47 protein-coding genes are annotated in these 57,671 nt (G+C 73.1%); 32 read left to right on the plus strand and 15 right to left on the minus strand.

Going from position 1 to position 57,671, the window contains the following annotated elements; genetic code table 11:
- The first annotated feature begins 104 nt into the window (after positions 1–104).
- Both ABNF97_RS24160 and ABNF97_RS24165 read left to right on the plus strand, forming a co-directional pair.
- On the plus strand, positions 105–1,673 hold the full coding sequence (locus ABNF97_RS24160) for a DNA polymerase Y family protein (RefSeq protein ID WP_349339958.1): 1,569 nt from the start codon (positions 105–107) through the stop codon (positions 1,671–1,673).
- Positions 1,674–1,754: 81 nt separating this feature from the next.
- Entirely contained in the window at positions 1,755–5,111 is a 3,357-nt protein-coding gene (locus ABNF97_RS24165) for an error-prone DNA polymerase (protein WP_349339903.1), read from the plus strand.
- 16 nt (positions 5,112–5,127) lie between these two features.
- Here the strand turns inward: ABNF97_RS24165 and ABNF97_RS24170 are convergent, their stop codons facing one another.
- Genes ABNF97_RS24170 through ABNF97_RS24190 form a run of 5 tightly spaced genes read right to left on the minus strand, consistent with a single transcriptional unit; the run spans position 5,128 to position 9,149 of the window.
- Positions 5,128–5,745, minus strand: a complete 618-nt coding sequence (locus tag ABNF97_RS24170; protein WP_349339904.1) for a hypothetical protein — start codon at positions 5,743–5,745, stop codon at positions 5,128–5,130.
- Positions 5,742–7,010 (minus strand): ABC transporter permease, encoded by a 1,269-nt coding sequence (locus tag ABNF97_RS24175; protein ID WP_349339905.1) that lies wholly within the window; start codon positions 7,008–7,010, stop codon positions 5,742–5,744. Before ABNF97_RS24175 ends, ABNF97_RS24170 begins: the two co-directional genes overlap by 4 nt.
- The gene (locus ABNF97_RS24180) at positions 7,007–7,759 is read right to left on the minus strand and encodes an ABC transporter ATP-binding protein (RefSeq protein ID WP_349339906.1); all 753 of its coding nucleotides are present in this window, start codon (positions 7,757–7,759) and stop codon (positions 7,007–7,009) included. The genes ABNF97_RS24175 and ABNF97_RS24180 overlap by 4 nt, the downstream gene beginning before the upstream one ends.
- Before the next feature lie 44 nt (positions 7,760–7,803).
- Positions 7,804–8,619 carry a zf-HC2 domain-containing protein gene (locus ABNF97_RS24185; protein WP_349339907.1) on the minus strand — a complete coding sequence of 272 codons (816 nt, stop codon included), beginning with the start codon at positions 8,617–8,619 and terminating at the stop codon, positions 7,804–7,806.
- Complete coding sequence (locus ABNF97_RS24190; RefSeq protein ID WP_486484453.1) at positions 8,616–9,149, minus strand: RNA polymerase sigma factor; 534 nt, start codon at positions 9,147–9,149, stop codon at positions 8,616–8,618. Before ABNF97_RS24190 ends, ABNF97_RS24185 begins: the two co-directional genes overlap by 4 nt.
- Before the next feature lie 158 nt (positions 9,150–9,307).
- On the opposite strand from ABNF97_RS24190, the gene ABNF97_RS24195 reads away from it, so the two are divergent.
- Both ABNF97_RS24195 and ABNF97_RS24200 read left to right on the plus strand, forming a co-directional pair.
- Entirely contained in the window at positions 9,308–10,057 is a 750-nt protein-coding gene (locus ABNF97_RS24195; protein ID WP_349339908.1) for a methyltransferase domain-containing protein, read from the plus strand.
- Positions 10,054–11,367: an alkaline phosphatase family protein gene (locus ABNF97_RS24200; protein WP_349339909.1), complete on the plus strand. Its 1,314-nt coding sequence runs from the start codon at positions 10,054–10,056 to the stop codon at positions 11,365–11,367. The genes ABNF97_RS24195 and ABNF97_RS24200 overlap by 4 nt, the downstream gene beginning before the upstream one ends.
- 18 nt (positions 11,368–11,385) lie before the next feature.
- On the opposite strand, the gene ABNF97_RS24205 is transcribed toward ABNF97_RS24200, so the two are convergent.
- Positions 11,386–11,967, minus strand: a complete 582-nt coding sequence (locus tag ABNF97_RS24205; protein ID WP_349339910.1) for a TetR/AcrR family transcriptional regulator — start codon at positions 11,965–11,967, stop codon at positions 11,386–11,388.
- A gap of 81 nt (positions 11,968–12,048) precedes the next feature.
- On the opposite strand from ABNF97_RS24205, the gene ABNF97_RS24210 reads away from it, so the two are divergent.
- From ABNF97_RS24210 to ABNF97_RS24220, 3 genes are all read left to right on the plus strand, one after another.
- On the plus strand, positions 12,049–12,447 hold the full coding sequence (locus ABNF97_RS24210) for an SRPBCC family protein (RefSeq protein ID WP_349339911.1): 399 nt from the start codon (positions 12,049–12,051) through the stop codon (positions 12,445–12,447).
- Between the two features lie 112 nt (positions 12,448–12,559).
- Positions 12,560–13,819 carry a DNA polymerase IV gene (locus ABNF97_RS24215; RefSeq protein WP_349339912.1) on the plus strand — a complete coding sequence of 420 codons (1,260 nt, stop codon included), beginning with the start codon at positions 12,560–12,562 and terminating at the stop codon, positions 13,817–13,819.
- 115 nt (positions 13,820–13,934) lie between these two features.
- Positions 13,935–14,321, plus strand: coding sequence for an SCO2097 family morphological protein (locus ABNF97_RS24220; protein ID WP_130460699.1), 387 nt, complete (start codon positions 13,935–13,937; stop codon positions 14,319–14,321).
- A gap of 246 nt (positions 14,322–14,567) precedes the next feature.
- On the opposite strand, the gene ABNF97_RS24225 is transcribed toward ABNF97_RS24220, so the two are convergent.
- The 3 genes from ABNF97_RS24225 to ABNF97_RS24235 are packed head-to-tail and all read right to left on the minus strand — an operon-like array spanning position 14,568 to position 19,444.
- Entirely contained in the window at positions 14,568–17,042 is a 2,475-nt protein-coding gene (locus tag ABNF97_RS24225) for a transglutaminase TgpA family protein (RefSeq protein WP_349339913.1), read from the minus strand.
- A 42-nt stretch (positions 17,043–17,084) separates the two neighbouring features.
- Positions 17,085–18,383 (minus strand): DUF58 domain-containing protein, encoded by a 1,299-nt coding sequence (locus tag ABNF97_RS24230; protein WP_349339959.1) that lies wholly within the window; start codon positions 18,381–18,383, stop codon positions 17,085–17,087.
- A gap of 2 nt (positions 18,384–18,385) precedes the next feature.
- A complete protein-coding gene (locus ABNF97_RS24235) occupies positions 18,386–19,444 on the minus strand; it encodes an AAA family ATPase (protein ID WP_349339914.1) in 1,059 nt (352 codons plus the stop codon).
- A 427-nt stretch (positions 19,445–19,871) separates the two neighbouring features.
- Here ABNF97_RS24235 and leuS point away from each other — a divergent pair, with 427 nt between their 5' ends.
- A complete protein-coding gene (gene leuS / locus ABNF97_RS24240; RefSeq protein ID WP_349339915.1) occupies positions 19,872–22,715 on the plus strand; it encodes a leucine--tRNA ligase in 2,844 nt (947 codons plus the stop codon).
- 457 nt (positions 22,716–23,172) lie between these two features.
- Here the strand turns inward: leuS and ABNF97_RS24245 are convergent, their stop codons facing one another.
- The 6 genes from ABNF97_RS24245 to ABNF97_RS24270 form a co-directional block, all read right to left on the minus strand.
- Positions 23,173–25,416: a molybdopterin cofactor-binding domain-containing protein gene (locus ABNF97_RS24245; protein WP_130460694.1), complete on the minus strand. Its 2,244-nt coding sequence runs from the start codon at positions 25,414–25,416 to the stop codon at positions 23,173–23,175.
- 13 nt (positions 25,417–25,429) lie between these two features.
- Positions 25,430–26,446, minus strand: a complete 1,017-nt coding sequence (locus ABNF97_RS24250) for an FAD binding domain-containing protein (protein ID WP_349339916.1) — start codon at positions 26,444–26,446, stop codon at positions 25,430–25,432.
- Complete coding sequence (locus ABNF97_RS24255; protein ID WP_349339960.1) at positions 26,433–26,960, minus strand: (2Fe-2S)-binding protein; 528 nt, start codon at positions 26,958–26,960, stop codon at positions 26,433–26,435. Before ABNF97_RS24255 ends, ABNF97_RS24250 begins: the two co-directional genes overlap by 14 nt.
- A 261-nt stretch (positions 26,961–27,221) precedes the next feature.
- Positions 27,222–27,920 carry a TVP38/TMEM64 family protein gene (locus ABNF97_RS24260; RefSeq protein ID WP_349339917.1) on the minus strand — a complete coding sequence of 233 codons (699 nt, stop codon included), beginning with the start codon at positions 27,918–27,920 and terminating at the stop codon, positions 27,222–27,224.
- 123 nt (positions 27,921–28,043) lie between these two features.
- Entirely contained in the window at positions 28,044–28,778 is a 735-nt protein-coding gene (locus tag ABNF97_RS24265; protein WP_349339961.1) for a type 1 glutamine amidotransferase, read from the minus strand.
- Positions 28,779–28,791: 13 nt separating this feature from the next.
- Positions 28,792–30,039, minus strand: coding sequence for a Mur ligase family protein (locus ABNF97_RS24270; RefSeq protein ID WP_349339962.1), 1,248 nt, complete (start codon positions 30,037–30,039; stop codon positions 28,792–28,794).
- 404 nt (positions 30,040–30,443) lie between these two features.
- Here ABNF97_RS24270 and mraZ point away from each other — a divergent pair, with 404 nt between their 5' ends.
- The 24 genes from mraZ to ABNF97_RS24390 all read left to right on the plus strand — a co-directional run bounded on the left by mraZ (position 30,444) and on the right by ABNF97_RS24390 (position 57,634).
- Positions 30,444–30,875: a division/cell wall cluster transcriptional repressor MraZ gene (gene mraZ, locus ABNF97_RS24275; protein ID WP_349339918.1), complete on the plus strand. Its 432-nt coding sequence runs from the start codon at positions 30,444–30,446 to the stop codon at positions 30,873–30,875.
- A 200-nt stretch (positions 30,876–31,075) separates the two neighbouring features.
- On the plus strand, positions 31,076–32,212 hold the full coding sequence (rsmH, locus tag ABNF97_RS24280) for a 16S rRNA (cytosine(1402)-N(4))-methyltransferase RsmH (protein ID WP_502930548.1): 1,137 nt from the start codon (positions 31,076–31,078) through the stop codon (positions 32,210–32,212).
- Positions 32,209–32,874, plus strand: coding sequence for a cell division protein FtsL (gene ftsL / locus ABNF97_RS24285; RefSeq protein ID WP_349339919.1), 666 nt, complete (start codon positions 32,209–32,211; stop codon positions 32,872–32,874). The genes rsmH and ftsL overlap by 4 nt, the downstream gene beginning before the upstream one ends.
- A 4-nt stretch (positions 32,875–32,878) precedes the next feature.
- Positions 32,879–35,116 (plus strand): peptidoglycan D,D-transpeptidase FtsI family protein, encoded by a 2,238-nt coding sequence (locus ABNF97_RS24290; RefSeq protein WP_349339920.1) that lies wholly within the window; start codon positions 32,879–32,881, stop codon positions 35,114–35,116.
- Positions 35,117–35,168: 52 nt separating this feature from the next.
- Complete coding sequence (locus ABNF97_RS24295; RefSeq protein ID WP_349339921.1) at positions 35,169–36,740, plus strand: UDP-N-acetylmuramoyl-L-alanyl-D-glutamate--2,6-diaminopimelate ligase; 1,572 nt, start codon at positions 35,169–35,171, stop codon at positions 36,738–36,740.
- On the plus strand, positions 36,737–38,143 hold the full coding sequence (locus ABNF97_RS24300) for a UDP-N-acetylmuramoyl-tripeptide--D-alanyl-D-alanine ligase (protein ID WP_349339922.1): 1,407 nt from the start codon (positions 36,737–36,739) through the stop codon (positions 38,141–38,143). The genes ABNF97_RS24295 and ABNF97_RS24300 overlap by 4 nt, the downstream gene beginning before the upstream one ends.
- A gap of 40 nt (positions 38,144–38,183) precedes the next feature.
- Positions 38,184–39,314 carry a phospho-N-acetylmuramoyl-pentapeptide-transferase gene (gene mraY / locus ABNF97_RS24305; protein ID WP_349339923.1) on the plus strand — a complete coding sequence of 377 codons (1,131 nt, stop codon included), beginning with the start codon at positions 38,184–38,186 and terminating at the stop codon, positions 39,312–39,314.
- Between the two features lie 201 nt (positions 39,315–39,515).
- Positions 39,516–41,090 (plus strand): FtsW/RodA/SpoVE family cell cycle protein, encoded by a 1,575-nt coding sequence (locus tag ABNF97_RS24310; protein ID WP_349339924.1) that lies wholly within the window; start codon positions 39,516–39,518, stop codon positions 41,088–41,090.
- Positions 41,090–42,196, plus strand: a complete 1,107-nt coding sequence (gene murG, locus ABNF97_RS24315; RefSeq protein WP_130460683.1) for an undecaprenyldiphospho-muramoylpentapeptide beta-N-acetylglucosaminyltransferase — start codon at positions 41,090–41,092, stop codon at positions 42,194–42,196. The genes ABNF97_RS24310 and murG overlap by 1 nt, the downstream gene beginning before the upstream one ends.
- Before the next feature lie 241 nt (positions 42,197–42,437).
- Positions 42,438–43,925 carry a UDP-N-acetylmuramate--L-alanine ligase gene (gene murC, locus ABNF97_RS24320; RefSeq protein ID WP_130460682.1) on the plus strand — a complete coding sequence of 496 codons (1,488 nt, stop codon included), beginning with the start codon at positions 42,438–42,440 and terminating at the stop codon, positions 43,923–43,925.
- A gap of 137 nt (positions 43,926–44,062) precedes the next feature.
- Complete coding sequence (locus tag ABNF97_RS24325) at positions 44,063–44,872, plus strand: cell division protein FtsQ/DivIB (RefSeq protein WP_207230388.1); 810 nt, start codon at positions 44,063–44,065, stop codon at positions 44,870–44,872.
- A 359-nt stretch (positions 44,873–45,231) separates the two neighbouring features.
- Positions 45,232–46,329, plus strand: a complete 1,098-nt coding sequence (gene ftsZ / locus ABNF97_RS24330; RefSeq protein WP_130460680.1) for a cell division protein FtsZ — start codon at positions 45,232–45,234, stop codon at positions 46,327–46,329.
- A gap of 8 nt (positions 46,330–46,337) precedes the next feature.
- On the plus strand, positions 46,338–47,087 hold the full coding sequence (locus ABNF97_RS24335; protein WP_349339925.1) for a YggS family pyridoxal phosphate-dependent enzyme: 750 nt from the start codon (positions 46,338–46,340) through the stop codon (positions 47,085–47,087).
- Positions 47,088–47,280: 193 nt separating this feature from the next.
- Positions 47,281–47,985, plus strand: coding sequence for a cell division protein SepF (locus tag ABNF97_RS24340; RefSeq protein ID WP_130460678.1), 705 nt, complete (start codon positions 47,281–47,283; stop codon positions 47,983–47,985).
- Between the two features lie 29 nt (positions 47,986–48,014).
- Positions 48,015–48,323: a YggT family protein gene (locus tag ABNF97_RS24345; protein WP_130465615.1), complete on the plus strand. Its 309-nt coding sequence runs from the start codon at positions 48,015–48,017 to the stop codon at positions 48,321–48,323.
- Between the two features lie 40 nt (positions 48,324–48,363).
- Positions 48,364–49,173 (plus strand): DivIVA domain-containing protein, encoded by an 810-nt coding sequence (locus ABNF97_RS24350; RefSeq protein ID WP_130460677.1) that lies wholly within the window; start codon positions 48,364–48,366, stop codon positions 49,171–49,173.
- 69 nt (positions 49,174–49,242) lie between these two features.
- Positions 49,243–49,986 (plus strand): hypothetical protein, encoded by a 744-nt coding sequence (locus ABNF97_RS24355; RefSeq protein ID WP_349339926.1) that lies wholly within the window; start codon positions 49,243–49,245, stop codon positions 49,984–49,986.
- A gap of 60 nt (positions 49,987–50,046) precedes the next feature.
- Positions 50,047–50,352, plus strand: a complete 306-nt coding sequence (locus ABNF97_RS24360; RefSeq protein ID WP_130460675.1) for a DUF167 family protein — start codon at positions 50,047–50,049, stop codon at positions 50,350–50,352.
- 220 nt (positions 50,353–50,572) lie between these two features.
- On the plus strand, positions 50,573–52,075 hold the full coding sequence (locus ABNF97_RS24365) for a potassium/proton antiporter (protein WP_349339927.1): 1,503 nt from the start codon (positions 50,573–50,575) through the stop codon (positions 52,073–52,075).
- A gap of 435 nt (positions 52,076–52,510) precedes the next feature.
- Complete coding sequence (locus tag ABNF97_RS24370) at positions 52,511–52,930, plus strand: TraR/DksA family transcriptional regulator (RefSeq protein WP_130460673.1); 420 nt, start codon at positions 52,511–52,513, stop codon at positions 52,928–52,930.
- A 38-nt stretch (positions 52,931–52,968) separates the two neighbouring features.
- The gene (gene lspA / locus ABNF97_RS24375; protein ID WP_486484904.1) at positions 52,969–53,613 is read left to right on the plus strand and encodes a signal peptidase II; all 645 of its coding nucleotides are present in this window, start codon (positions 52,969–52,971) and stop codon (positions 53,611–53,613) included.
- Between the two features lie 77 nt (positions 53,614–53,690).
- A complete protein-coding gene (locus tag ABNF97_RS24380) occupies positions 53,691–54,569 on the plus strand; it encodes an RluA family pseudouridine synthase (RefSeq protein ID WP_130460671.1) in 879 nt (292 codons plus the stop codon).
- A gap of 38 nt (positions 54,570–54,607) precedes the next feature.
- On the plus strand, positions 54,608–55,720 hold the full coding sequence (locus tag ABNF97_RS24385; protein ID WP_349339928.1) for a hypothetical protein: 1,113 nt from the start codon (positions 54,608–54,610) through the stop codon (positions 55,718–55,720).
- Between the two features lie 441 nt (positions 55,721–56,161).
- Entirely contained in the window at positions 56,162–57,634 is a 1,473-nt protein-coding gene (locus ABNF97_RS24390) for a MinD/ParA family ATP-binding protein (protein WP_502930549.1), read from the plus strand.
- Positions 57,635–57,671 lie beyond the last annotated feature (37 nt).

The following is a 57,671-nucleotide window of genomic DNA, read 5'->3' on the forward strand; positions in this document are numbered from 1 at the left end:
GAGCCGGGACAACGCGACTCGAACACACGTTCTAAGATCGGCTTAACCGCAGGTCAAAGGAGGTGTGGATCAACGTGTCCTCGCAGCCCGTCGCCGCGCGTACCATGCTGGTCTGGTGCCCCGACTGGCCGGTGGTCGCGGCCGACATCGTCGACGGGATCTCCGCCGCCACGCCGGTCGCGGTGTTGCACGCCAACCGGGTGGTCGCCTGTTCCGGGGCGGCTCGGGCCGACGGGGTGCGACCGGGGCTGCGCAAGCGGGAGGCGCAGAGTCGCTGCCCGCAACTGACCGTCGTGGAACACGACCCCGGCCGGGACGCCCGCGCCTTCGAGCCGGTGGTCGCCGCCGTAGCGGAGATCGTCGCCGGGGTCGAGGTGATCCGTCCGGGGATGTGCGCGGTCGCCGCCCGGGGACCAGCCCGCTACTTCGGCGGCGAGGAACTGGCCGCCGAACGGATCGTCGAACACATCGCCCAGACCTGCGAGGTGGAGTGCCAGCTCGGCATCGCCGACGGGGTCTTCGCCGCCGGGCTGGCCGCCCGGTCCGGGCGGATCGTGCCGCCCGGCGGCACCCCGGAGTTCCTCGCCGGTATGCCGCTCGGGACGCTGGGCCGGCCGTCCCTGGTCGACCTGCTGCGCCGGCTGGGCCTGCGGACCCTGGGGGACTTCGCGGCGCTGCCCGCCGGGGACGTACTGGCGCGGTTCGGCTTCGACGGGGCGCTGGCGTACCGGCTGGCGAGCGCCCGGGACCACCGGCCGCTCGCGGTCCGGCGCCCGCCACCCGACCTGGCGGTGACCGAGACGTACGACGAGCCGCTCGACCGGGTCGACGCCGCCGCGTTCGCCGCCCGGGCGCTCGCCGAGCGGCTGCACGACGGACTCGCCAGGCACGCCCTGGCCTGTACCCGGCTCGGCATCGAGGCGGTCACCGCGCACGGTCAGGAACTCCACCGGATCTGGCGGCACGACGGCCTGCTGACCGCGACGGCGATCGCCGACCGGGTGCGCTGGCAGCTCGACGGCTGGATCTCCGGGACCAGTCGGCGGCCCGGCCCGGCCCGTCCGACCGCCGGGATCGTCCGGCTGCGGCTGGTCCCCGAGGGAGTACTCGCGCACCTCGGCCTGCAACCGGGGCTCTGGGGCGAGACCGGAGAGGAACGCGAGCGGGCCCGCCGGGCCCTGAGCCGGGTGCAGGGCCTGCTCGGCCCCGAGGCGGTGGTCACCGCCGTGCTCGGCGGCGGACGTTCCCCGGCCGAACAGGCCCGGTTCGTGCCGTGGGGCGACGAACGGGTCCCGCTCCGGCAGCCCGCCCCGCCCTGGCCGGGCCGACTGTCGGCCCCGGCCCCGGCCGTCGTACTGCCCGAGCCGATGCCGGCGGCCGTCCTCGACGCCACCGGTGAACCGGTCCGGGTCACCGCCCGGCTGGAGGTGAGTGCGTCGCCGGCCCGGCTGGAGATCAGCGCGCCGGCCGGTGTCGCCGGCTGGGCCGGTGGGGCCGCCGGCTGGACCGGTGAGATCGTCGGCTGGGCCGGCCCCTGGCCGGTCGACGAACGCTGGTGGGCTCCGGCCGAGGCCAGCCGGCGGGCCCGGTTCCAGGTGGGGCTGGCCGACGGCGCCGCGATGCTGCTCTCCCTCGCCGGCGGACGCTGGTGGGTGGAGGCGATCTATGACTAGCCCCCGGTGGCCCATGACCAGCTCCCGGTGGCCCGCGACCAGCCCCAGGTGGCCCGTGACCAGGGTCCGGGTGGGGACCGGATGAGTTTCCACAATCCCGACGTGCCCTGGTCGGAGCTGGAACGAGCGCTCTCCGGACGGCCGCCCCGCCGGAGCGGACACCTGCACGTGGTGGATCCGCTCGCGGTCGACGCCGACGGCGGAGACTCCCCGGCCTGGACCCGCAAGCGCCCCGGCTACACCCCGGCCGAGCTGCCCACCCCGGTCGAGGGCGCGGTGCCGTACGCGGAACTGCACGCGCACACCAACTTCAGCTTCCTCGACGGGGCCAGCCACCCCGAGGAGCTGGCCGAGGAGGCCGCCCGGCTGGGCCTGACCGGGCTGGCGGTGACCGACCACGACGGGTTCTACGGGGTGGTGCGGTTCGCCGAGGCGGCCCGGGCACTCCGGCTGCGCACCATCTTCGGCGCCGAACTGTCGCTCGGGCTGCCCGGCCCCCAGAATGGCGAGCCGGACCCGCTCGGCCGGCACCTGCTGGTGCTCGCGCACGGCCCCGAGGGATACGCCCGGCTGGCCAGCACCATCGCCCGGGCCCAGCTGCGCGGCGGCGAGAAGGGCCGCCCGGTCTACGGCGAGCTGGAGGAGGTGGCCGAGGCGTTGCGGGACCACGTCCTGGTGCTGACCGGCTGCCGGAAGGGGACGGTACCGGCGGCGCTGCTCACCGAGGGGGTCGAGACGGCGGCCCGGGAGCTGGACCGGCTGACCGCGCTGTTCGGGGCGGAGACGGTGGCGGTGGAGCTGACCGACCACGGCGACCCGTACGACGGAGACCGCAACGACGCGCTCGCCGAGCTGGCCGCCACCGCCGGGCTGCCCACCGTGGCCACCAACAACGTGCACTACGCCACCCCGTCCCGCCGCCGGCTGGCCACCGCGCTGGCGGCGGTACGCGCCCGGCGCAGCCTGGACGAGATCGACGGCTGGCTGCCGGCGGCCGGTACCGCCCACCTGCGCAGCGGTGCGGAGATGGCGGCCCGGTTCGCGGCCTATCCCGGCGCGGTGGCCCGGGCCGCCGAGTTCGGCGCCGAGCTGGCCTTCGACCTCAACCTGGTGGCGCCGAGGCTGCCGGACTACCCGGTGCCGCCCGGGCACACCGAGATGAGCTGGCTGCGCGAGCTGACCATGGACGGCGCACTGCGGCGCTACGGCCCCCGCGACGCGCACCCGGAGGCGTACCGGCAGCTCGACCACGAGCTGGGGATGATCGACGCGCTCGGCTTTCCCGGCTACTTCCTGGTGGTCTACGACATCGTGAAGTTCTGCCGGGACAACGACATCTACTGTCAGGGCCGGGGTTCGGCGGCCAACTCCGCGGTCTGCTACGCGCTCTGGATCACCAATGTGGACGCGGTCCGGCACCGGCTTCTCTTCGAGCGTTTCCTCGCCCCGGAACGGGACGGGCCGCCGGACATCGACGTCGACATCGAGTCCGACCGCCGGGAGGAGGTGATCCAGCACGTCTACGCCACGTACGGCCGGGAGCACACCGCCCAGGTCGCCAACGTCATCTCGTACCGGCCCCGGTCGGCGGTGCGGGACGTCGCCAAGGCGTTCGGCTTCTCGCCCGGGCAGCAGGACGCCTGGAGCAAGCAGATCGACCGGTGGGGCAGCGTGGCGGCGGTCGACGTGGACGACATCCCCGAGCACGTGATCACCTATGCCAACGAACTCCAGACGTTCCCCCGGCACCTGGGCATCCACTCCGGCGGGATGGTGATCTGCGACCGGCCGGTCATCGAGGTGTGCCCGGTCGAGTGGGGGCGGATGCCGGGCCGCACCGTGTTGCAGTGGGACAAGGACGACTGCGCCAGCGTCGGGCTGGTCAAGTTCGACCTGCTCGGCCTCGGCATGCTCTCGGCGCTGCACTACGCGTACGACATGATCGAGTCGACCCTCGACCTGAGTGCGATGTCCCTGGACGACCCCGAGGTCTACGACATGTTGCAGCGGGCCGACTCGGTCGGGGTGTTCCAGGTGGAGAGCCGGGCCCAGATGGCGACCCTGCCCCGGCTCAAGCCCCGGGAGTTCTACGACCTGGTGGTCGAGGTGGCGCTGATCCGGCCCGGCCCGATCCAGGGCGGTTCGGTGCACCCGTACATCCGGCGCCGCAACGGGTTGGAGGAGGTCACCTTCCCGCACCCGCTGATGCGCAACGCGCTGGAGAAGACCCTCGGGGTGCCGCTGTTCCAGGAGCAGTTGATGCAGCTCGCGATCGACCTGGCCGGCTTCGACGCCGGTGGCGCCGACGAACTGCGCCGGGCGATGGGGTCGAAACGCTCGGCCGAGCGGATGGCGCAGATCCGGGACCGGCTCTACGCCGGGATGGCCGAGCGGGGCATCACCGGCGAGGTCGCCGACGACGTCTACCTCAAGCTCTCCGCCTTCGCCAGCTTCGGCTTCCCGGAGAGCCACGCGATGAGCTTCGCCTATCTGGTCTACGCCAGCTCCTGGCTCAAGCGCTACCACCCGGCGGCCTTCCTGGCCGCGCTGTTGAACGCCCAGCCGATGGGCTTCTACTCGCCGCAGACGCTGGTCGACGACGCCCGCCGGCACGGCGTCGAGGTACGCCGGCCGGACGTCAACGCCAGTGCTGCCAAGGCCACCCTGGAATCGACCCCGGAAACCCGGTGGGGGAGCGCACCCGGCGAGCCGCCGCACCGCTGGGGGCTGGGCGGCCCGGCGGTCCGGCTCGGCCTGTCCGGGATCCGCACCCTCGGCGACGACCTGGCGGAGAGGATCGAGCGGGAGCGGACCGCGCACGGACCGTACCGGGACATGGCGGACCTGGCCCGCCGGGTCGGGCTGACCGCCGCTCATCTGGAGGCGCTGGCCACCGCGGACGCCTTCGCCTGTTTCGGGCTGACTCGCCGGGCCGCGCTCTGGGCGGCCGGTGCCGCCGCGCAGGACAAGCCGGACCGGCTACCCGGGACCATCGCCGGGGCGCAGCCGCCGACCCTGCCCGGGATGGACGCGGTGGACCGGCTGGTCGCGGACGTCTGGGCCACCGGGCTCTCCCCGGAGAGCCACCCCGCCCAGTTCGTCCGGGCCCAGCTCGACGCGGCCGGCGCGGTGCCGATCGCCCGGCTGGCCCAGGTCACACCCGGCACCCGGGTCCGGGTCGGCGGCATCGTCACCCACCGGCAGCGCCCGGCCACCGCCGGTGGGGTCACCTTCATCAACCTGGAGGACGAGACCGGCATGCTCAACGTCACCTGCTCGCCGGGGCTGTGGCAGCGCTACCGGAAGGTCGCCCGGACCAGCACCGCGCTGCTGGTGCGGGGCAGGCTGGAGAGGCACGACGGGGTGACCAACCTGGTCGCCGACCGCCTCGACGCGATCACCCCACCGGTCACCCCCGCCTCCCGCGACTTCCGCTGAGCTGCGCGGAAGAGCCCTACCCGGCGACGGGTCCGATCCGGCAGCCTCGATGCAGGTAACCGGCCGTACCGAAGATGAACAACACAGCGACCGTCAGCCAGGAGGCGGTCACGCCGGATGGCTGTAGCGGCCAGGCCCACACGCCGGCGACCCCGCCGATCTGCCGAGGCCTCGCGGCGTAGACGGCGCAGGCGTATCCGAACGCGGGCAGCCAGGCCAGGCGAGTACCGAGGAGCACTGCGGCCGCGGCGACCAGTCCGGCGTAACCGAGGGTGTTGCGGACCATGGCGTACGCGCCGAACACCCCGGGCGCGTGCAGCCCGGTCAGGGCCAGCGCCGCGCCGATCGACGCGACCCCGAGCAGGATGTGGCCGGCTCGCCAACCCGGCCAGCGAAGCGAAGTGCCACGCTCCAGTTCCTCGTCGGCCCCGCCCAGGGTGGGCGCGAGCAGCAGTACGCCGAGCAGCGGCGCGAGCGCGACGACCGGTATCCGGGCGGCGGGCCCGTCGAAGTAGGGTCGGCTGGCGAGCCAGCTCCCGGCGGCCCAGGCCAACGGCGCCACGACCGCGACCCCGAGCGCGAACGCGGGGCCGCCTCTGGCCCGGGTGTGCAACAGCAGGAGCCGGCCGTTCACCGCAGTTCCCCCAACTCGATCAGGCGCGGAACGTCGCACCGGTGCGTGGCGTCGAGGAACGCGGCGAACCAGGCGCGCTGCTCGTCGAGGGAGAGCGTGTAGAGCTGTCCGACGCGGGCGTCGAGGGCCGGACGTTCCTCGAACAGCCACGCCTGTGCGACATCGAAGGTTCGCCAGACCCGTTCATCGGGCCTGGCGAGTCGCTGGTGGCAGTTCGCGGTGACGATCTGGCGCAGGTCGGCGTGGAGCCAACCGAGGTTGGCCAGGCCCTCGCCGGTCGCGGTGGGCTGGTCTCCCAGGTGCAGCCAGAGCGTGTCGTCCGCCGGCCCGCCCGGCTCACCGTCGCCCTGCAGGACCGCGTCCGCCGCCCGGGTCGGCGCTCCGGGGATGCCGGCCACCCGGTGCAGCACCGGCTGGATGAGCGGTGCCAGGTCGTCCAGCAGGAAACCGTTGATTCGGGCCACGCATACCGGCGGTCCCTCCGTCGTGCAGGTCGGCTCGACGGCACCCGGGTCGGTACGGAGACCATCGTCGCCGGCTCCGGTGGCGATCGGTACCGCCACGGCGACGGCGAGGATGCCGAGGAGCAGGGCGGCCCGACGCAGCCGGGCCGCCAGTGCGAGCAGCGTGCCGGTCAGCGCCAGCAGCCAACCGGCTTGCAGGGCGTGCGTCCCGGCGGGCGGCAGCCATTCGGGGCCGGAGCCGGGATGGACCGGGGACAGCCAACTGACGCCGCTGGTGTCCCAGTAGGTGAGGATGGCGAGCCCGAGATAGGTGCCGAGGCCGGCGATGGGGGCGACCACCCGCAGCGGGACGAGACGCCCGATCAGCACCCCGAACGCGGCGGCCGGGTAGAGCGCGAGGACGCCCACCGCCAGGGTCCACCACCAGCCGCCACCCGCGTAGGTGGCGACCCGGCCGACCAGCACCGCCGCGCCGAGGAAGGCGGCGAGCAGCCCGGCGGTACCGGCGAGTGAGACCGCCAGCCAGGCCACCACCAGTGGTTGCCAGCCCGGACGGGCCGTCGAGCCGAGTAGTTCGGCCATGCCCCGGCGCCGCTCCCGACCGGCCTGCCAGGCGCCGGCGGCGACCATCAGCGCGCAGAGCACCATCAGCGACGTCCGGAGGTACCCGGCGAGCCCGGCCCACCGACCGCCCCAGTCCGCTGGATGTACGGCCAGCAGCCACCCGCCGACACCCAACATCAGCAAAGCCGCCCCCGGTGCCGTACCCCGACGCAGTTCCACCCGCAGCGGACGCCTCACTGCCGGGCCGCCCGGGCACTGCGCAGTACGGCGGTGTAGCCGCGCTCGATCGCCGAGTCGCCACTGCCGCCGTCCACGCCCGTGCCGGCCAGCTCCTCGGGCGTGCCGGTGAAGACCAGCCGGCCGCCCTCGACCAGGCTCACCCGGCCGCACGCCGTACCGATGTCCTCGACCAGGTGGGTGCTGACCAGCACGCAGGCGTCGACGCCCAACTCCCGCAGCAGTTCCCGGAAGTCGACCCGCTGCTCCGGATCCAGACCGGCGGTCGGCTCGTCCAGCAGGATCACGCGTGGATCGTTGACGATCGCCTGTGCGATGCCGGCCCGGCGCAGCATTCCGCCCGACAGGTGCTTCATCCGCTCGTCGGCCCGGTCCAACAGCCCGACGCGGTCCAACGCCCGCTCGACCGCGAGCGGTACCCGGGTTCGGGGCATCTCCTTCAACCAGGCGAAGTACTCGACGAACTCCCGGACGGTGAAGCGCGGGTAGTAGCCGAACGTCTGCGGCAGGTAGCCCAGTTGCCGGCGCACCCGCCGGAGCGCGGCCTGGTCCGCGATGTCGTGACCCAGCAGCCGTACCCGGCCACGGTCCGGGCGGGCGACCGTGGCAAGTACCCGCATCAGGGTCGTCTTACCGGCGCCGTTGGGGCCGAGTAGCCCGTGTACGCCCACTGTCAGCTCCATGTCGAGGTCGTCGAGCACGACCCGTCTGCCGTAACCGACCCGCAGCCCCTCGATGCTGACCGTCATCGTGCCGACATCTCTCTGACTGCTCCCGATCTCTCTACGCCGCATCAGGGAGCCACCTCTCCGCCCAGTCGACTCTGCCGGGCCAGCAGCAACACCACCGCCGCCGCGATGACGGCCGTCCACACCGGTGCGGCCGCCGGCGCGACCAGCCATCCGTCGCCGATCGGCGGGACTGGTGACGCGTTGCCCTGTGGCAGCAGCACCAGCACGGCCCACCCGGTCGCCACCGTCAAGCCGGCCCGGGTCGGCTCGATCAGCGAACCGAGCCCGAGGGTCAGAGCGGTCAGGCCGAGGCACGGCAGCAGCCACAGCACCGGCGTACCGATCCGGGACACCGCGCCTCCGAGCAACGCGACCGGAACCGTGACCGCCAGGACCGACAACGTCCGCCACAGGATGATCCGTAACCCGGCGTACGGGCTGGCGGCGACCAGTTCGTGCAGCGGGTCGGCGTGCCGGCCGTAGGAGACGGCAACGCCGAGCACCGGCAGCAGCGGCGCGAGCAGCAGGAGTATCCAGGGCCGGGCCGGCGGTGGACCGATCTCCATCGCCACCGCCAGCGCCAGGGTGACGACGACCGAGCCGAGCCAGCCGACCCGGGCAGCCGGTCCGGCGCCGAGCAGCACCGCGACCTGCCGCCACCGGGTACCCGGCCGGGTTCGTCCCTGGCTCGGCAGGCGCGCCGCGAGCGCCGTGCCGACCTCGGCGACGAGTCGTCCGATCGGCTCGTCCAACGGCAGTCGGGCCCGGCAGATTTCGCACCGGTCGAGATGTGCCTCGACCGACCACGCGTCGGCGTCGGCGAGCCGGTCCTCGGCGTAGGCCCGAAGCGCGGCCTCGGTCACGTGGAAGCTGTTCACGACAGCGCCGCCCGCAGTTCCCGCCGTGCCCGCATGGCCCGGGTCTTGATCGTTCCCTCTGGCAGCCCCAGCAACAGGGCGGCCTCACGCACGGTGAACCCGTCGAGGACGGTCGCCTGCACCACCGCCCGCAGCTCTGGCGACAGCCGGTGCAGGGCATGTTCCAGCCGCGCGTCGTAGGTGCCCAGCATGGCTTCCTCCTCTGCCGACGGTGACCAGGCGAGAAGGGTCTCGTCGGCCGGGGCGGCGGGCCGTGGGCGGGCGAGGGCTCGACGACTCGCGTCGACGAGACGGTGCGCGGCGATGGTCCACACCCAGCCCACCGCCTCACCGCTGCCGCGATAGGTGCCCGCCGCCCGCCAGACCGCCAGGAAGGTTTCCTGTAGCAGATCGGCAACGAGTTCCGGATCCCGGCAACGGCGGCGCAGCCGCAGAGCCAGCCACGGGGCATGCCGGGCGTAGAACATCTCGAACGCTCGCCGGTCACCGGTACCGACGAGGCGCAGCAGTTCCTCGTCGCCGACCTCCATCACATGAAGTTAGGACGCGGCCCGGCCGGAAACGGTTCTCCCGGGCCGGACGCCCCGGACGGACCTGGGAAACGTGAACTCGTCGGCCGCCGGAGGCACCCGCCCGGCCGGGCGCAGCGGGCGATCACGTCGGGGGCCGGGTGGCTTAGGCTCGTCGGGTGGAGCGAACCCAGAGTCGTCCGTCCGGCCCGGCGTCCGGCCCGCGTACCGCCGTGGTCTGGACCGTGCTGCGCCGTGAGCTTGCCCGGCAGCGGGGCGGGGCGCTCACCGTGCTCGACGTCGGCGGCGGGACCGGTGGTTTCGCGGTGCCGCTGGCCGAGGCCGGCCACCTGGTGACGGTGGTCGACGCCAGTCCGGACGCGCTCGCCGCGCTGACCCGGCGGGCAGCCGAGGCCGGGGTCGCCGATCGGGTACGCGCGGTGCAGGGTGACGGTGACGCCCTCGCCGGACTGGTCGAGCCGGCCAGCGCCGACCTGGTGCTCTGTCACGCCGTGCTGGAGGTCGTCGACGATCCGGCCGGAGTGGTCGGGGCGATCGGCACCGCACTGCGCCCCGGCGGCGCGGCCAGCGTACTGGTGGCGAACCGGGCCGCCGCCGTGTTGAGCCGGGTCACGAACGGGCACCTGGACGTCGCCGCCACGATGCTGCGCGACCCGGACGGGCACGCCGGGCCCCGGGACACCCTGCGCCGGCGGTACGACGCCGACGGCGCCGCCGCGCTGCTGGAGGCCGCCGGGCTGGCGGTCGAGCAGACCCACGGGGTACGCGTCTTCGCCGACCTGATCCCGGCGGTGGCCGCCGAGGCGGATCCGCCGGCCCTGCTGGAGCTGGAGTTGGCCGCCTCGGCCCTGCCGCCGTACCGGGACATCGCCGCCCAGTTGCACCTGTTCGCCCGCCGGCCGGCATGACCAACCCACTCGACCAGGTCCGGCCGCACTACGTCGGCGGCAGTCTCGCCGACGTGATGCCGAGCGCCCTGTCGGTGCTTGGCGTGCCGGCCGGTGACCCCGAAGTGCCGGGCCGGGCCGATCCGCTCGGGCTGGCCAACCAACTCGCCGGGGTACGCCGGATCGCGGTGCTGCTGGTCGACGGGCTCGGCTGGTACCAGTTGCCGGTCGCCGCCCCGCACGCACCGGCGCTGACCGACCTGGCCGCCCGGTTCGGACGCCCGCTCACCTGCGGTTTCCCCTCCACCACCCCGACCAGCCTGGTCAGCTTCGGCACCGGGGCCGCACCCGGCGCGCACGGGGTGCTCGGCTTCCGGGTCAACGTGCCCGGCACCGACCGGGTACTCACGCACATCGACTGGCCGAGGTCGCCGGTCGACGGCCCGGACTTTCCCGGCGGCGGCCCGGACTCGCCGGTCGGTGGCCCGGACTTTCCCGGCGGTGGTCCGGACTCGCCGGTCGGCGGCCCGGCGCCCGCGACCGCCGCCGGATCGGGCGACGATCCCGATCCGCGTCGCTGGCAGCCGCTGCCGACCCAGTTCCAGCGGGCCGAGGCGGCCGGGGTCGCGGTGACCGTGGTGAGCCGGCCGGCGCTGGCGAACACCGGGCTGAGCGTGGCCGCCTACCGGAGCCGGGGGTACCGTGGCGCGGCCGACGTCGACGCGCTGGCCAGCGAGATGCTCGGCGCGCTCACCGCCGGGGACGGCCCGACCCTGGTCTACGGCTACCACCCGGAGGTGGACCGGCACGGCCACCTCAGCGGCATCGACTCCGCCGGCTGGCGCTCCGCCATCGCCGAGGTCGACGCGCTGGTCGCCCGGCTGGTCGACGGGCTGCCCCCGGACGCGGCACTGCTGGTCACCGCCGACCACGGCCAGCTCGACATCCCGGCGCAGGGACGCTACGACCTCGACACCGACCCCCGGCTGCGGGCCGGGCTACGGGTGGTGGCCGGCGAGGCCCGGGTCCGCTACCTGCACACCCTGCCCGGGGCGACCGCCGACGTGGTGGCCGCCTGGTCGGAGGTGCTCGGCGAGCAGGCCTGGGTGGCGACCCGGGCCGAGGCGGTCGCGGCCGGCTGGTTCGGCCCGGTACCCGAGGCGCACCTGCCGCGCATCGGTGACGTGGTGGTCGCCTGCCTGGCGCCGACCGTCGTACTCGCCTCGAAGACGCACCACCCGATCGAGACGACGCTGGTGGCATACCACGGCTCGTGTACGGCGACCGAGATGACGATCCCGCTGCTGGTCGTACCGGCGCAGCGCGGTTAGCAGGTCCAACCGCATCGGTCAGGTGGGCGCGCCTGCGCTGTCCATGATCCGGCCGACCGCCTCTCGCGCGTGCGGGTGCAGGGGGCCGGGCGCGTCCAGGTCGCCACCGACGACGATGCCGTCGCGGAGCATCATCAGCATCGCGGCGGTGCTCTCCGACTCGGGATGGCCGGCCTCGGCCAGCAGGTCGCGGAAGAGTCCACGGTTCCAGCGGCGGTAGTCGGCGATGGTTCGGCGTACCGGGTGGGTCGGATCGGGGTACTCGGCCGCGGCGTTGGTGAAGGGGCAACCGCGAAACTGTGGGTTGGCGGCGTTGCGCACCAGGAGGTCGAAGATGTCCAGCAGCGCCTCGCGTGGCCCGGTCGCGTCCTGCCGTACCGCCTCCAACGCGGCCCGCTGGCGCTGGTACTCCGCTTCCAGGTACGCGCGGACAAGCTCGTCCTTGGCCGGAAAGTGGTGGTAGAAGGTCGCCTTGGCCACCCCCGCCTCGGCGATGATCCGGTCGATGCCCACGGTGTGGATACCTTCGGCGTAGAACAGCGCCGACGCCGTTTCCAGCACGCGGCGGCGGGCGGAGCTTTCCCGCGATCTGACGATCACTCCTTGACTCTAACAGACAGCTCTGTCTAGTCTGACGATGAGCAGACAGACCTGTCTGCCTACCTAACGTTTGGAGTAGTCATGGGATCAGTTCAGAGGGAGATCGTCATCGACGCGCCGGCGGACACGGTCTGGGGCATCGTGGGCGACTTCGTGGCCGGTCCGCTGCACATGGCCGGCGGCGCCCTGGTCGAGAGCAAGCTGGTGGAGCCGGACGTCCGAGCGCTCACCTTCGCCGACGGCACCGTCGTCCGGGAGCGGCTGGTCGCCCGCGACGAATCGGCCCGCCGCATCGCGTACGCCTGGGTCGGGGACGACGTGGCGCACGACAACACCTCGATGCAGGTCTTCGCGGATGGCCGGGCGCGATGCCGTCTGGTCTGGATCCACGACACGTTGCCCGACGAGCTCACCAACTGGCTGGCCACCACGATGGACCGGATGTCGCCCGTGCTCCAACAGACGCTCAGGTCCGCGTAACACACCGCGCCGGCATCCTCAGGGGGTACCCGACCGGTGCCAACCGACATCGTCGGCGGGGTCGCGTCGTACCTTCGGGTCGATCGTCGTACCCGGCGGTTAACCTGCCGTCATGGGTCGCAGCCACTCCGTGCCACGCGGCGGTGATCCGCGCTTCGGCGCGGACGCCGACGACTCCGGCTCGCCGATCCTGCACGTCGACATGGACGCGTTCTTCGTCGCGGTCGAGGTCCGCCGCCGCCCCGACCTGCGCGGCCGGCCCGTCGTGGTCGGCGGGATCGGCCCGCGCGGCGTGGTCAGCTCGGCCAGCTACGAGGCCCGGGTGTTCGGCGTGCGCAGCGCGATGCCGACGATGCGGGCCCGGGCGCTCTGCCCGTCGGCGGTCTTCCTACCACCCGACTTCCCGCGGGTGGCGGCCGCCTCCCGGGCGGTGATGGAGATCTTCCGCGACGTGACCCCGCTGGTCGAGCCACTCTCGCTGGACGAGGCGTTCCTCGACGTCGCCGGGGCACGCAAGCTGCTCGGCCGGCCGGCCGAGATCGCCCGGCTGATCCGGGCCCGGGTCGCCGAGCAGGAGGGGCTGACCTGTTCGGTCGGGGTGGCGCCGACCAAGTTCGTGGCCAAGCTCGGCTCCAGCCGGGCCAAGCCGGACGGGCTGCTCGTGGTGCCGACCGACCGGGTTCTGGACTTCCTGCATCCGTTGCCGGTCGAGGCGCTCTGGGGGGTGGGGGAGCGGGCGGCGGAGACGCTGCGCCGGCTCGGCCTGCGGACGGTCCGGGACATTGCCGAGGCGCCGGTCGGGATGCTCCGGGGCAGCCTGGGCGACGCGGCGGCAGCCCACCTGCACGAGCTGGCCTGGGGGCGCGATCCGCGCCGGGTCAGCCCGGAGCACGCGGAGAAGTCGATCGGTGCCGAGGTCACCTTCGACACCGATCTGGCCGAGCCGGAGACGATCCGACGGGCCCTGCTCGCGCTCGCCGAGAAGGTCGGTGTCCGGCTGCGCCGGGCGGGGCAGGTGGGCCGGACGGTTTCGGTCAAGGTCCGGTTCGCCGACTTCCGGACGATCAACCGGTCCCGCACGCTCGGCGGGCCGACCGACGTGACGCGGGAGATCTTCGACACCGCATGGGCGTTGTTCGACGCTCTCGGCCCGGGTGACCGGATCCGGCTGATCGGCGTCCGGGTCGAGGGACTCAGCCACGGCGACCAGACACCGCGACAGCTCGCGCTCGGCGCGCCCGAGCACGGCTGGCGGGAGGCGGAGGCGGCGGCGGACGCGGCGGCTGCCCGATTCGGGCGTTCCATGGTGCGTCCAGCGAGTCTCCTGGGGCATCGCGACCTGCGCCAGACGGAAAATCAACCGCGGCCGTAGGTCGTCCCGCTTTCCGACCCGCGAGCCCCCTCGTAGACTGGCGGGTAAGCAGCCGGTTGGCTGCCACGGTCTGTCGGTCCGACCGGACCGGCCAACGTGACCGGGGAGGAGTGCCGTGCCGCTCTCGGAGCACGAGCAGCGGCTGTTCGAGCAGATCGAGCAGTCGCTTGCCGAGGACCCCAAATTCGCCTCGGCTGTGCGCGCCAGCGATCCGCGTTTCCACGCGCGACGTCGCCTGCTCGTCGCGGTCAGCGTGATCATCGCTGGCCTAGCATTGGTCGTCTACGGCACGGTGAGCAAAACTCCGCTGCTCGGAGTGGCGGGTTTCGTGGTGATGCTCGGTGCGGCCGCGTTCGCGATGCTGTCGCAGCGCAAGGCCCAGTCACCGGACCTGCACGTGGTCGGCGGCACCGCCAGCCGCCGCGTCCGCAGCGGGCGACGCTCGTCGTTCATCGACCGACTCGAGGAGAGGTGGCGTCAGCGGCCAGAAGGCCACCGCTGACCGTCTTTCGTCCGTGGGGCACCCTCCGCGCTGACGAGACCGCCGGGACCCGTCCCGGTGAGCGGTGGTGATCCGCCATGCCTCCGCACCTGCCGCCCGACCCCCCAAGCTGCTGGCCCTGGGGGTTCCCAGCGCACCGAGAGCACAGCCCAAACGAGAGAGCACAGCCCAACCGGCCCACCCCGCGATTTCCAGGGTGGGCCGTTGCACGGACCCTTCCGGTCGACGTCACCGGTACGGCTCGGGTCAGCGGGACGGGCGTCCGGCGAGCACCCGCCGCGGGTTCCACCGCAGCAGGCGGTCCCGGATCCGGCCGGTGATCGTTACGAACCCGGTCGACAAGTCCATGATCGCCAATCGCCAGCGGGACAGTACCGACGGCGGCAGGGTGGCGGCCATCAGCCGGGTACGCCGGTCGGCTCCGGCGCTCAGTGCCCGGCGTACCGAGCGGAGGGCGTCGCCGAGCGGACCGTGCCGCAGCGGCTCCCGGGCGTACCTGGCGCGTTCCTCGGCGTGCCCGAGCAGGCGGATCGCCTCGTCGGCGCCGCCGGTCAGCCCCTCCCGGACCAGCCGCTCGGCGGTGGCCCGGGGCGTCTCCGTCGGATCCACCCGGAGCCGGAAGTCGACCAGGGTGTCGACCAGCTCGTCCCATGCGGCGTGTGCGTCGGCCCGGGCCCGGGCCAGCTCGGAGTCGCTGAGTACCACCCGGGCCACCCCCGGGGCCGCGTCCCGGTCCGCCGCGACCGAGGCCAGGGCGCTGGCCGCCGCGGCGGCGCGGGCCTGGCGGCGCCGCCGGAGCAGCACCCGCCGCAGCGCCGGCACGGTGAGCAGCAGGACCAGCAGCACCGCCCCGGCCAGCACCCAGAGCGGCCAGTTGGGCCCGCTCTCCGGCGCGATCCCGGCGGTGCCGTCGAACGCCTCGTCGAGCGGGCGCTCCGATCCGTCAGCAGCATCCGGGCCGGCCGACGGGTCGGCGCTCGTGCCGGTCGGGGTGTCGGTACTGGTCGAGGTCTCCGGGGGCGCGTCCGGGTCCGGCGCCCACTGGGAACGCCACGAGCCGGCGACGCTGGCCGCCGGCGTCGCGTCGAACGGGACCCAGCCGATGCCGGTGAAATAGACCTCGGTCCAGGCGTGCAGGTTGTTGTTGGTCAGGGTGTAGGTGTTGCCCGACTGGTTGGCGCTGGTGAAGCCGAAGGCCACCCGGGCCGGGATACCCGCCTCCCGGACCAGCCAGGTCAACGCGGCGGCGTACTGCTGGCAGAAGCCGGTCTTGTTGGTGAGGAAGTTGACGATGTCCTGCCCGCTGGTGCCGCCCTCGGTGTTGAGGGCGTAGCTGAACCCGTTCTTCCGGGAGAAGTGGTCGTAGAGGGCCCGGACCCGTTCGTAGTCGTTCCGCTTGCCCGCCGTCAGCCGGCCGACGAGTTCCTCGACCTCCCGGACCGGCTCCACCGTCGTGTAGAGCTTCCGGAACGCGTGCTCCGGCGCCAGCGTCGGCGCGGCGGCGAGCGCGGCCGGGGTGTACTCCGAGCGGACGAAGTCGAAGGAGTACCTCCGGTTCCGCGACGACGCCCGCTCCGAGTAGACGACCTGCATGGTCGCGTCGTAGCGCCAGTTCGCGTCGATCTGCCGGGTACTCACCGGGGCGGTGTAGATCGGCAGGAACGGCATGACGAAGTCGAGGATCTCGACATCCGCGGTGTACTCCTCCCGGCTGATGCCCGGGATGCCCCGGGTCACCGCGCGCGGGTCCGGCAGGCCCTGGGGCACCGGGGTCCCCTCCGGGGAGCGCGGCCCGAACCCGGTCCGCTCGAAGTCGTCGGCGACCGCGAACCGCAGGTAGAACGGATCGGGGTCGCTGGTGGTCACCCGGATCATGTCGCGCTGCTCCGAGCGGTTGAGTTCACCACTGAGCTGGGCGAAGAGGTTCACCCGGCCCGGCGAGCCGCCCGAGCCGGCCCGGCCGTTGCCGTCGCCGCCACCACCGGTGCTGAACTGGCTGAGCAGCCCCGAGGTCATCCCCGGTACGGCCAGCGGCAGCAGTACGGCGACCGCGACACCGATCACCGCCAGCCGACGGCCGGCGGCGGCCAGCGGCGACGGCTCCCACACGTCCACGTCCCGCCCGTCGCCGGTGAACCGGCGTCCGAAGTGGCGGACCCGGTCCACGTTGTCGGCGGCGAGCAGCCACAGGAAGCCGGCCGCCCCGACCACGAACGGCACCGCCGAGACGCTGTCGACGTGCACCGCCACCGGCACCGAGTAGATCGCCAGCATCGGCAGCCCGGCCAGGGCGGGACGGCGCATCCCGACGGTGAGCAGGTCCACCACGATCGCCACCCCGCCGACGCCGAGCGCCGTGAGGAAGAGCAGCGAGTCGAGATCCTGCACCGGTACGCCGTACGCCCGCATGTCCCCGCCGGAGCTGGCCAGCAGCGAGCCGAAGTGGGTCAGGGTGTCCGGGGTGGGCAGCAGGGAGAGCATCTCCTCCCCGCTCGGGAAGATCCAGGTGAGCCCGAACAGCAGCGCGGCCACCATGCCGAGCCCCTGGGCCCAGACCGGTGCCCGCCACCAGCGGGTCAGGGTTGCCGCACCGGCGATCAGCGCGACGACGACCGCGCACTGGACCAGCCAGGTCCACCGGTCGTAGATGGTGGACATCGGTGCGGCGGCGAGCAGGGTGGCCGCGGCCGCCACGAACCCCAGGTGTCGGCGTCCCCTCATCACACTTTCCCGTCCGTGCCGGTGCTGCGGTTCCGTTTCATCTCACCGCACCCCGCCGGCGACCGTCTCGGCCAGCACCGCCCGCCAGGCGAAGCCCTGCGAGCCCCGGGCCGCCTGCGGCCACAGTGCCGGCAGCTTGCTGCCGTGTTCGACGCCGACCACCCGCCAGCCGCTCTGCATCAGAGCGAGCGCGGCGGCGCCGTGCGCGTGGTTCGCCTCTTCGCGGGCCTGCTCGGTCAGGTTGAGCCAGGTCGAGCTGTCCACCAGGAACGCGATGCAGGTCGCGCCGTTGCCGCGCAACCCGGCCAGCAGGTCCGCCTCGGCGGTGGTCAGCGTGCCGAGCAGCGCGATGACCAGCCCGCCGTCGGAGCGCTGTCGGACCCGCTCGACCAGCGTGGCCACGTCGCCGCGCTGGCTGAGCCGCACGTCGGCGAGGAAGTCCAGCAGCAGGCCCTCGCCGCCGGCGTCGTTCGCGCTGGCGTCGATGCCGGAGTCGCTGACCAGCCGGAGCTTGTAGCCGGCCTGCCGCAGGTGCACGGCGATGCTGGCCACCGCCGACACCGCCCACTCGAAGCTGGCGGTCGGCCCCTCACCCCGGTGCGCGAACGCCCGGGTGTCCAGCACCACGGTCGCCCGGCTCTCCCACGGCTGCTCCTCCCGGCGCACCATCAGCTCACCGGTGCGTGCCGTGGACTTCCAGTGCACCCGGCGCAGGTCGTCGCCGCGCCGGTACTCCCGGGTCGCCGCGTCGTCCTCGCCGTGCACCGCCACCGAGCGCGCCCGGCTCTCGCCGGTGCCCGCGTACTCGCCGGCCAGCCGGATCGAGGGGAGCGGGGTGACCTGCGGGATGACGGTGAGCGGGTCGACGCTGGGGAAGGCCCGGGTCAGCTCGCAGAGCCCGAACGGGTCGGTCAGCCGGATCACCAGCGGGCCCACCTCGTAGCGGCCGCGCACGTCGGCCCGGACGGTGTACGCGACCGAACTCGCCTGGTGCGCGCCGAGCCGCTCCAGCACCACCCGGGGGCGGCTGCCGAGCGCGTACGGCAGCCGGTCCTCCAGTAGCAGCGTCCCGGTCGGCAGCCGGGACATGTTCTGCAACCGGAGCACCACCCGGGAACTGGCCCCGACCGGCACCCGGCGCGGCTCCAGGGAGCGGCTGCAGGCGAGCTTGTAGCGGCTGCGCCCGACGTAGAGCGCGGCGAGCAGCGGCAGTACGCCGAGCAGGACGGCGACCCGGAGCAGGTCCTTCTCGCCGAGGATCAGCGCGGAGATCGCCGCCGCCACGGCGGCGGCGAGGAAGGACCGCCCCCGGGTGGTGAGGCCGCGCAGTGCCTCGCGCACCGTCACCGCCTCCGCGGCTCGTACTGGGATCGTCCGGTGCCGTCGGACGACGACGGCCGGGTGTCGTACGGCGAGCGCTGCCGCTCGTGCGGCAACGGCAGCCGGTGCACCAGATCGGAGACGATCGCGTCGGTGGTACGCCGGGCGAGCTGCGCGTCCGCCGTGGAGATCACCCGGTGCGCCAGCACCGGTACGGCGAGTGCCTGGAGGTCGTCGGGGAGGACGTAGTCGCGTCCCTCCAGCGCGGCGACCGCCCGGGCGGTGCGCAGCAGTTGCAGGGTGGCCCGGGGGGAGGCGCCGAGTCGCAGGTCGGGGGATTCCCGGGTGGCGGTGACCAGATCGACGGCGTACTGCTTGACGGCGTCCGCCACGTGCACCACCCGGACAGTGGCGATCAGCTTCCGTACGGTGGCGGCGTCGGAGACCGGCCGCAGCTCGTGGATCGGATCCTGGCCGCCGTGCACGTCCAGCATGGCCAACTCGGCACCGGGGTCGGGGTAGCCCATCGCGATCCGGGCGGTGAACCGGTCACGCTGCGCCTCCGGCAGCGGATAGGTCCCCTCCATCTCGATCGGGTTCTGGGTGGCGATCACCATGAACGGGGCCTGTAGTTCGTAGGTGACACCGTCGACGGTGACCTGCCGCTCCTCCATGCTCTCCAGGAGCGCGGACTGGGTCTTCGGCGAGGCCCGGTTGATCTCGTCGCCGACCACCAGGTTGGCGAAGACGGCGCCCGGCTTGAACTCGAAGTCGTGCGTCTCCTGGTTGTAGACGCTGACCCCGGTGACGTCACTGGGCAGCAGGTCGGGGGTGAACTGGATGCGCCGGACCGAGCAGTCGATCGACCGGGCGAGGGCCTTGGCCAGCTTGGTCTTGCCGACACCCGGCACGTCCTCGATCAGGAGGTGGCCCTCGGCCAGCAGGACGGCGAGCGCGAGCCGGACCGTCGCGGTCTTGCCCTCGATGACCTCCTCGATGTTGGCCACGATCGCGTCGCTGGCGGTACGGAACTGGTCGCTCGGCAGCGTGCCACCCAGTTCGTCCCAGGTCTGTTGAGTCACGGGCCTCCTCCTCGTCGGTCACGGCCGCCGCTAGTTAAGAGTCCTTGGGCCGACCGTATGGTTCGCGGGAGAGTACGTCCGTCCGGAGTAACCGGATCACCCGCATCACGGATCACCCGCATCACTCAGGCTAACCGTATTCGGCGGGAGAGCCGAGCACACCCGAGAGCCCGGGGGGCCGGATACCGGCCGAATCGGGTGCGACAGCCCTGCCGGCGGCGCGGTACGATGACCGCATGTCCAGGGTCCACCTGCTCCTTAGCGAGCCGTGCTGACGCGACAGACAGCGACAGCACGGCCACCCCTCCTGCGTGAGGGGCTTTTTTGTGCCCGGAGAACGGACCCGGCCCACAAACCTGAATTCGGTGCTCAGCCAGCTCGGTCGACCAGGGCGGGCCGACGAGGAGAGACGTAGCGAGGAGACGACATGACGACCGAGGCAGCCGAGCCGGCCGCGGACATTCCGCCGTACCGGTACACGGCCGAGCTGGCCGGGGAGATCGAGATTCGCTGGCAGGACCGGTGGGCCGAGCGGGGGACCTTCCGGGCGCCCAACCCGGTCGGGGCGCTGGCCGACCCCGACCATCCCCGGGCGGAGGCGGAGAAGCTGTTCGTGCTGGACATGTTCCCGTACCCGTCCGGGGCGGGGCTGCACGTCGGGCATCCGCTGGGCTACATCGGCACCGACTGCTACGCCCGCTACCAGCGGATGGTCGGGCGCAACGTGCTGCACACGATGGGCTTCGACGCGTTCGGGCTGCCCGCCGAGCAGTACGCGGTGCAGACCGGCACCCATCCCCGGACCACCACCGAGGCGAACATCGGCTACTACCGGTCGCAGCTGCGCCGGCTGGGGCTGGGGCACGACGACCGGCGCTCGGTGGCGACCATCGACACCGACTACTACCGCTGGACGCAGTGGATCTTCCTGCAGATCTACAACGCCTGGTACGACACCGCCGCCGCCCGGGCCCGGCCGATCGCCGAGCTGGTCGCCGAGTTCGAGGCGGGCACCCGGGCCACCCCGGACGGCCGGTCGTGGGCCGAACTGTCCCCGGCGCAGCGGCGGCGGATCGTCGACGACCACCGGCTGGCCTACGTCTCCGAGGCGCCGGTCAACTGGTGCCCCGGGCTGGGCACCGTGCTGGCCAACGAGGAGGTGACCCCGGACGGCCGCTCGGACCGGGGCAACTTCCCGGTCTTCAAGCGCAACCTGAAGCAGTGGATGATGCGGATCACCGCCTACGGTGACCGGCTGATCGACGACCTGGACGCGCTGGACTGGCCCGAGCCGATCAAGCTGCAGCAGCGGAACTGGATCGGCCGGTCGACCGGCGCGCACATCGAGTTCCCGACCGCCGCCGCGCCGATCCGGGTCTTCACCACCCGGCCGGACACCGTCTTCGGGGCCACCTACATGGTGCTGGCCCCGGAGCACCCGCTGGTCGAGAGGCTGGCCGGCGACGCCTGGCCGGAGGGGACCCGGGACGCCTGGACCGGCGGCCAGGCCACCCCCCGGGCCGCGGTGGACGGCTACCGGAAGGCGGCCGGCACCAAGACCGACATCGAGCGGCAGGCCGAGAACCGGGAGAAGACCGGCGTCTTCATCGGGGCGTACGCCACCAACCCGGTCAACGGGGCGCAGATCCCGATCTTCATCGCCGACTACGTACTGGCCGGCTACGGCACCGGCGCGATCATGGCGGTGCCCGGGCAGGACGAGCGGGACTGGGAGTTCGCCGAGGTCTTCGAGCTGCCGATCGTGCGTACCGTGCAGCCGCCGGAGAACTTCGACGGCAAGGCGTACACCGGGGAGGGCCCGGCGATCAACAGCGCCGCGCCAGAGCGCGGCCTGGACCTGAACGGGCTGTTCGTCGCCGACGCCAAGGCCAGGGCCATCGAGTGGCTGGAGGCGAACGGGCACGGCTCCGGCGCGATCACCTACCGGCTGCGGGACTGGCTGTTCAGCCGGCAGCGCTACTGGGGCGAACCGTTCCCGATCGTCTACGACGAGCAGGGCGACCCGCACCCGCTGCCCGAGGAGATGCTGCCGGTCGAGCTGCCCGATGTGGACGATTTCGCGCCGCGCACCTTCGACCCGTCCGACGCCGACTCCGACCCGGAGACCCCGCTGTCCCGCCGCAAGGACTGGGTCGAGGTCGAGCTGGACCTGGGTGACGGGCCGCAGCGCTACACCCGGGAGACCAACGTGATGCCGCAGTGGGCCGGCTCCTGCTGGTACGAGCTGCGCTACCTGGACCCGACCAACCCGGACCGGTTCGTCGACCCGGCCAACGAGCGGTACTGGATGGGCCCGCAGTCGCCCGGCGATCCCGGAGGGGTCGACCTGTACGTCGGCGGCCAGGAGCACGCCGTGCTGCACCTGCTGTACGCCCGCTTCTGGCACAAGGTGCTGTACGACCTGGGCCACGTCTCGTCCTTCGAGCCGTACCGCCGGCTGTACAACCAGGGCATGATCCAGGCGTACGCCTTCAAGAACGACCGGGGCGGCTACGTCGAGGCCGCCGAGGTGGAGGAGGTCGACGGCACCTACTACTTCGGCGACCAGCAGGTCAGCCGGGTCTACGGCAAGATGGGCAAGTCGCTGCGGAACGTGGTGACCCCGGACGAGATGTGCGAGGCGTACGGCGCCGACACCTTCCGGGTCTACGAGATGTCGATGGGTCCGCTGGACGTCTCCCGGCCCTGGGAGACCCGGGCGGTGGTCGGGGCGTACCGGTTCCTGCAACGGGTCTGGCGGACCATCGTCGACGAGCAGACCGGGCAGCTGCGGGTCACCGACGACCCGGCCGACGAGCAGACCCGGCGGCTGCTGCACCGGATCATCGACGGGGTCCGGGGCGACCTGGACGGCATCCGGATGAACACCGCGATCGCCAAGCTGATCGAGCTGACCAACGGGCTGACCCGACTGGCGGCAACCCCCCGTGAGGTGGCCGAGCCGCTGCTGCTGATGCTGTCGCCGTTCGCCCCGCACATCGCCGAGGAGCTGTGGCAGCGGCTGGGGCACGCCGAGTCGCTGGCGTACGAGCCGTTCCCGGTGGCCGACCCGAGCCTGCTGGTCGCCGAGACGGTGACGTACCCGGTGCAGGTCAACGGCAAGGTCCGGGGCCGGGTCGAGGTGTCGGTGGAGGCGGCCGAGGAGGCGATCCGGTCCGCCGCGCTGGCCGAGGTCGCCGCGCAGCTGGCCGGCCGGGAGCCGCGCAAGGTGATCGTGGTACCGGGCCGGATGGTCAGCGTCGTCGTCTGACTGGCGCATGGCCCGGCCGGCGGCCTCCGGCGCACCGTCGCGGGCGGCGCACCGGTCTCGACCTGGACGTCCGAGGCGTTAACCAGTCCGGATTACGCCTCGGACGTCCAGGTGAGCGGTCCGGCTCACCTGGACGTGCTGCGGGATGGCGATTGAGGGTTGCCCGTGGCGGCGGGTCTGGCACGCTATGCCGGCACGGGCCGGGCCGCGGCGGACCTCGGTTCGTCACGTTCGACTTTGACCACTGTGGGTTCGGGCTACGCGCGTACGATCTGGTCGCTCTCGATCGCGGCCCCGACTCGCCGGAGGAGGATCGCGAACGCTGGGCCGCGATCCTCGCCGGCTACCAGCAGGTCCGTCCGCTGAGCCAGAGCGAGGTGGCCGGCTTCCCCGTACTGGCCGCCTGCTGGGCAGAAGGCTTGACCATCCGTCGGGGAACGCACCTGCCCAGCGCAGCTCAGAGCAGGTCCTCGACGGTGATCGGGAGGTGCCGGATCCGCCGGCCGGTGGCGTGGTGGACGGCGTTGGCGATCGCTGCGGCGGTGCCGACGATGCCGATCTCACCGACGCCCTTCACCCCGAGCGGGTTGACCACGGAGTCGGGTACCTCGATGACGTCGACCGTGACGTCCGGGACGTCGGCGTTGAGCGGGACCAGGTAGTCGGCGAGGCTGGCGTTCGCCCAGCGCCCGGTGTGCGGGTCCATCCGGGTCGCCTCCAGCAGCGCCTGGCCCAGCCCCCAGAGCATCCCGCCCATCAGCTGACTGTGCGCGGTCCTGCGGTTGAGGACCCGGCCGGGGGCGAAGACGCCGACCAGCCGGCGTACCCGGACCAGCCCGAGTTCGGTGTCGACGGCCACCTCGGCGAACTGGGCGCCGAAGGTGTGCATGGCGTGCTCCGTCATGGGCGGCAGGACCGGCATCCAGGTGCCCACCGTCTCCACGTCCGGGATGTGGTTGCGGGTGAGCAGCTCGGCGTAGGTCTCGCCGACCTCGGGCCGGTCGCGCAGGCACATCCGGCCGTCCCGGACCACCACCCCGGCCGGGTCGGCGCCGTGCAGCGGCGAGTGCTGGTCGGCCACCGCCTGCCCGACGAGCTGGTCGCGCAACTGGGTGCAGGCCAGGTGTACCGGTGCACTGGTCGCCCCCGCGCCGGCCGAGCCGACCGCCGAGGCGACGTTCGGCAGGTCGGTGGTGCCGCCGAGGAACCGTACCCGGTCGATCGGCAGGCCGAGGCCGTCCGCGGCGACCTGGGTCATCGCGGTCAGCGCACCGGTGCCGAACTCGGAGATGCCGGCCTCGACGACCGCGCTGCCGTCGATGTACAGCCGGGCCCGGGCCCGCTGCGGGCTGATCGGGGCGGCCACCGGATATGCGGCGGTGGCCATGCCGGTGCCGATCAGACACTGCCCCTCGCGGCGGATGCCGGGGGTCGGGTCGCGGTCGGCCCAGCCGAAGAGTTCGGCGCCGCGCTGGTAGCACTCCCTGAGCCCCTTGCTCGACCAGGGTTTGCCGGTGTCCGGGTCGACGTCGGTGTGGTTGCGCAACCGCAGCTGCACCGGGTCGACCCCGGTGGCGTACGCGAGTTCGTCCATCGCGGACTCCAGCGCGAACATCCCGGTCGCCTCGCCCGGTGCCCGGGTGAAGGTCGGGGTGATGATGTTGCCGCGAACCAGCCGGTAGCCGCCGGCGTAGTTCGGCGAGGCGTACGCGATCGCGGCCGACTCCAGGGAGGTCTCGGCCCAGTCGTCGAAGTGCGAGGTCAGCGAGATCTTGTCGTGGGTGAGCGCCACGAGTGTGCCGTCCCGACCGGCGCCGAGCCGGACCCGCTGCTCCTGCTCCTCGCGGAAGCCGCAGGAGTGGAACATCTGGTCCCGGCTGAGCGTGAGCCGGACCGGCCGGCCGACCTGTCGGGCGGCGAGCGCGGCGAGGGTGACGTGCGGCCAGATCAGTGCCTTGGCGCCGAAGCTGCCGCCGACGTAGTGGCTGACCACCCGGACCTGGGTCGGTGCCAGCCCGAGCAGTTCGGCGACGCTGAGCTGGGTCGCGGTCGGCCCCTGGGTGGAGTCGTAGAGGGTGAGCCGGTCGGTGTCGTCCCAGACCGCCGTGGTCGTCCCCGCCTCCAGCGGGTTCTGGTGGTTGGCCGCGAACCGGTACGTCAGGTCGAGGCGCACCTCGGCGTCGCGCAGTGCCGTCTCCGGGTCGCCCCGGGTCGGGTTCCGGCCGGGCACCAGCCCGCCGAAGATCCGTTCCGGCTCGTACGCCTGCTCGCGTCCCTGGTCGAGCAGGGTCACCGACGGCGTCTCGGCGTAGGTCACCTGGACCAGGCTGCCCGCGTACTCGGCCCGTTCGACGGTGTCGGCGACCACGATCGCGACCGGCTGGCCGGCGTAGTGCACCACGTCGTCCTGGAGCGGGAAGAAGCTCTGCCCGTGCGCGGTCAGCCCGGCCAGCGACGGGAACAGCCTCGGCTGGGCCGCGACCCGGGGCAGGTCGAGATGGGTCAGTACCGCGAACACGCCGTCCGCGACCCCTGCCTGCCGGCAGTCGATCCCGATGATCCGGCCGCTCGGCACCCGGGCACCGACCAGCACCGCGTGGGCGAGGTCGGGCAGGTTCAGTTCGCCGGAGTACCGGGCCGCGCCGGTGACCTTGGCCCGGCCGTCCACCCGGTCGAGGGCCGCCCCGAGTACCGGGCTCATCCGTGCGGTCCTTTCACGATGCGGTTCCGTCGCCGCCGACCATCCGGGCGTCGCCGGTGACCGTGCGCAGCGCCCGGACGATCGTGCGCCGACCCAGTTCGATCTTGTACGCGTTCATGCCGTGCGACACCGCGTCGGCCAGTTCCGCCTCGGCCGCCGCCCGGAACGACTCGACGCTGGCCGGGGCGCCGACCAGCACCGATTCGGCCCGTCGGGCCCGCCAGGGCGTGGTCGCGACACCGCCCAGCGCCAGCCGTACGTCGGTGACCACTCCGGCGTCAAGCGAGACGGCGACCGCCGCCGAGGCGAGCGCGAACTCGTACGACTCCCGGTCCCGCACCTTCAGGTAGTTCGACGTACTGGCCATCGCCAGCGGCGGGATCTCCACGGCGACCACGAGTTCGCCGTGCGCGGTCGGGTGCTCGCGGTCCGGAGTGTCCCCGGGCGCCAGGTAGAAGTCGTCGACGGGGATCCGGCGGTGCCCGCCCGGCCCCTGGGTGAGCACCACCGCGTCCAGCGCGACCAGTGCGACGGCCAGGTCCGAGGGGTGGGTGGCGATGCAGTACTCGCTGGTGCCCAGGACCGCGTGGCCCCGGTTGATTCCGTTCATCGCGCTGCAGCCGGTACCCGGCTCGCGCTTGTTGCAGGGCGCCGCCACGTCCCGGAAGTAGCCGCAGCGGGTCCGCTGCATCAGGTTGCCGCCGATCGAGGCCATGTTGCGCAGTTGCGGGGAGGCGCCGAGCAGTAGAGCCTGGGAGACCATCGGGAAGCGGCGCCGGACCGGCAGGGCCTGGGCGACGTCGCTCATCCGGGCGACCGCACCGATCCGGACCCCGCCGCCGGGGAGTTCCTCGACCTGGCGCAGCGGCAGGTCGTTGATGTCCACCAGCCGCCTCGCCCCGGCGACGTGGATGCGTTGCAGGTCGACCTCGGTGGTGCCGCCGGCCAGGAAGGTGCTGCCCGGGTCGGCGGCGACCGTCCCGATCGCGGTGGCCACGTCGGCCACCCGGGAGTAGCTAACCGGTCGCATCGGGCCCACCCGTCCCGGCCTCGTCCCGGACCTGCCGGATGGCGGCCCGGATGTTCGGGTACGCCGCGCACCGGCAGATGTTGCCGCTCATCCACTCCCGGATCTGCGCGTCGTCCGCGGCGTGCCCTTCGGCGAGGAAGGCCACCGCCGACATGATCTGGCCGGGGGTGCAGTATCCGCACTGGAAGGCGTCCTGGCTGATGAACGCCGTCTGCATCGGGTGCAGATCGGTCCCGTCGGAGAGCCCTTCGATCGTGGTGACCTCGCGGGTCTCGCAGGTGATCGCCAGGGTGAGGCAGGCCAGTACCCGTCGCTTGTCCACCCAGACCGTGCAGGCGCCGCAGGCGCCCTGGTTGCAGCCCTTCTTGGTGCCGGTGAGGTCGAGCCGGTCGCGAAGCGCGTCCAGCAGGCTGACCCGGGGTTCGACCAGCATGTTCCGGACGGTGCCGTTGACGGAGAGCCGGACGACGGTCGCGTTCGGGCCGCGTACGACGGCGGTGTCGGCGACCTCCACCGCGCCGGCTGTCTCGGCGTACGACTTCACCCGTCACCTCGCTGACCATCGTTGCGCGTGGGCGCCGCGCCCGGCGGAAGCGCCCACCGCGGGGCCGGGGGTGACCCGGCCCCGGGGTGAGGCTCGACCCTCCGTCCTCCGGGGGCTGCCGCTGAAGGAGGACGGCGGCGTCCAACAGCCTATCGCCGAACGGTCCTTATAGGGCAAATACCGTGAATCGCACGATCCCGCTCGTCCGTGTCCTCGCCGAGCCGCTACCGGCTACTCCGGGTGCGCCGCCGGACCGCCGGCCTTCGTGGCGCGTTCGGCCCGCCACCAGCGCACCGCCAGGACGACGGTGGCGACTAGGCCCAGCGCCCCCGGGGTGACCGCCAGCCAGTTCACCTCGTCGGGCGAGACCGCCGCCGCACCCACCGCCGCGTAGCCGAACGCGGACGGGGCGGCGGCCAGCACACTGCCCAGCAGGAACGGCGCGAGCCGCGCCCCGGTGGTGCCGTAGCCGTAGCTGACCAGCCCGAACCCGCCGATCGGCACCAGCCGGACGCTGATCACCCCGAGCACGCTCTGCCGGGCGAACCATCCGTCGAGCCGGGCCAGTCGGCCGCGTACCCGTTCCGCGACGAACTCCCGACCGAGCAGCCGGCCGATCGCGAAGCCGGCGAGCGCGGCGAGCAGCGCGGCGGCCAGCGTGTAGCCGGCGCCGAGCAGTGGCCCGAAGATCGCTCCCCAGACCACCGTGATCGCGGTCCGGGGCACCAGTGCGACCAGTAGCAGCGCGCCACCGCCGATCGCGGCGACCGGCGCCAGCGAACCGAGCCGGTCGGCCAGCCGGGGCAGCTCGGCCACCTCGGGCCGGGGCGCCAGCAGCAGTACCAGGCCGAAGAGGCCGAGCACCAGGAGCAGTACGGCGAATCGTGCGGCCGACCGCTGCCGCAGCGGCAGCCGGACGAATCCGGTCACCCCTTTCTCGACCCGAACCGTACGCTCGACCCGAGCCGCGCGCTCGACCCGAACCGCACGGCGCTCACGCACCGCGTCCGACCACGCGGTCCGCCGGACCCGCGGGGGTAGGTGGCGCGACTCTCACTGCCGGGCGGCGGCCAGGGCCGCGCTGCGTTCGGCCCGCAGCCGATCCGACCAGGTGTCGTCCAGCGGCGGCAGCTGCGGCGCGCCGGTCGCCCAGCGCAGCAGCAGGTCCGCCAGGGCCGGGTTGCGGGCCAGCGCCGGCCCGTGCGAGTACGTGCCGAGCAGCTTGCCCCGCCACGCCCCCTCGGTGGTGCCGTCGTTGCCGACCCCGGCGCTGATCCGGGCCAGCGGCGACACCCCGGCGCCCAGATGGGTACGCCCGCCGTGGTTCTCGAAGCCGCTCAGCGGCGGCAGCCCCAGCCGGGGGTCGATGGCACCGGCGAGTTCACCGACCGCCCGGGACGGCCCCCGGTCGGAGTGCAGGTCGAGCAGGTCCAGGCCGGCGCACTTGGCGCCCTTGGCGAAGAACGAGCCGCCCAGCAGCTGATAGCCGGCACAGACTGCGAAGACCACCGAGCCCTGGTCGGCGGCCCGGCGCAGCCCGCCGTCGGCGATCAGTCGCTGCGCGCCCAGCGCCTGCGGGCCGTCCTCGCCGCCGCCGAGCAGGTAGATGTCGGCGGAGACCGGCAGCCGCTGGTCGGAGCGGATCTCGATGCACTCCACCGGCAGGCCGCGCAGTTGGGCCCGGCGGGCCAGGATCAGCATGTTGCCCCGGTCGCCGTAGGTGGAGAGCAGGTCCGGATAGATCCAGACGATCCGCAGCGTGCTCTCCCCGGCGGCCGGGCCGGGCATGCGGTAGGCGGGATCAGTTGACACGGTCCAACTCCGCTCGAATGTCCTGGAACGCCGTGTAGTTGGCGATGACCTCGAGCCTGCCCGGCGGGATGCTCGTGATCGCTTCGGTGAAGGTCCTGACGTGCTGGAACGGTACGCCGTTGACGTCCAGCCGGACCGCGAGGTCGTACGCCCGGTCGCCGGTGACCAGCACCTGCCGCCCGCGCAGCGGGGCGAAGTCGACGTCGAACAGCCAGGAGGTGTCCAGCCCGTCGGGGTCCCGGGCGTTGATCGACAGCAGTGTCGGCGCCTCCTCGGCCATGTCGAACGCCTCCAGCCAGCTCGCCGGGTTCTTCGCCAGCAGCAGCCGGATCGTCCGGCCGTCCTTGACCACCTGGGCGTACCGGCCGGCGACCGAGGCGACCCCACCGAGCCGGGACACCGCGTCGGTCGGGCGTACCCCGAACTCGGCCGCCACCGCCAGCGCGGTCGCCGCGTTGCCGAGGTTGACCCGCCCGGGTAGTTGCAGGACCACCTTGTGCCAGTCACCGGCGGGGTCGAGCACACCGTCGTCCTCGACCACCCACTGCGGCTCCGGCCGGCGCAGCCAGCAGCCGGTGCACCACCACTGGTCCGCCATCCGCTCGATCGGGGCGCCGCACTCCGGACAGACCCAGGAGTCGTCGTGCCAGCGCTGCCCGGCGCTGAACCAGGTGACCGCTGCCGGGGTGACCTGCGGGCTGCGGGTCGCCGGTGGGGTCGCCGCCCAGACCACCATCGGGTCGTCGGCGTTGGCGACCACCCGTACCGACGGGTGCCGGACCAGCGCGGCCCGCCAGAGCTGGGCCATCATCGCCACTTCCTTGGCCCGGTCGAGCTGGTCGCGGGAGAGGTTGAGCAGGGCCACCACCCGGGGCTCGGTGGCCTCGAGTACCTGGGCCAGGTAGTGCTCGTCTACCTCGAGGACCGCGTACGGGGTGCTGCCGGCCTTGGCCAGTGCCGAGGTGTGTCCGGTGGGCATGTTCGCCCCGAACGAGTTGGTCGCCACCCGGCCCAGTACGCCGACCGCGGCCGCGGCCAGCCGGGTGGTGGTCGTCTTGCCGTTGGTCCCCGACACCAGCGCGATGGCCCGGCCGGACGCCAGGTGGGCGAGGAGATCAGGATCGATCTTGAGACCGATCCACCCGCCGATCACCGAGCCGTCGCCCCGGCCGGCGGCCCGGGACAGGGCCGCAGCGGTGCGCGATACCGAACTGGCCACCTTTGCCCGGAGAGGCATCTTCCCGTCGGTCACGCGAGCGAGGTTACCGGACGGCGCCGGGCGGGTGGCCGTCGCACGAAACCCGCGAATTTTTCCCTCCACTTCCCTCCCGCCCCGCTCCGGACGGGCGGCCGAGGCAGCCGGATGCGTCGGAAAAAGCAGGGTAAATCCGGGCGCCGAGTGACCGCCGTATCGCTGTCGGATAGCGGACCCCGGCGAGGGGAGGCCCGTTTCCCTCCACCGCAGGGCACCCCTTCTGACGTGCGGTTTCACTCCGAGGACAGCCGGTCTTTCCGGGCGATTCCGGTTGCGGGTGGAGGGAAGTGGAGTAGAGTGGGGCGCGATGGGGGGCCAGGAGGGCCCGCCGGCCCGGGGGGCAGCGGCGCCGCGAACGCCGTTGGTAGGGCGAGGGGGTTGGGCCGGTGTTTCTCGGCACGCACACTCCGCGCCTGGACGACAAGGGCCGGCTGATCCTTCCGGCCAAGTTCCGGGACGAGCTGGCGGGAGGTGTCGTGATCACGAAAGGGCAGGAGCGCTGCCTCTACGTCTTCCCGATGCCCGAGTTCCAGCGCATCGCGGGACAGCTGCGCGAGCAGCCGATGACGCACAAGGCGGCCCGGGCCTACAGCCGGGTCTTCTTTGCCAGCGCGCACGACGAGATCCCGGACAAGCAGGGCCGGGTCACCATCCCGATCCACCTGCGGGAGTACGCCGCACTGGACCGGGAGCTGGTGGTCATCGGGGCGAGCACCCGGGTGGAGATCTGGGACAAGCGGTCCTGGGAGAGCTACCTCGCGGAGAGCGAAGGGGACTTCGCCGACATCGAGGAGGGGGTGCTGCCGGGCGGACTGTAGGGCGGCGCGTGCCGACGCCCGACGTACTGCGAGATCTCCACCCGCTCGAAGTTCCTGGCGCCTCTTCCCCGGTGCCAGGCGCGATCCACCGAGGGTCCGAAGGTCGGCCTCGGGGAGCTGAGCGGATGGGGATCTGGCGGTACGACGAGCGCGACATTACCGGGCACGTCCGGACGAGACAGGGGTCACTGGGGGTCGACATGGGGGAGCTACGCGGTACGCACGTGCCGGTGCTGCTTGAGCGGTGTCTCGAGCTGCTCGCCCCCGCCCTGGACCGGGCCGACGACCGGACGACGGTTTACGTCGACGCCACCCTCGGGCTGGCCGGGCACGCCGAGGCGGTGCTCGCCGCGCATCCGCGTACCGTCCTGATCGGACTCGACCGGGACACCGAGGCCCTGGCGCACGCCCGGGCCCGGCTCGACCGGTACGCCGACCGGATCCACCTGGCGCACGCGGTCTACGACGAGCTGCCCGAGGTGCTGGAGCGGCTCGGACACGACCGGGTGGACGGCGTGCTGTTCGACCTCGGCGTCTCCTCGCTGCAACTCGACGCGCCCGATCGCGGGTTCGCCTACGCGCAGGACGCGCCGCTGGACATGCGGATGGACCAGTCCGCCGGTACGACCGCCGAGGAGGTCGTCAACGGCTACTCGCACGGCGAACTGGCCCGGGTGTTGCGGGTCTACGGCGAGGAGCGGTTCGCCGGCCGGATCGCCTCGGCGATCGTCCGGGAGCGGGAGCGCCATCGGCTCACCTCGTCGGCCCGGTTGGCCGAACTGGTCAGGGAGTCCATCCCGGCACCTGCCCGACGAACAGGTGGACATCCGGCCAAGAGGACGTTTCAGGCTTTACGGATCGAGGTAAACCGGGAACTGGCGGCGCTGGAGACGGCGTTGCCGGCCGCCCTGGACGCACTGTCCGTGGGTGGTCGCGCGGTGGTGCTGTCCTACCACTCACTGGAGGACCGGATCACCAAGCAGGTGTTCGCGGGCCGTGCCCGGAGCACCGGGCCGGTCGACCTTCCGGTCGAGCTGCCCGGTACCGGGCCGATGCTGCGGCTGCTCAGCAGGGGAGCCGAGCTGCCGGGCGAGGCGGAAATCCAGGCGAACCCGCGGGCCGCGTCGGTGCGGCTGCGGGCGGCCGAACGGATCGAGCGGGACGGCGGTGCGAGCACGACGACGAGGCGGGCTGTCCGCGAACGGCCCGGGCGAGTCGTCGGGACGACAGGTCCGGCCGGTGCGGGGGCACCGGGCGGGTCCGACGGAGCGCGACGGGACATGCCGCGGCCGGCATCCGACGGCGGCGGCACGACAGTACAGGGGGAGGGAAGATGAACGTCAACAGGCGCGAGCGCCGGGAACAGCCCGACGCGACGCGCGACGCGCAGCAGCGCACACCGCGGTCGGGGGGCCGGACCACGGTGCAGCGGGCGGGCGGTGGCCGGTCGAACCCGGCGCCGGAGACCCGAGCGCGGGGGGCACGACGGTATCCGACCCAGGGCAGTGCCGCACTGCGTGAGCGGGACTGGGAGCAGCCGGCGGAATCCGCCCGGGGGCTGCGGGTCTGGGACAGCTCGGACGAGCTGCCGGAGAGCGCACCGGAGTCGGCGACGCCGGCCCGGCGCTCCCGGCTCCGGGTGGCGCCACCGCTGCCGGTGGCCCGACCCCGGGTCTCCTTCGTGGCGCTGATCCTGGTGCTGGTGGTCGGCGGGATGCTCGGCATCCTGGTCGTCAACAGCAAGGTCAACGAGAACGCGTTCCGGCTGGAGCGGCTGCAGCAGCAGCAGTCCACGCTGGACCTTCAACAGCAGGAGCTGGAGCGGAAGATCGCCGACGCCGAGGTGCCGGGCAACCTGGCCGCCCGGGCCCGCCAACTGGGTTTGGTCGACTCCGGGCCACCGGCCTTCATCCGGCTGCCCGACGGTCGGGTGATCGGCGTACCGCGGCCCGCCGGCGGCGAGCCGGCGATCACCAGCCAGCAGGGCGCCGGGGGATGACCCGGTGACGCCGCGGTCCGACGAGCCGCGCCGGGACGCTTCGGTGTCCCGGCGCGGCTCGTCGCGCGCCGATCGGGAAACCGACCGCGGCACCGGCTCCGGCGCTCGCTCCGGCTCCGGAATCGGCGGCATCTCCGACGCCCGGGCCTACACCCCGCGCGGCCGGACCGTGCGGGACAGCCCGGAACTCCGGCGCACCCCCGGCGTCGCGGGCGGCTCCACCGAGCAGGGTGGCCGATCCCGGCGTACCCCCAGGACCGGACGGTCGGCCGACCCGTTCCGGCCGGCGTTGCAGGTGCTCGACGGCGGCCGGTCCGGCGCGGCCCGGTCCGCCCGGCGCACCGTGCCGACCGCCGCCGGACGCACCATCACCCCGCGCCCCGTCCGCAGCGGCGCCGACGTCGCCAAGCCGGTCCGGCGGCGTCCGGCCGACCCGGCCGGCGGCCCGACCCGGACCACCGCCGCGGCGCCCGCCCGGCGCCCGGCCCGGCGACCCCGCCGGCCACCCCGGCTGGCCGACCCGCACCGGCGGCTGCGGCTCGGCACACTGCTCGCGCTCGCCATGTTCACCACGATCGGCATCCGGCTGGTCGCGCTCCAGGTCGTCGACGCCCCGGAGTACGACGGCGGCGGTGTCGGCGACCGGCTGCGTACCGTCGTCCTGCCCGCCCCCCGCGGAACCATCTACGACCGCTTCGGGGCGGCGCTGGCGCACAGCGTCGAGGCCCGCTACGTCTACGCCGACCCGGAACTGATCGACGATCCGGCCGGGACCGCCACGGCCCTCTCGCCGCTGCTCGGCATCCCCGCCTCCAAGCTGACCGAGGAGATGCGGAAGCGGAAGCGGCCCGACGGGCGCCCGTCGAACTTCGAATACCTGGCCCGGGGCGTCGAGGTCGGCACCGCCGAGAAGATCATAAATCTCAACCTGAAGGGCATCGGCACCGGGCGGGACGAGCGGCGCGAGGTCCCCGGTGGCGACCTGGCCGCCAACCTGCTCGGCTTCACCAGCCAGGACCGGGTCGGCCTGGAGGGGATCGAGGCCCGCTACGACGAGCTGCTGCGCGGGGTGAACGGCGAGCGGGAGTACGAGGTCGGCAAGGGGGAGCTGGCAGCCGAGATCCCCGGCGGCTACAGCCGGGTCATCCCGGCCCGGCCGGGCAGCTCGCTGCAACTCACCATCGACCGGGACCTGCAGTTCATGGTGCAGCGGATCCTCGCCAAGCGGATGCAGGAGGTCAACGGCACCACCGGGGCGGCCGTGGTGCTCGACGTACGCACCGGCGAGGTGCTGGCCCAGGCGAGCTATCCGACCTACGACGCGGCAGACTGGCGGAAGTACGACGCCAGCGACCGCAACGACGCCGCCACCAGCTTCGTGGTCGACCCCGGATCGGTGCACAAGGCCATCATCTTCGGCGCCGGGCTGGAGGAGGGGGTGATCACCCCGAACACCGCCTGGCCGACGCCGTACAGCATCCGCAAGGGCGACCAGACGTTCCGGGACACCCACAACGCGCAGGGCCGCCGGCTCAGCGTCGCCGGGATGCTCGGGTTCTCCTCCAACGTCGGCACCATCCGGATCGCCGACCGGCTCGGCGCGGAGAAGGTCTACGAGTACCAGCTCCGGTTCGGGCTGGGGCAGCCGACCGGCGAAGGGGTGCTGGGCGAGGCGTCCGGCCGGGTGCTCAAGCCGTCGGAGTACAGCGGCTCGACCTACGGGTCGGTGCCGATCGGGCACAGCGTCGACGTCACCCCGTTGCAGATGGCCGCCGCGTACGCCGCGATCGCCAACGACGGCACCTGGGTCCAGCCCCACCTGGTACGCGAGATCATCGGCCCGAAGGGCAAGCGGAAGCCGGTACCCGACCCGAAGACCCGGCAGGTACTGCGGCCGGAGACCGCCGCCGCGCTGCGTACCCTGCTGGAGGCGCCGGTGACCATCGACGGCGGCACCGCCACCCAGGCGGCGATCGAGGGCTACCGGGTCGCCGGCAAGACCGGCACCGGATCCCGTGTGGTCAACGGCGAGTACGCCCCCGGCGAGGTCGCCTCGTTCATCGGCATGGACCAGGCGGACGACCCGCGGTACGTCATCGCGGTCTTCGCGCACACCCCGTCCGGTGGTGGCGGCGACGTCTCCGCACCGGCCTTCAAGGAGATGATGGAGTACGTCCTCCGGCACTATCGGGTGCCCTCGACCGGCACCGCGCCGCCGAAGTTCGTCGTCTATCCGCGCTGACCTGCCGGAACGGGACATCATCGGTGGGTGCGGGCAAACCACCGGGGCGGCTGTGCGGGGTGGACCCTCCGACGGGGTAGGGTCTGACGCCGTGCCCGGCAATCCCCGTCCCCGCGCCGTGACGCCGGTCCGGCTCACCGATCTCGCCGCGCGAGTCGGCGCCGAGCCGCCTCCGGACGCCGCCGACCTGGCCGTCACCGGGGTGACCCATGCCAGCGGCGAGGTGCACTCCGGCGACCTCTACGCGGCACTCCCGGGTGCCCGCCGGCACGGCGCCGAGTTCGTGGCACCGGCGGCGGCGACCGGCGCGGTGGCCGTCCTCACCGATCCGGCCGGTGCCCCGGCGGCGGCCGAGGCCGGGTTGCCCGCCCTGGTCGTGCCGGATCCGCGCGCGGTGCTCGGCGAGCTTTCCAGCGCGGTATACGGCGATCCGACCGCCGGGCTGACCGTCGTCGGCATCACCGGCACCGCTGGCAAGACCAGCACCAGCTACCTGATCGAGTCGGGGCTGCGGGCCGCCGGCGGTGTCACCGGCCTGATCGGCACCGTGGAGTGCCGGCTCGGCGACCTGGTGGTGGAAAGCGTCCGGACCACTCCGGAGGCCACCGACCTGCACGCGATGCTGGCGGCGGCCCGGGAACGCGGTGTCACGGCGGTGGCGATGGAGGTCTCCAGTCACGCCCTGGCGATGGGCCGGGTCGGCGGGGTCCGGTTCACCGTCGGCGGCTACACCAACTTCGGCCACGACCACCTGGACTTCCACGCCGATGTCGCCGACTACTTCGCGGCCAAGGCGCGGCTCTTCGACGGCCGGTGCGACGTCGAGGTGCTCAACCACGACGATCCGGCGCTCGAACCGCTGCGCCGGCCCGACACCGTCACCTACTCGGCCGTCGGCGATCCGGCCGCGACCTGGCGGGCCGGCGGGATCCGGGAGTCCGGCTACACCCAGACCTTCACCGCGTACGGTCCGGACGGCCTGGCCGTCGAGGCGGGGGTGGCGCTGCCCGGCCGGCACAACGTGGCCAACGCGCTGCTGGCGATCGCCACGCTGGTCGGCGCCGGCGTCGATCCCGCGGTCGCGGCCCGGGGCGTGGCGGCCTGTCCCGGCGTTCCCGGCCGACTGGAACTGGTCGAGGCGCCCGGCCCGGTGCGCGGGGTGGTCGACTTCGCGCACACCCCGGACGCGGTGGTGGCGGCGCTGCGGGCGCTGCGCGACCTGACCAGCGCCGGCAACCGGTTGATCTGCGTGCTCGGCTCCGGCGGCGACCGGGACCACGGCAAGCGCGCGCTGATGGGAGCCGCCGCGTCGGCCGGAGCCGACCTGGTGGTCGTCACCGACGACAACCCGCGCGGCGAGGACCCGGGAGTGATCCGGGCCGAGGTGCGGCGCGGTGCCGAGCAGGCCGGCGGGTCGGCGCTGGTGCGGGAGGTGGCCGGCCGCCGGGACGCGATCGAGGAGGCGGTCCGGCTCGCCGAGCCCGGTGACGTGGTCACGGTGCTCGGCAAGGGGCACGAGCGCGGCCAGGAGATCGCGGGCCGGACGTACCCGTTCGACGACCGGGTCGAGCTGGCCGCCGCGCTCGCCGCCCGGTTCGGCAACCTGGTGGAGGGCCGCCGATGATCCCGTTGACCCTGTCCGAGGTGGCCGCCGCGGTCGACGGCCGGCTGGTCGCCGCCGACCCGACGCTGCGGGTCACCGGCCCGGTCGAGTTCGACTCCCGCAAGGTACGTCCCGGCGGGCTCTTCGTGGCCTTCCCGGGTGAGAAGGTGGACGGGCACGACTTCGCGGCCTCGGCGGTGGCCACCGGTGGTGCGGCCGCGGTGCTCGGCTCCCGGGCGGTCGACGGGGTGCCGATGGTGCTGGTCCCGGACGCCCGGGCCGCGCTCGGCCGGCTGGCCCGGGCGGTGCTGGACCGGCTCCCCGAACTGACGGTGATCGGACTGACCGGGTCGTCCGGCAAGACCACCACCAAGGATCTGGTCGCCCAACTCACCACCCGGCTCGGCGCCACCGTCGCGCCGCCCGGCTCGTTCAACAACGAGCTGGGGCACCCGTACACGGCGTTGCAGGCCGACACCGAGACCCGGTTCCTGGTGCTGGAGAAGGGTGCCCGAGGGCTGGGACACGTCCGCTACCTGTGCGAGATCGCCCCGCCCCGGATCGCGGTCGTGCTCAACGTGGGCGTGTCGCACATCGGCGAGTTCGGCTCGCAGGAGGCGATCGCCCAGGCAAAGGGCGAACTGGTCGAAGGGCTGCCGGCCGACGGGCTCGCGGTGCTCAACGCCGACGACGAGCGGGTTCGCGCGATGGCGACCCGCACCGCCGCCCGGGTCGTGCTGGTGGGCGAGGCCGCCGAGGCCGAGGTGCGGGCCGAACAGGTCGACCTGGACGATCGCGGGCGGGCGTCGTACACCCTGGTCACGCCGGAGGGGCGGGCGGCGGTCCGGCTCGGGATCAGCGGCCGGCACCAGGTCGGCAACTCGCTCGCCGCGGCGGCGGTGGCCCGGGACCTCGGCATGCCGCTGGCCGAGTTGGCCGGTGCGCTCGGTCAGCTCGGCCTGCCCTCGACCCGCCGAATGGACGTCTTCGACCGCACCGACGGGGTGACGGTGATCGACGACTCCTACAACGCCAACCCCGCCTCGACCTCGGCGGCGCTGCGGGCGTTGGCCGGGATGGGTGAGCGGCGGCGGACCTTCGCGGTGCTCGGCTACATGGCCGAGCTGGGCGATTTCGAACGGGACGGGCACGAGCAGGTCGGTCGGCTCGCGGCCGAGCTGGGCGTCGACCGGCTGATCGTGGTCGGCGATCCGGCCGCGCCGATCCACGACGGCGCGGTGGCGATGGCGAATTGGGGAGGAGAGTCGGTGCTGGTTACCGATCAGGCGGCGGCGGTCGAGGCGCTGCGCCGCGAGTTGCGGCCGGGCGACGTCGTCCTGGTGAAGGGCTCGCGCTACCGCACCTGGGAGGTGGCCGACGCGCTGCGCGCCGAGGCCGTCCAGTCCGAGGGCGGTGCCCGGTGAGCGCGGTGGGTCGGCGGGATTCGACGGAAGGCGTTCCGGCGTGAGGGCGGTCATCGTCGCCATCGGTGTGGCGTTCCTGATTTCGCTCTTCACCACGCCAATCGCCATCAAGGTCTTCACCCGGCTCAAGGCCGGCCAGCCGATCCGGGCCGAGGGCCCGGTGATGCACCAGGGTAAGAAGGGCACGCCGACGATGGGCGGCGTGGTCTTCATCGTCGCCACGGTGATCGCGTACGTCGCCGGACACGTGGCCCTGACCACCCTGCCCGACGAGCAGATCGCCCAGGTGGAGCCGACCATCACCGCGCTGGTGCTGCTCGGGCTGATGGTCTTCTCCGGTGCGGTCGGCTTCATCGACGACTTCCTCAAGGTGCGCAAGCGGAACAGCGCCGGACTGAACAAGCGGGGCAAGCTACTCGGCCAGATCCTGGTCGGCGCCGTCTTCGGGGTGATCGCGCTCTCCTTCCCGAGCACGATGACCGACGCGTCGGGCGTGGCTACCAACACCGAGACGGTCGGCAGCACCACGCTCTCCTTCATCCGGGACATCGACGCGCTGGAGGTCGGCAAGGTCGCCTCGGTGATCATCATCATCTTCGTGGTGATGGCCGCGACCAACGGTGTCAACCTGACCGACGGACTGGACGGGCTGGCCACCGGCGCCTCGGTGATGGTGCTGGCCGCGTACGCGCTGATCGCCTTCTGGCAGTACCGGCACTGGTGTGCGGACTCGGACTACGTCCGGGGCGGCGCGTACTGCTACACCGTCCGGGACCCGCTGGAGATCGCCCTGATCGCCGGGGCGGCGGCCGGGGCCTGCGTGGGCTTCCTCTGGTGGAACACCTCACCGGCCCGGATCTTCATGGGCGACACCGGGGCACTCGGGCTGGGCGGTCTGATCGCCGGGATGGCGATGTCCACCCGGACGCTGCTGTTGCTGCCGATCCTCGGTGGTCTCTTCGTGATCATCACCATGTCGGTGGTCATCCAGATCATCTCGTTCCGGACCACCGGCAAGCGGGTGTTCCGGATGTCGCCACTGCAGCACCACTTCGAGCTGGCCGGCTGGAGCGAGGTCAACATCGTCGTACGGTTCTGGATCATCGCCGGGATCGGGGTGGCGATCGCCCTCGGCCTGTTCTACAGCGAGTTCCTCGCCGCCGTCACCTGACCCCTGGCCCCGGTCCCTGGCCCCTGCCCCCGGGGCACGATCTACCGACGCCGCCCGGCGGTGACGATCTACCGACGCCGCCCGGCGGTGACGACCTACCGACGCCCCCCACGAGGCGGTGGCCGGGACACGCCGTACCGGTTCGACACGCCGGTCGGCCGCCTGCGCCAGGGCGGCCGAACCAGCGTCGATGATGGGCGGATGGGGGAGGACGAGGGAACGGCGCGCACCGGTACCGGACGACCGGAGGGCGGCGGTGACGGCCTACCCGGGGTACGCCCGACCGGCGCCCGGGGCGCCCCCGCCGCGGTACGCCCACCCGACCCGCCGGCCGGGGTCGACCTGGCCGGTGGGCTCGCCGCGCTGCGCGGGTTGCTTGCCCGGCCGCTCGCCTCCTACTACCTGCTCATCTCCAGCTCCGGACTGCTGCTGCTGATCGGGCTGACGATGGTCTTCTCGGCGACGAGCGTCCGGGCGTCCGCCGCCGACGGCAACCCCTTCGCGATGGTCGCCAAGCAGGCGCTCTTCGCGCTGATCGGGCTGGTGGCCTTCTGGATCTGCCAGCGCCTGCCGGCCCGCACCTTCCGGGTGCTCGGGTTGCCGACCCTCGGCGTCGCGGCCCTGCTGCTGGTGTTGCTGGACGTCCTGCACCTGTGGGACAAGCTCAACGGCGACGACCGGGACGCCGTCCTCGGCCCGCTGGAGGCCTGGCAGCTCTGGCTGTACATCGGTCCGATCCAGCTGCAGCCCTCCGAGCTGGCGAAGTTCGGTCTGGTGCTCTGGGGTGCGGACATGATCGCCCGCAAGGGCGCCGCGCTCGGCTGGTGGCGCGAGCTGGCCACCCCGCTCTTCCCGGTGGTCGGCCTGCTCTTCCTGTTGGTCGGCTACAACGACCTGGGCACCATGCTCTGTCTGCTCGCCGTCGTGGTCGGGCTGCTCTGGGCGGCCGGCATCCGCAAGCGGGTCTTCGCCACCCTCTCGGTCTTCGGCCTGATCGGGGTCGGGTTGCTGGTCGCCGCCGCCTCGATCGGCGCCGGGTCCGGTGAGGAGGGCGCCAAGAACTACCGGCTGACCCGGCTCACCATGTTCTTCAACCCGCCGCCGCCGGACGAGTGCGGCCTCACCGACTGCTACCAGTATCTCCAGGCCCGGTACGCGATCGACAACGGCGGCTGGTTCGGTGTGGGGCTGGGCAAGAGCAGCCTGAAGTGGAACTGGCTGCCGGAGGCGCACAACGACTTCATCTTCGCCATCCTCGCCGAGGACCTGGGCGTGGTGGGCTGCGCCGTGGTGCTGGCCCTCTTCGCGGTGCTGGCGTACACCGGGTTGCGGATCGCCCGCCGGGTCGCCGATCCGTTCCGCAGGCTGGCCGCCACCGCCGCGACCGCCTGGCTGGTCAGCCAGGCAGTGATCAACATCGGTGGGGTGGTCGGGCTGCTGCCGATCACCGGCCTGCCGCTCCCGTTCATCTCCGACGGCGGCAGCGCCCTGGTGGTGACCCTCGCCGCGATCGGCATGCTCGCCTCGTTCGCCCGCGCCGAACCGGACGCCGCGCGTGCCCTGCACGCCCGTCCGGCGTCCCGATGGGTACGGCTACTCTGGGCCCCGTTGCCGCCGCTTCCCTCGGCGCGCCGCCGTGGGAAGCTACCCGCGCCGGCCCCCCGAGAGCCCGCGTCCCGGGCCGGGACCGGGCGGCGGCGGGAGCCCGAGGCCGGGCCAGCAGGTGGCCGGGCGAGGCGAGGGCGCGCCGGTACGGCGAGCGAGAGGAGACGCTGATGGGTCCGCTGCGGTCGGTGGTGCTAGCGGGAGGAGGCACGGGTGGTCACATCTACCCGTTGCTCGCCTTCGCCGACTGCCTGCGCCAGCACGACCCGGGAGTACGGATCACCTGCGTCGGCACCCCGAAGGGGCTGGAGAACGAACTGATTCCGCCGCACGGCTACGACCTGCGGCAGATCCCGGCGTATCAGCTTCCCCGGTCGGTCAACATGAACCTGATGCGTACTCCGGACCGGATGTGGAAAGCCGCCCGGGCCGCCGGAAAGGTGATCGACGAGGTACGGGCCGACGTCGTGATCGGGTTCGGCGGCTACGTTTCGGTGCCCGCGTACCTCGCGGCGTGGCGCCGGGAGCTGCCGATCGTGATCCACGAGGTGAACGTGCCCCCGGGGGTGGCGAACCGGCTCGGCATGAAGTTCACCAAGCACGTGGCGGTCGGCTTCCCGCACCAGCCGGCCCAGGCAGAGTCGCTGCGCAACGCCCGGGTGGTCGGGGTACCGCTGCGGCGTGGCATCAGCAGGCTCGACCGGGCGGCGCACCGGGCGGCGGCACGCCGGCAGTTCGGCCTGCACCCGGACCTGCCGACCCTCTTCGTGGCCGGTGGTTCCCAGGGGGCCCGCTCGATCAACCTGGCGGTGGCCGGAGCGGCCAAGTCGCTCGCCGCCGCCGGGGTGCAGGTGCTGCACGTGATCGGCGCCCGCAACGAGCCGGTCAACGTCCCGGCCGACCTGCCGGTGCCGTACGTGACCCTGCCGTACCTCTCGCAGATGGAGCTGGGCTACGCCGCAGCCGACCTGATGCTCGGCCGGGGCGGGGCGATGACCTGCGCCGAGGTGGCGGCGATCGGGCTGCCCACCGTCTACGTGCCGTACCCGCACAGCAACCAGGAGCAGAAGCGCAACGCCCTGCCGGTGGTCGAAGCCGGCGGCGGGCTGCTGGTCGACGACTCCGAGATGACCTCCGCCTGGATCGAGCACACCGTGATCCCGCTGATCCGCGACCCGCGCCGGCTGGCCGCGATGGGCGCCGCCGCCGCCGGCTACGGCCGCCGCGACGGCGACGAGGCCCTGCTCGACTTCGTCTACGAGGCGGTGGCCCGGTGAGCGCGAGGAGTGAGCCGGGTTTGCGAGCCCCGCAGTCGCGAGCGGAAGCCGGTCCGGTGAGCGCGAGGAGTGAGCCGGGTTTGCGAGCCCCGCAGTCGCGAGCGGAAGCCGGTCCGGTGAGCGCGAGGAGTGAGCCGGGTTTGCGAGCCCCGCAGTCGCGAGCGAAAGCCGGTCCGGTGATGGTGTCCGTGAGTGTGGGCAAGCCGGTGACCCGACGGATTCCGAGTGGAAGGCTGGTGTCATGAACACCGCGCAGTTCAGCCCGGTCGGCACGCTCGCCGCCGAAGACCTGGGCAGCATTCACCTGATCGGGGTCGGTGGGATCGGCATGAGCGGGCTGGCCCGGCTGCTGCTCACCCGGGGTCTGCGGGTCTCCGGCAGTGAACTGCGGGAGTGGCCGGCGCTGGCCGGGCTGCGGGCGCTGGGCGGCACCATCCACATGGGCCACGCGCCAACGAACCTGGACGGCGTCGACACCGTGGTCTACTCCAGCGCGATCCCGCAGGACCACCTGGAGCTGGTCACCGCCCGGGAGCGCGGGCTGCGGGTGCTGCACCGGTCGGAGGCGTTGGCCGCGGCGATGACCGGCCGACGGACCATCGCGGTCGCCGGCACCCACGGTAAGACCACCACCACCTCGATGGTGACGCTGATCCTCCAGCACGCCGGCCAGGACCCGTCGTTCGTGATCGGCGGGGAGATCTCCGAGGTGGGCTCGAACGCCCACCACGGCAGCGGTGAGTACTTCGTCGCCGAGGCGGACGAGAGCGACCGGTCCTTCCTGCTCTACCGGCCGTACGTCTCGATCATCACCAACATCGACGAGGACCACCTCAACACCTACGGCGACTACGCCGGGCTGGAGGAGGCGTTCGTCGACTTCGCCCGGCTGACCGACCCGGAAGGGTTCGTGGTGACCTGCGCGGACGACCCGGGCACCCGGCGGATGGCGGAGAAGCTGCGTGCCGAGGGGCGGACGGTGTACACCTACGGCACGGACCCCGGCGCCGACCTGCGGCTGACGGACGTGGTCTCGTCGGCCGGCGGCGTACGCTACCTCGCCACCCTGGGCGGGCAGTCGCTGGGCGAGATCCGGTTGCCGGTGCCTGGCGCGCACATCGGGCTGAACAGCGCCTCGGCGGTGCTCACCGCCGGCAAGCTCGGCCTGCCGATGGATTCCGTGACGTCGACGCTGGCCTCCTTCCCCGGGGTACGCCGCCGGTTCGAGCGCAAGGGGGTGGCGGCCGGCGTCCAGGTCTACGACGAGTACGCCTATCACCCGACCTCCATGACCGCCGCGCTCAAGACCCTGCGCGAGGTGGCCGGCGACGGCCGACTGATCGTCGTCTTCCAGCCGTACCGGCTCTACCGGACCCGGGACCTCCTGTCGGAGATGGCCACCGCGCTCTCCATCGCCGACGAGGCGGTGGTACTGGAGGTCTTCGCCCCGGGTGAGGTCCGGGCTCCCGGCGAGGGCGGGGCGGCGCTGACCGAGGCGATCGACCTGCCGGCCGAGCGGAAGGTCTTCCAGCCCTCCTGGGAGGAGGTACCGGCCGAGGTGGCTCGCCGGGCCCGTCGGGGTGACGTGGTGGTGACCATGGGCGCGCCGCCGATCTCGATGATGGGCGACGAGTTGCTCGACGTGCTGGCCGGGAGCCGGTCGGGGGCCGCCGGGCAGGAGGCCGGGGCGACCTCGAACGGCGCCGGGGCAGCCAGCGACGCCGGATGAGCCCGGGCACGTCCCGGGGCAGGTCCGGAGGTCCGGCTGCTCCGGGCGGTCGCTCCGGCGGGCCCGGGCAGGGTGGCCGGGGCGCCGCTGGACGGGGCACGGGACGCTCCGCCCGGGGCGGTCCGGGCGCGGGCGGTGTGCGTTCCGGGGCGGGCCGCCCCGGGACCGGCCGGTCGGGCACGGGCCGCGGTGCCGACCGGAGCTGGCGGCTGGTCCGGGCCGGCACCGACGCGGTGCCGCCGTCGGTACGCCGGTTCACCCGCCGGGCCCGGCAGCGCCGGGTGCGTGCCGCGCTGCCGTGGACGGTACTCGCCGGAGTGCTGGTGCTCAGCCTGGCCGGTGCCGGGGTCGTGTACGGCACCTCGCTCTTCGGCTTCCGGACGCTGCGGGTCGTCGGCGCCACCCTGGTCACCGACGACCAGGTGCGCCAGGCGGCCCAGGTGACCGAGGGCGTTCCACTGGCCCGGGTCGACCTCGACGCGGTCCGGGCCCGGGTCGCCGAGTTGCCGCCGGTGGCCCGGGTGACGGTGTCCCGGCAGTGGCCGAACACCCTGCGGATCGAGGTGGTGGAACGCAGCCCGGTCGCGGTGGTACCGCAGAACCGGCGCTTTCTGGTGCTCGACGCCGCCGGGGTGGTCTTCCAGACCCGACCGGACCGGCCGGCCGGGATGCCGCTGGTCCGGCTGCGTACACCCGGGCCCGACGACCCCGCGACGAAGGGGGCGCTGACCGTGCTCGCCAACCTCACCCCGGAGCTGCGGGACCGCCTCGGGGAGCTGGTGGTGGAGGGCCCGGCCCGGATCACCGTCAAACTGCGTGGCGGCCGTACGGTGCTCTGGGGCGACGCCTCGCGCAGCGACACCAAGGCGCAGGTGGCGACGTCGTTGCTGGCGCGCGAGGGGGACGTCGTCGACGTCCGGACCCCGGACGTGGTGACCATCCGCTGACCGCCGGCGCGGGCGGTGCGGACCGGGTGCGCGGGCTCCGCTGACCGGGCTGCGCGGGCTCCGCTCGCCGGATGTGCGGCGGTGCGGCACGTGGCGTCGGTCGGGCAGGTCGACACGCCCGTCGGCCGGCTCGCCGGTGACGTTTGCCGGCGGGCGTGCCGACACGCCGCGCAGGTCCTTGGGTTCGGCCGCGCGTACGCATACGTTGCCCCGAGAGGATCAATGGTTGACATAACTGTAAGCCTCTAGTAGAGGGTGAGGGTTACCCTTCGCCTCTCGTACCGAATGGTTGTCGGCCTCGCTCCGGCCGGATCGCCGGGCGGGGTGGCGGCCGCCGAGATCGAAGGAAAGGACCGGCGATGACACCTCCGCACAACTACCTGGCGGTCATCAAGGTCGTCGGCATCGGCGGCGGCGGCGTCAACGCCGTGAACCGGATGATCGAGGTCGGACTCAAGGGCGTCGAGTTCATCGCGATCAACACCGATGCCCAGGCCCTGTTGATGAGTGACGCCGACGTCAAGCTCGACGTGGGTCGGGAGCTGACCCGAGGGCTGGGTGCCGGCGCCAACCCGGACGTCGGCAAGAACGCCGCCGAGGACCACCGCGACGAGATCGAGGAGGTGCTCAAGGGCGCCGACATGGTCTTCGTGACCTGTGGCGAGGGCGGTGGCACCGGCACCGGTGGCGCTCCCGTGGTGGCGAACATCGCCCGTAAGCTGGGCGCGCTCACCATCGGTGTGGTGACCCGGCCGTTCTCCTTCGAGGGCAAGCGCCGGCAGGTGCAGGCCGAGGCCGGCATCGACGAGCTGCGCAACCAGTGCGACACCCTGATCGTCATCCCGAACGACCGGCTGCTCGCGCTCGGCGACCGGGGCATCAGCATGATGGACGCCTTCCGGCAGGCCGACCAGGTGCTGCTCTCCGGTGTGCAGGGGATCACCGACCTGATCACCACGCCGGGTCTGATCAACCTGGACTTCGCCGACGTCAAGAGCGTGATGAGCGGCGCCGGCAGCGCGCTGATGGGCATCGGCAGCGCCCGGGGGGAGAACCGGGCGGTGGAGGCGGCCGAGGCGGCCATCTCCAGCCCTCTGCTGGAGCAGAGCATGGACGGAGCCCGGGGGGTACTGCTCTCCATCGCCGGCGGCTCCGACCTCGGCCTTTTCGAGATCAACGACGCGGCGCAGCTGGTCACCGACGCCGCCCACCCGGACGCGAACATCATCTTCGGTGCCGTGATCGACGACGCGCTTGGCGACGAGGTCCGGGTGACGGTGATCGCGGCCGGCTTCGACGGCGGTGCCCCGGCGTACAAGCCGGTCGAGCAGGCCCGTAAGGTCAGCCCGCCGGCCGTCGCGCCGGTCTCGCCGCCTCCGTCGCCGCCGGCCCAGGCCCCGCGCCGGGTGCTCTTCGACGACGTGGACGTGCCGGACTTCCTGAAGAACGGTTCCTGAGCAGCCCGATGACCGAACCACCCCTCCCGGCGCCGGAGCACGAGCGCCGGGCAGAACTCGCGGCCAACCTGGCCCGGGTACGGTCCCGGATCGACGCCGCCTGCGTCTCGGCGGGCCGGGATCCGGCCGACGTCACCATGGTCGCGGTGACCAAGACCTACCCGGCCTCCGACGTGGTGCTCCTGGCCGGGCTGGGCGTGCGCGACGTGGGGGAGAACCGCGACCAGGAGGCCGCGCCGAAGGCGGCCGAGGTGGCGGCGGCCGGTGCCCGGCCGCGCTGGCACTTCGTCGGGCAGCTCCAGCGAAACAAGGCCCGCTCCGTCGTCCGGTACGCCGACGTGGTGCACTCGGTGGACAGCGTACGGCTGGCCGGTGCCCTGGCCGACGCGGCCGCGCGGCACCGGGATCGCCCGCTGGAGGTGCTGGTCCAGATCAACCTGGACGGTGCCGCGGCCCGGGGCGGTGCGCTTGTCGCCGCTGACGACCCGGACCGGGGGGTCGAACAGGTCGCCGCGGCGGTGGCCGGCTCGGATCGGCTGCGCCTGGGTGGGGTGATGGCGGTCGCCCCGCTCGGGGCGGATCCGGAGCCCGCCTTCGCCGCGCTGGCCAGGATCGCCGCCAGGCTGCGGGCCGACCATCCGGAGGCGACCGCGGTGTCGGCGGGGATGAGCGGTGACCTGGAGGCGGCGATCGCCTACGGCGCGACACATGTGCGGATCGGCAGCGCGTTGCTCGGAATGCGTAGCACGCTGCGGTAGCCTGGCAATCGGACACCAAACTACATCAGTGTTGTTTGAGGCGACATCCCCACTGGCGGGGGTCGGGGTGAGACCAGTTTCACGGTCGTGCCGGGGGTTGCCGTCTCGGGCCGGTGGGCACTGCAGTGTTCACGCGCGTGACAGGGGCACGGCACGGGGGGTGTGTGTCGCACGGCGGACGGAGGGGCGCGGGATGGGTGCACTGCGCAAGGCGGGGGTCTGGCTCGGGCTCGTCGAGGAGGACGACGAGCGGGCCTACGACGACGGTGGCTACGAGAAGAGTGGCTACCGCGAGTCGCGTTACCGGCAGAGCCGGTACGCCGACGAGTTCGCCGACGAGGACGAGGAGCAGGACGACGCTCCGCCACCCCGGCCCCGGGCCGGCGAGCGGACCCGGCTCGCCGAGCGCAACATGGGCCGTTCCGTCGAGCATGACCGCGTCGACGGTGACCGTCCGGAGCGGACCGACCGCACGGAGCGATCCAGCGTACGGTCGATCAGCCGGCCGAGTGGCGCCGAGCCGTCCACCGCGCTGACGTACCAGACCCGGGACAATCTCGCACTCGCGCCGCAGGCGCAGTTGCGCGAGCGACCGGTACCGGTCGAGCAGCCGGAGCAGCGTTACCAGATCACGACGCTGCACGTCACCACCTACCGCGAGGGCCGCACCATCGGCGAGCACTTCCGGGACGGCGTTCCGGTGATCATCAACCTCACCGAGATGGATGAGGCCGATGCCCGCCGATTGGTCGACTTCGCCGCCGGTCTGGCGTTCGGGCTGCGCGGTACGATCGAGCGCGTGACCAACCGGGTGTTCCTACTCTCACCGGCTAACGTCCAGGTCACCGCCGAGGACAAGGCCAAGATCGCTGAGGGTGGGTTTTTCAGCCTGAGTTAGCCCGACCGAGGGATCCGCCTGCCGTGTTTCTGTCCATCCTGTTTCAGGTCCTCTACCTGATCGTTTACGTGTTCCTCCTGGTGCTTTTGGCCCGGTTTGTCCTAGGTGCCGTCCTTCAGTACGGTCGCCGTTGGCAACCGAGCCGGGGGGCGGCAGCGGGAATGGAGTCGGTGTGGAGCGTCACTGATCCCCCTCTCAAGGCGTTGAGGCGTGTGATCCCCCCATTGCGAATTGGTACCGTGAGCATCGACCTGGCCTCCCTTGTGCTCCTGGTTATCCTGTTCGTGCTGATGAGATTCGTGTTAGGGCCGTTGATCAACAGTTCAACAACCTGGTGACCGGCGTGCCACGCGGCCGCAACTGACCCGAGGAGTTTCGATGCCGCTGACCCCGGCCGACGTGCACAACGTCGCCTTCAAGAAGCCGCCTATCGGCAAGCGGGGCTATGACGAGGAGGAAGTCGACGCGTTTCTGGACGAGGTCGAGCGCGAGCTCGCCCGTCTGATCGAGGAGAACAACGAGCTGCGTGCCCAGGTGGAGCGCGGTGGCCGTGGCGGCGCGCCAGCCGGCCCGGGCCCCGACCCACGCCTCGCCGCGGAGCTCAGCGACGTCAAGGCCCAGCTCGACCGGGTGCAGCGCGACAAGGCTGCGGCCGAGCAGGCCGCCCGGGCGATGCAGGCCGAGCTGGAGCAGGTCCGGGCCCAGGGCGGCCCGGCGGTCGGCGGCGCCGACGGGGAGCAGCAGGCTCTCCGGGTGCTGATGATGGCCCAGCGCACGGCGGACGACCACGTCTCCGACGCCCGCCGCGAGGCGGACCAGCTGCTCTCCGAGGCGCGGACCAAGGCCGAGGAGGTAACCCGCGAGGCGCGGGCCAAGGCCGACGCGCTGGAGCGGGACGCCCGCCAGCGGCACCAGGAGGCGATGGGCGGGCTGGATGCCAAGCGCACCGCACTCCAGAAGCACATCGAGGAACTCAAGCAGTTCGAGCGTGAGTACCGCACCCGGCTCAAGGCGTACCTGGAGAGCCAGTTGCGTGACCTCGACGGGCGTGGCCAGGGCCTTGAGGTGGAGATGACCCGGACCGACGGCAATCGGTCCGGTGGCAGCACCCCCGGCCTCGCCACCGCGGGCCTGGCGAACTCGTACGGCGGGAGCGGTCGCTCCGGCGCACTCGAGACCGGGCGCTGACCTCCCAGGACAGCAGCACGGTGCGACAGGACGCTACGACAACCGGAACCGATGCGTCGGGGGTGAGCCGTGATAGTCGGCAGTCTCGTGCTCATCCTCGCCGCCGTCGTGCTGCTGGTGCTCGGCCTGGGGAGCGGGTCGAGCGGTCTTCTGATCAGCTCGATCGCGGTCAGTCTGCTGGCCGCCGTCGCACTGGTGGTGGGCGCTCGGCAGGCGGCGGCGGTACGGGGCGTGGCCAGCGGCTTCGCCCCGGACGGGCCCGATGACGACGGGCTGACCGCCCCTGGCGGCGGTGAGCCCGGCGACCGGCGCGGTCGCCGCCCGCAAACCGGTACCCGAATGGCGCCGACGGATCCCCGCCTCGGCGGCAACGGCGCGGTCGACCCGACCCCCGGGAACGGGTCGGTGCTGACCGAGCCGGTCGAGGTCACCGTTCCCGCCCAGGCCGCCCGACCCGGCGCCGAGACCGACGACACCGGCTGGCGGCAACCGGCCGGCGGATCGGCGGCGCCGGCGACCGATCCGGCCGGGCAGGGTGAGCCGGCCGGGCTGGGTGAGCCGGACGACGACGTCCCGGCGGACGAGCCGGCGCCCCAGCCGGTCTCCGAGGCCGACGCGGCGCTGGTCGCCGCCCTGCTCGACGACGTGTACGTGGTCGACGGCCGGCCGCGCTACCACCTTGCCGACTGTCCACACCTGTCCGGTCGGGAAAGTGAACCGCTTCCGGTGAGCGAGGCGGTGGAGCTCGGCTTCACTCCGTGTGGGCGCTGCGCGCCGGCAACCGCCCTGCTCACCGATGCGCGCCAGGGCTGACGGCGGGGCGCCAACGGCCACCGGCGTCCCGGGAGGGTGGACGGTTCCGGTGTGGGCGCGGTGACCGAACCCACGGCGCTGACCGTCGCGGTCCGGGTCAAGCCCGGCGCGTCCCGGGCCCGGGTCGGCGGCCGGTTCGACGGCCCGTACGGTCCGGCGCTGGTGATCGCGGTGCATCCTCCGGCGGCCGAGGGCCGGGCCACCGAGGCGGCCCGGCGGGCGCTCGCCGAGGCGCTCCGGTTGCGTCCGTCGGCGGTCAGCCTGCGTGCCGGCGCGGCCAGCCGGGACAAGCTCTTTCTGGTCGACGGGGCCGACTCCGCGGTCGACGCGCGGCTGCGTCAACTGCGCGACGGATCCGGCCGGTGAGCCCTGCACGATCTCCCGCCGCGGTCGGTCGCGGCCGCCCACGAAGCCCGGCGCCCATCCGCCGCGCGAGCCAGCGGGTCCGGCACGCGAGTCGGCGGGTCTGCGACGCGAGCCGGCGGGTCCGCCCCGCGAGCTGGCGGGTCTGCGACGCGAGCCAGCGGGTCCGGCACGCGAGTCGGCGGGGTGGTGCGGTGATCGCCCGGCCCCGCGCGCGGCAGCCGTGACCGAGCGGCTCGACGTCGCCCTGCTGGTCGGCGCGGCCGTACTGCTCGTCGCGGTCGGTGCGGTCCGGCTGTCGAGCCGGCTCGGCGTACCGAGCCTGCTGGTCTATCTCGCCATCGGGGTGGCGATCGGTGAATCCGGCCTCGGCATCCAGTTCGACGACGCCGAGTTGACCCGGATGCTCGGCTACTGCGCGCTGATCGTGATCATCGCCGAGGGGGGCCTGACCGCCCGGTGGAGCACCCTGCGACCGGTACTCGGCCTCTCCGTCACGTTGGCCACGGTCGGGGTGGTGGTCAGCATCGGCGTGGTCGGGGTCGTGGTGCACGCCCTGCTCGGCCTGGACTGGCGGCTCGCGTTGCTCTACGGCGCGGTGCTCTCCTCCACCGACGCGGCGGCGGTCTTCGCCACGCTGCGCTGGCTGCGGCTGCCACGCCGGCTGGTGACCACCCTGGAGGCCGAGTCGGGGATGAACGACGCCCCGGTGGTACTGCTGGTGGTGCTCCTCTCCACCACGTCACTGGCCGGGCACGTCTGGTGGTACGAGGTGCTGCTGGTCGGCTACGAGCTGGTCGCTGGGGCCGTACTCGGCTTCGGGGTGGGGATGCTCGGGCGGTGGACCCTGCATCGGGCCGCCCTGCCGTCCTCCGGGCTCTACCCGATCGCCGCGGTCGGCCTCACCGTGCTGGCGTACGGCGTCGCCAACGTGCTGCACGCCTCCGGCTTCATCGCGGTCTACGTCGCCGGGGTGGTGCTGGGCAACTCGCGGCTGCCGCACCGGCAGGCGATCCTCGGCTTCGCCGACGGGTTGGCCTGGCTGGCCCAGATCGGCCTGTTCGTGCTGCTGGGCCTGCTCAGCTCCCCGGGTCGGCTGGAAAACGCGCTGCTGCCCGCCGTGGTCACCGGGCTGGCGCTGACCCTGCTGGCCCGGCCGCTGTCGGTCCTGGTCAGCGCGGTCGGAGTCCGGGTGGGACTGCGGGAGCAGGCGTTCCTGTCCTGGGCGGGACTGCGCGGCGCGGTGCCGATCGTGCTGGCCACGATTCCGCTCTCCGAGGGGCTGCCCGGGGCCGACCGGCTCTTCGACACCGTCTTCGTGCTTGTGGTGATCTTCACCCTGGTGCAGGCCGGCACCCTCGCCCCGGTGGCCCGCCGGCTGGGCATCGCCGCCCCGGCCGAGCCGACCGAGCTGCGGGTGGAGACCGCTCCGCTGGAACGGATGCAGGCGGACCTGTTGCAGTTGGAGATCCCGCCGGGCTCCCGGCTGGTCGGCGTACACCTGGACGAGCTGCGGTTGCCGGTGGGTGCCTCGGTCACGCTGGTCTCCCGGGACGGTGCCGGTTTCGTGCCGGGGCCGGACACCCGGCTGAAGGTGGGGGACAGCCTGTTGATCGTGGCCACCGCGCGGGTACGGGACGAGGTCGAGCGTCGGCTGCGGGCGGTGAACCGGCGCGGGCGGCTGGCCCGCTGGTTTGGGGAGTACGGGGACGAACGCAACAAATAGTGCTATTGTTCCTTTTGCCCGGTTTTGTGGGTTATTACAGGTTGAAGTCAGTAACATCGGTGCGGCATGTTGTCGGACGTCTGTACGTTCCGTATTCTTGCCAACCTCCGGAGTGCGCGGCGTCCCGCCGCGCGCCCGTTTTGCAATTGGGGGACGTCGTGGTCGGACGGGCGGGAGTGGGAGGCGAGACAACCGGAAAGTCCGGTTCGTCGTTCGCCCCCGGCGCCGCCCGGCAGCCTCGCACCGCCGCGCGGCACCCGCGTCCGGCGTCCCCGGGACCCGGCGGCGGCGGATCCCGCCGCCGGCAGCACCCCACCGGTCGCGCCCGCCGGAGCGACCGCACCGTGCAGGACCCGCCGGACCGCCACGGGAGCGTCGGAGGTTCCTGTTCAGGCACGGCCGATCGCCGCGGAGTCCGCGGCCGAGGGAGCGACGATGGCTAAGCCCGCAGAGACCAGGACGGCCGGCCGCAAGTCGGCCCCGAAGGCGTCACGGAGCGCCGCGGAGACCGAGAAGATCCGCGCTGCCCTGGCGGCCCGCCGGGACGAGCTCCGTGCCGAGTACGATCAGACGCTGAGCGAGATCACCGAGCTGCAGCGCGACCGGTTGACCGACTCGGCCGGGGACGACCAGGCCGATACCGGCACCAAGACGTTCGAGCGGGAGCAGGAGATCTCCCTCGCCAACAGCATCCTGGAACGCATCACCCAGGTGGAGCGGGCACTGGAGCGGCTTGACGAGGGCAGCTACGGCTGGTGCGAGCGGTGCGGCAACCCGATCCCGGTGGAGCGGCTCGCCGCGTTCCCATCCGCCACGCTGTGCGTATCGTGCAAGCAGTTGGAGGAGCGCCGGTGAGCCCCACCGGGTGGTGAACCTCAGGAAAGGGATCCCTGCTGAACATCGACGACGAGCGGACGACCACCGACGACGGGCCGGCCGTCGAGGCCCCGACGACCGGGCCCGGCCCGGCCCGACCCGCACCGGCGCGAAGCCGGCGGACGGCCGTCACGGTACTGCTGGCCACCGCCGTACTGGCCTGGCTCGCCGATCTCGGCACGAAGCACCTCGCCCTGGCCGCCCTGACCGACCGCGACCCGGTACGCCTGCTCGGCGGTGCGGTCTACCTGACCCTGACCCGCAACAGCGGAGCCGCGTTCAGCCTCGCCTCCGACCACACCTGGATCTTCCCGCTGGTCACGGCCGGCGTGATCGGCTGGATCGGCTGGATGGCGATCCGGCTGCGCTCGCTGCCGTGGGCCATCTCGCTCGGCCTGGTACTCGGTGGGGCGCTCGGTAACCTGACCGACCGGATCTTCCGCGCCCCCGGTGTCTTCGTCGGGCACGTGGTCGACATGGTAAGCCTCTTCGACCCGTACGGTCAGGTCTGGCCGATCTTCAACCTGGCGGACAGTGCCCTGGTCACCGGCGTCGTCCTGGCGGTGCTGCTGGAGCTGACCGGCCGGCAGCGGGACGGCACCCGACCGCGCTCCCGGCCGGGGAACGCCGGGACCGAGTCCGAGCGACGGGACCTGTCGTGACCTCCATCTCCGACGCGGGTCCGACGCGGCCCGCAGGCGACCGCCGCTCACTCCCGGTGCCCGACGGACTCGACGGCATGCGCCTGGACCAGGCGGTGTCCCGGCTCTTCGGCCTCTCCCGCACCGTGGCGGCCGCACTGGTCGAGGCCGGTGACGCCCTCGTCGACGGTGCGATTCGGCCCAAGTCCGACCGGGTCTCGGCCGGCTCCTGGCTGGAGGTGGTGCTGCCGGCGCCGCCCACCGCGCCGACCGTGATCCCGGAGACGGTGCCCGGACTGCGGGTGCTGCACTCGGACGAGGACATCGTGGTGGTCGACAAGCCGGTCGGGGTGGCGGCGCATCCGAGTCCCGGGTGGACCGGCCCGACGGTGATCGGCGGGCTGGCCGCGCTCGGGCACACCATCGCGACCAGCGGCGCCGCCGAGCGGCAGGGCGTCGTGCACCGGTTGGACGTCGGCACCACCGGGGTGATGGTGGTGGCCAAGAGCGAGCAGGCATACAGCCTCCTGAAGCGGGCGTTCAAGGCGCGCGAGGTGGAGAAGCGCTACCACGCGGTGGTGCAGGGCCACCTCGACCCGCTGCGCGGCACGGTCGACGCCCCGATCGACCGGCACCCGATCCACGACTACCGGTGGGCGGTGATGGCCGGCGGCAAGCCGAGCATCACCCACTACGACACCCTGGAGGCGTTTCCGGCGGCGAGCCTGCTCGACGTACGGCTGGAGACCGGGCGTACCCACCAGATCCGGGTGCACCTCTCCACCCTGCGGCATCCGTGTGTCGGTGATCTGACATACGGTGCCGATCCCACCCTTGCGGCCCGGCTCAGGCTCACCCGCCAGTGGTTGCACGCCCGCGAGTTGGCCTTCGCTCACCCCCGGACGGCCGAGCAGGTCCGGTTCGTCAGCGACTACCCTGACGACCTGGAAGTTGCACTCCGCATCCTGCGCGACTGACCGACCGGCAGGGATCACCCGACGAGGGAGTTACGTCCGTGCGCCTCGGCGACCTGTTGCGACAGTTGGACAACCGACTGTTGCCGCCCCTGGCCCGGGGCATGGCCCGGCTCGGGCACGGCCGGCTGCGGCTCCGACTGCTGACCACGGTCGCGCTGTTCTGCTCGGCGGCCGTGCTGGTCACCGCCGTCTGGGCGGCCGACCGGCGGCCGGTCGGCGACCCGACCGTCGGCGAGGTGACCCGGGTAGGGGTGACGCAGGGCCAGTCCATCCCCGGCTACGTGGAGGCGAGCCGGGGAGAGCTGCGAGCACTGGTCGAGGCCGCTGCCGCCGACCCGGCCCAGCCGACGTACGCCCTGGTGACCATGTCGGCCTACCTGGCACCGGACCGGCTGACTCCGGTACTGGCCGGGATCGGTGTCTCGGAGGTCTTCGCTCGGCTGTGGCGTCCCGGCACCCAGACCGAGATCGTGCGCATTCCGGCCCTGCGGGTTCCGGACGACGTGGTCGCCGGGATGGCGGAGGTCGCGGCCCGCAAGGACCAGGAGGCCCGGGACTATCAGGAGCGGGCGGCCGGGGTCACCGGCGACGGTGCCCGGGAGCGCGAACTGCGGCTGTACTACGCGAGCGGGGCCCGGGTCGCCGACGAGGAGGCGACCGCCTACCGGGCCGGGTGTTCGTGCGTGTACGCCGCCGTGGTGCGGGGCGATCCGGCCGTGCTGGAACGGATCGCCGCCCGACCCGAGGTTCGGGCGGTGGATCCGGCGCCGGAGGTGCGGCGGCTGGATCGAACCGTCTTCACCCCGCCGCTGCCCGAACAGGACGACGTGGCGCGCCCGCCGGCCGATGCGAGCATGCCGGCGACCGACGACGGGCCGTCGGCCGGGGGTGAGCCGGGGGCGGACCCGGCATCCCCGCCGACCTCGGCCGGTCCGGTGGCCGATCCGCCCGACCCGCCGGCCACCGCCACCGCCGGCCCGACCGGTCCGGGGGTGACCGAACCGCCGCCCACCGTGGACGCGCCGGTCGACGACCCCCCGCCCGAGCCGGACCCGTCGGCCGACTCGCCACTGGTCGAGAACTCGTCGAGCCGGACGGCGCCGGAACCTTCGGCCGATCCATCCGCGACCGGAGTGGGCGGCGGGACATGACGACGCGGGGCACGATGGACGTCTGGTCGACGGCGGGCACGCCGACGGCGGTGGGTGCGCTCCCTAGGTGGCCCGAATAGGGTTTGCTTCGTAGCCTGTCAGGGCGGGGACCGATGGTGCTGGGAGGGGCGAGCCGTGGACGGCACCGAGACCGGCTGGGGCCGGCCGGCGGAATCAGCGCCGCGTTGGCGGGCGCTGCTCGACCGGGCTCTGCACGGTGGCCGGACCGACGAGCAGCAGGTTCCCGACGAGCGACCCGGGTCGGGCCCGGCCGCCGACGGCGGGCGTACCGCCGGCCGGCACCCCGGCAACGGCCATCCGGGCGGGCCCGACGCCGACCCCTGGACATCGTCTCCCGGTCACCCGCCCGCGCCCGGCTATCCACCCTCGTCCGGGTACGCCGCCGGGGCCGGTCATCCGGGGGAGTCCCGTTACGCCGCTCTGGAGAGCGGTTACCGGCCCGATCCCGGATTCGGCGGCGGGCGCCCGCCCGAGCCCGGCTATCGACCGGGCCCCGGCCATCCCGCCGAGCCCGGCTATCGGCCCGGCCCCGGCCATCCCGCCGAGCCCGGCTATCGGTCCGGCCCGGAGCACCGGCCGGGCGCCGACCGGCGGGAGCCCGACCACCCGGGCGGAGGTTACGGACGCGACCCCGGCTTCCGGCCAGACCCGGAGTCCTTCCGGCCAGAGCCCGGCTACCGGCCCGAACCGGTGGAACCCTACCGGCCCGAACCGGCTGGCCCGGACTTTCCCGGCGAGTCCCGCTACGCCGCGCTCGGCGGTGGCTACCAGCCCTCGCCGCCGGTGGTACCGGCGCCGCGTCCGGCCCTGCCGGGCGCGCCGGCCCCGGCCCGCCGCCCCGACCCGGGCGCCGGGTCGGCCCTGCCGCAGCGGGCGGCGCCGGCCCCGGCCACCGGCCGGTCGGTTCCGGCACCGCGTAGCGCGCTGGCGCCGTCGGCCGCCCCGCCGATCGTCCCGGTACCTGCCCCGGCACCGGGGCATCCGCCGGCCGCCGGCTATCCGGCGACGGACATCGGGTACGCCCCGGTGTCCCGCCGGGCCAGCGTCGAGCCGTATCCGAGCCGGCAGCAGCGTTCGGCCGACCCCGAGGTGGAACGCGCCCGGAACGTGCTCCGCCGCGAACTCGGCTCTCCCCGGGTGATCGCCTTCGCCAACCCGAAGGGCGGCGTGCACAAGACCACGGCGACGGTGCTCGCCGCCGCGACGGTGGGCAGCGTACGCGGCCGTGGCGTCCTCGCCTGGGACGACAACGAGCTGCGCGGCACCCTCGGACTGCGGGCCGGCAGCGCCCGGCACGCCCGGACGATCCGGCACCTGGTCGCCGACCTGATCGAGATCGAGGTGCTGCCCAGCACCCAGCTGATCGACCGGCTCGACGACTACCTCCGGCACGCCTCCGACGGCTCGTACGACGTGCTGGCCGGCGAGGAGAGCCCCCGGTTCGCCCAGCGTCTCGACCAGCACACCGTCCGGCGGGTGCTGGAACTGCTCCGCCGCACCCACGACGTGATCTGTGTGGACACCGGCAACAACGTGGAGAGTTCCAACTGGCAGACGGTGCTGCGCGCCGCCGACCAACTGGTGGTCACCACGGTGCCCCGGGAGGACGCCGCGTTCACCGCCGACTGGATGCTCGACCTGCTGCACGACATCGGCATGGGCGAGCTGGCGGACAACGCCGTCACCCTGCTCTCCTGCCCGACCCCGGGCCGGTCCCCGCTGCTCGACGACCTGAAGCGGCACTTCGCCACCCGGACCCGTGCGGTGGCGGTGGTGCCGTACGACCCGGCGCTGGAGACCGGCTCGTCGATCGAGTACGCCCAGCTGGCCCAGGAGACCCGGGACGCCTGGATGCAGGCGGCGTCGATGATGCTGGAGCCGTTCGCCCGCTGACCCGCCGCCGCGCCGCGGGAAGCTCGCGCTCTACCCG

It is taken from the genome of Plantactinospora sp. B6F1, assembly GCF_040120695.1.
In the GTDB taxonomy this organism is placed as follows: domain Bacteria; phylum Actinomycetota; class Actinomycetes; order Mycobacteriales; family Micromonosporaceae; genus Plantactinospora.

Coding starts and splice junctions, on each gene's coding strand:
- ABNF97_RS24335 (WP_349339925.1), top strand. CDS start 46,338: ATGACCGAACCACCCCTCCCGGCGCCGGAGCACGAGCGCCGGGCAGAA.
- ABNF97_RS24180 (WP_349339906.1), bottom strand. CDS start 7,759: ATGACGGTCAGCATCGAGGGGCTGCGGGTCGGTTACGGCAGACGGGTC.
- ABNF97_RS24165 (WP_349339903.1), top strand. CDS start 1,755: ATGAGTTTCCACAATCCCGACGTGCCCTGGTCGGAGCTGGAACGAGCG.
- ABNF97_RS24160 (WP_349339958.1), top strand. CDS start 105: ATGCTGGTCTGGTGCCCCGACTGGCCGGTGGTCGCGGCCGACATCGTC.
- ftsZ (WP_130460680.1), top strand. CDS start 45,232: ATGACACCTCCGCACAACTACCTGGCGGTCATCAAGGTCGTCGGCATC.
- ABNF97_RS24225 (WP_349339913.1), bottom strand. CDS start 17,042: ATGAGGGGACGCCGACACCTGGGGTTCGTGGCGGCCGCGGCCACCCTG.
- ABNF97_RS24370 (WP_130460673.1), top strand. CDS start 52,511: ATGGCTAAGCCCGCAGAGACCAGGACGGCCGGCCGCAAGTCGGCCCCG.
- ABNF97_RS24245 (WP_130460694.1), bottom strand. CDS start 25,416: ATGAGCCCGGTACTCGGGGCGGCCCTCGACCGGGTGGACGGCCGGGCC.
- ABNF97_RS24350 (WP_130460677.1), top strand. CDS start 48,364: ATGCCGCTGACCCCGGCCGACGTGCACAACGTCGCCTTCAAGAAGCCG.
- murG (WP_130460683.1), top strand. CDS start 41,090: ATGGGTCCGCTGCGGTCGGTGGTGCTAGCGGGAGGAGGCACGGGTGGT.
- leuS (WP_349339915.1), top strand. CDS start 19,872: ATGACGACCGAGGCAGCCGAGCCGGCCGCGGACATTCCGCCGTACCGG.
- ABNF97_RS24210 (WP_349339911.1), top strand. CDS start 12,049: ATGGGATCAGTTCAGAGGGAGATCGTCATCGACGCGCCGGCGGACACG.
- ABNF97_RS24215 (WP_349339912.1), top strand. CDS start 12,560: ATGGGTCGCAGCCACTCCGTGCCACGCGGCGGTGATCCGCGCTTCGGC.
- murC (WP_130460682.1), top strand. CDS start 42,438: ATGAACACCGCGCAGTTCAGCCCGGTCGGCACGCTCGCCGCCGAAGAC.
- ABNF97_RS24270 (WP_349339962.1), bottom strand. CDS start 30,039: ATGCCTCTCCGGGCAAAGGTGGCCAGTTCGGTATCGCGCACCGCTGCG.
- ABNF97_RS24200 (WP_349339909.1), top strand. CDS start 10,054: ATGACCAACCCACTCGACCAGGTCCGGCCGCACTACGTCGGCGGCAGT.
- ABNF97_RS24265 (WP_349339961.1), bottom strand. CDS start 28,778: ATGCCCGGCCCGGCCGCCGGGGAGAGCACGCTGCGGATCGTCTGGATC.
- rsmH (WP_502930548.1), top strand. CDS start 31,076: ATGGGGGAGCTACGCGGTACGCACGTGCCGGTGCTGCTTGAGCGGTGT.
- ABNF97_RS24340 (WP_130460678.1), top strand. CDS start 47,281: ATGGGTGCACTGCGCAAGGCGGGGGTCTGGCTCGGGCTCGTCGAGGAG.
- ftsL (WP_349339919.1), top strand. CDS start 32,209: ATGAACGTCAACAGGCGCGAGCGCCGGGAACAGCCCGACGCGACGCGC.
- ABNF97_RS24250 (WP_349339916.1), bottom strand. CDS start 26,446: ATGCGACCGGTTAGCTACTCCCGGGTGGCCGACGTGGCCACCGCGATC.
- ABNF97_RS24310 (WP_349339924.1), top strand. CDS start 39,516: ATGGGGGAGGACGAGGGAACGGCGCGCACCGGTACCGGACGACCGGAG.
- ABNF97_RS24300 (WP_349339922.1), top strand. CDS start 36,737: ATGATCCCGTTGACCCTGTCCGAGGTGGCCGCCGCGGTCGACGGCCGG.
- ABNF97_RS24380 (WP_130460671.1), top strand. CDS start 53,691: ATGCGCCTGGACCAGGCGGTGTCCCGGCTCTTCGGCCTCTCCCGCACC.
- ABNF97_RS24190 (WP_486484453.1), bottom strand. CDS start 9,149: ATGGAGGTCGGCGACGAGGAACTGCTGCGCCTCGTCGGTACCGGTGAC.